This is a genomic window from Cesiribacter andamanensis AMV16, assembly GCF_000348925.1.
Classification (GTDB): domain Bacteria; phylum Bacteroidota; class Bacteroidia; order Cytophagales; family Cyclobacteriaceae; genus Cesiribacter; species Cesiribacter andamanensis.
Genome location: NZ_AODQ01000004.1, coordinates 1 through 57,671 on the forward strand (window position 1 = coordinate 1; position 57,671 = coordinate 57,671).

The following is a 57,671-nucleotide window of genomic DNA, read 5'->3' on the forward strand; positions in this document are numbered from 1 at the left end:
TTAAAAAGGGGCACGAACAAGAGCTCAAAAAACACTGAATTCAGCCATTCGCCATGCCTTAGATTTTTGATACAATCACCTGTAGTACAGGCATTTATATCGGTTTTCGTGCCCTCAATTTAGGAAATCAAGAAGGGACCACGAATAGGGCACATTTTTGTTGAGATTGTATGGATGATTTAGGGGGTAGAAAAACAAAAAACCCTCAAAATCTTGCGATTTAGAGGGTTTTGGGGGCTTTTAGTAGGCCACTTAGTCGGGGTGGCAGGATTCGAACCTACGACCTCCTCGTCCCAAACGAGGCGCGATACCGGGCTACGCTACACCCCGAACGGTATCTTGACTTGTCTCTAAAGACAGCTTCAGCGGAGAGGGGGGGATTCGAACCCCCGGTACAGCATTACCCGTACGACAGTTTAGCAAACTGCTGGTTTAAGCCACTCACCCACCTCTCCAATCGTCTGTTCCCTTCCGCTTACCGGAAAAGTGTTGCAAATATACAGCAATGCCCCGCAATCAGCCAAATAAAAAAGTAAAATTATCCGTTTAAGTTCCAGCCCTACTGCCAGCCTCCTACCCCTCAGCCTGTTGGGTAGGACGCCGGGTCTTTGTATATTTAGACCGGCACTTACTTTTGCATGAATTGGTATAAAGATTTTGGCTCCTACGAGCTTGCCCTCATCCTTTTGTTTTTGCTGGCGTACCTCATTTACGCCATCCGCTTCTATAGGGCCTCCCGCCTGATAAAAGCCCGGCCCCTGGTGTTTTTCAGCAAACTGGCGCTTCGCACGCTGGTCTTTGCCCTGCTGCTGATGGCCTGGCTGGGCCCTACCTTCGGACAGTCTAAAAAAGAGGTAAAAGCCATGGGCAAGGATATCTTTATTGCGGTAGACCTCTCTACCTCCATGAATGCCACTGATGTGCAGCCCAGCCGCCTGGAAAAGGTAAAGTTTGAACTGAAGAAAATGGTAGGGGCCTTTGCCTCCGACCGGGTGGGACTGATCATCTTCGGCACCGAAGCCTTTATCCAAAGCCCGCTTACCTTTGATGCCAGTGCCCTGAACCTATTTATCGAAACCCTGCACACCGGCCTGGTACCCTATGGGGGCACCGACCTTACCGCTCCCCTGCAGCTGGCCCTGGACAAGCTTCAGGCGCAGGCCGAGCGCAGCGGGCAGCCCTCCTCCCGCCTGGTGATCCTCATCAGCGATGGCGAGGATTTTGGCGAGGAAGCGGCCATTCTGGCCACCCAGTACCAGCAGGAGGGCATTCGCCTCTATACGCTGGGCGTGGGCACTGCAGAAGGGGGACGCATCCGGGAGCGCCGCATGTACAAACGCAACAAGGAGGGTGAAGAGATCATTACCCGCCTAAATGCAGATGCCCTCAAGGAGCTGGCCGGCAAGGCAGGGGGTAGTTATTATGAGATCAACGACCGCCTGAACGAAACCCAGCGCCTCATCAATGCCGTGGCGGCCATTGAGGGTGAAATGCAGGATGCGCGCCTGGTAGATGTATCGGCCAACCGCTACTTCTATTTTCTGGCTGCAGCCCTGCTGCTACTGGCGCTGGATGCCCTTCTCCATCTTAAGCTGATGCGCCTATGAAATCCATGCTATTTTTTATATTTTTGGTGCTATGGCAGGGAGGCGGAGGCACTAAACTAACCCGCATTGCCGAAACCAACCGCCTGAAACAGGCCGCTGCCGATGCCTATCTGAACGAACGCTACAGCGAAGCGGCGGCCCTCTACGAGCAACTGATAACAGACTGGGGCGAAAACTCAGATGCCGTGCGGCTTAACCGGGCCAATTCCCTATACCGGGCCGGCAAAAAAGAAACGGCTGCCGAAGCCTACCGGCTCATGATTGAAAGTACCACCGGAAGGGCAGCCAAATCAAAGGCACTGCAACAGTTGGGCTACATGGCCAGTGAAGAAGAGCGCCTGCCCGATGCCCTGCAGTATTTCAAAGAAGCCCTTAAGGCCGATCATACCAATGAGGCGGCCCGCTACAATTACGAAGTGGCCTGGCGCCGCCTTAATGAACGCAAGAATCAGGACCAGGAGCAGGAAAAAGAAGAGCAGGACAAGGAACAGGAGAACATAGAACCCTCCGAATGGGCCAAACAACAAAAAGCCAAAGCCGAAGGCCTGGTGCAGCAGTACCGCTATGCCGATGCCCTTCAGCTGATGCAGGAGAGCTACAAACAAGACTCTACCATAGCGGCTTACCGCGATTTTATTCGCCGGCTGGGGGATGTGGTAGACATTGAACAATAGGATATTCCCGTCGATATGAGAAATATTGCTGCATTTCTGCCTCTGTTCCTGCTGCTGGGCAGCGGCCTGTGCCAGGCTCAATCCAAATCCAGTGCCCAACAGGCTTTTTCCCTGGCCGAAGAGGCCCATAAGGCTACACCGGCCAACTACCGCAGCCCTCTGGATGCACTGCGCAGGCTAAAACCCGATCCCAGCGATCAGCTGGGGGAAAACATGTTCTATCAGGCCATGATGACCTACCAGTCCTTTGCCGGCAACTATGATAGTGCGCTGTACTATGCCGACATGCGGTACCAGCGCCACCTGGCCGGCATGACCCTAAAAGAGCCCAATACGGCCTTTTTATCGGGCATGTCCATTCGGGTGGCAAAGGACGTGCTACTGCGGGAAATCCGGGAGCATCAGGTGGTAATGATGAATGAGGCCCACCACCTCCCCTCCCACCGTGCTTTTGTGCTCAACCTGCTGGACGATCTGCAGAAACAGGGATTCCACCACCTTGCCATGGAAACCCTCAGCGCCGACCAGCTGAGCCCGATGCTGGAGCGGGGCTATCCCCTCTATGAGAGCGGCTTTTACCAGCGCGAACCCCTCTTTGGCGAATTGATGCGCCAGGCCCTCAAAAAAGGATTCAAGCTGGTCGCCTATGAGTCCGAAACGCCATGCCCCCCCTCGCAGGGGAAGGATCGCAGCTTTTGCAACCGCTTCCGCGACTCCATACAGGCTGTAAACCTGGCCCGCTGGGTGCAGAACAATCCCGATGAAAAACTCTTTGTCTATGCCGGCTACAGCCATATCTATGAAAGTACTAAGGATGAGTGGATCCATATGGCCCAGTTCTTTCAGCAGATGACGGGCATCGACCCCCTCACCATTGACCAGACGCTGATGAACGAGCACCAGGAACCCCGCTTGGAAGACCCCCGTTATGCAGCCCTTACTGCCGCCCGTTCCATACAGGTGCCCGTGGTACTGCAGCAGCAGGGCAGCAGCTGGAGCCATTCTGATGAGGTGGATATCACCGTATTCCACCCCCGCTACAGCAAGCGCAGCAGCATTATTCCCCGTTACCAGGATAAGAGCAACCGCCCGGGCTTTTACCTGCTGCATAACCAGCGGCGCCCCATTCTACTGAGCCGTCAGCCCGGCCAGACGCCCTTTCCCAGTGAGCTGATCCCGGCCAACACCCACATGATCCTGGCCTATTATAAAGGAGAAGAAGGCAATCGCATACCGGCCGATGTGGTAGAGCTCAAAAAAGATCAGCCCGAAACCATACTATTCCTCTACCCGGCGGCGTATGAAATAGTATACCTGAACGAACAGGGCGAGCGCATTCTGTTTCGAGACATGGTAATTCGCTAATGAAGCTACCCGGCCCCCTGCATATCCCCCCTTACCCCCTGCTGCTGGCAGCCTTAAGCCTGCTGCTTCTGCTGCCGGTGGCTCTGCCCGCTCAAACAGCCGGGGGTGGGGCTAGGGCTGCCTTCCAGTCGGCCGCCAATCTTTACATTGCCGGCCAGCAGCAGGAAGCCCTGCAGTCCGTAGAGCGGGCGCTGCGCCAGTACCCTACCGACCCCAAGCTGCTGGCCCTGGCTGAAAAGCTTAAGCAGGACCAGCAGGAGCAACAGAAGCAGGAGCAACAGCAGCAAAATCAAAACCAGCAAAGCCAGCAGCAGGAGCAGGGCAAAGAGGGAGAGCCGCAACCTCAGGAGCAAAACCAGCAGGGGCAGCAGCAACCCAACGACCAGCAGCGTCAGGAGGCCGAACAAGAGCAAATGCGGGAATCAGAACAGGGCACAGAGCAGAAGGTGCAACCCCTGGATGCCCGGGGCGAAACCGAAAGGCGCCTGCAGGAAATGAACATCAGCCCCGAGAAAGCTCGCATGCTGCTGGAAGCCATGCGCAGCAACGAGATCCAGTACCTGCAGCAAAAGCAGCGGCAGCCCGCCCGCCGTCAGAAGAGCAATAAGCCCGACTGGTAAGCTCCCTGCCAGGTACCTGCCTAGGCAAGCAGCGCAAACGTTATAAGGCGCTGCAAAACGGATTTTACCCCACCGGCCTTTTTGCTTCTGCTCCCTTTTTCCCCTAACTTAGGGCAGCTTTTTAAGCAGAAGCTCTTTTTTACCGTCAGCCGGAGACAGATGCACCCCTTGCCCCTTTTCCGCTGCACCTAGCAAACACGCAAAACCCTTTAATTAGCATGAAAGAAGCTTATATTGTATCGGCGGTACGCACCCCCATCGGCAGTTTTGGCGGCAAGCTGGCCTCCCTTACGGCTACCCAACTGGGTGCCATTGCCATAAAAGGTGCCCTAACCAAAATTGGCCTGGAGGGCAAAGAAGTAGAGGAAGTATTCATGGGCAATGTGGTATCGGCCAACCTGGGCCAGGCCCCTGCCCGCCAGGCAGCCGTAGGCGCCGGCCTTGGCTATCATGTGCCCTGCACCACCATCAACAAAGTATGTTCCTCGGGCATGAAAGCCGCCATGTTTGGCGCTCAGGCCATTATGCTGGGCATCCGCGATGTAGTGGTGGTAGGCGGCATGGAAAGCATGAGCAACATTCCCTTTTATGTGCCCAACGCCCGCTGGGGGTATAAGTACGGCAACGGCGAGTTTGTGGATGGCCTGGTAAAAGACGGCCTTTTTGAGGCGTATTACGAGTTCCCCATGGGCAATTGTGCCGACAATACGGCCAAGGAGATGAACCTGAGCCGCCAGGCACAGGACGAGTATGCCATCCGCTCCTACAAGCTGGCGGCCGAGTCCTGGGAGAAAGGCTATTTTAAAGATGAGGTGATACCCGTAGAGGTACCCCAGCGCCGCGGCGATGCCCTGGTGGTGGATATGGATGAGGAATACAAGAACGTAAACTTTGATAAGATCCCCGGTCTGAAGCCTGTGTTTGGCAAAGAAGGTACTGTAACGGCGGCCAATGCCTCTACCATCAACGATGGAGCTGCCGCCATGGTGATTATGAGCAAGGAAAAAGCCGATGCTTTGGGACTGAAACCCCTGGCCAAGATCGTAGGCTTTGGTGATGCCGCCCAGGACCCCCTTTGGTTTACCACCTCCCCAGCCCTGGCCATCCCTAATGCCCTTAAAATGGCCGGCCTGAGCAAGAATGAAATCGATTATTACGAGATCAACGAGGCCTTCTCGGCTGTAGCCCTGGCCAACATCCAGAAGCTTGAGCTTGATGCCGACAAGGTAAACGTATTTGGTGGTGCCGTAGCCCTGGGCCACCCCCTGGGAGCCAGCGGCGCACGCATCATGACCACTCTTATCTCCGTACTGAACCAGAAAGGCGGCCAGTTTGGCGCTGCCGGTATCTGTAACGGCGGAGGCGGCGCTTCTGCCATTGTGCTGGAGCGGGTGTAAGGGGAAGAAAGAAGTTAGAAGTTAGAAGTTAGATAACAGAAAAAGGCCGCCTGATCAATTCAGGCGGCCTTTCTTATTCTATTGAGGCAAGATCTATTGTCTATTGTCTATTGTCTATTGTCTATTGTCCAATGTCCAATATCCAATATCCATTGTCCGATAACTAGCGGTCGTCATCCTCATCCCGCTGGCGACCGATGGCGCCGGTGCCGGACTGGCCCTCGCCGCCGATGCTCTGCCGCATGCCGGTGTCGGCCTGGATGTTCTGCATGCGGTAGTAATCCATTACGCCCAGGTTGCCGCTGCGGAAGGCTTCGGCCAGGGCAAGGGGTACCTCAGCCTCGGCCTGGATCACATGCGCCCGCGCCTCCTGCGACTTGGCTTTCATTTCCTGCTCCTGCGCTACGGCCATGGCCCGGCGCTCTTCGGCCTTGGCTTCGGCTACTTTCAGGTCGGCATTGGCCTGGTCTATCTGCAGCTTGGCGCCAATGTTGGTCCCCACGTCAATGTCGGCAATATCAATGGAAAGGATCTCAAAGGCCGTACCGGCATCCAGGCCCCGCTGCAATACCAGCTGGCTGATCTTGTCGGGGTTCTCCAGCACAGCCTTGTGCGAGCCAGCCGAACCGATAGAGGTCACAATGCCCTCACCTACCCGGGCCAGGATGGTATCTTCACCGGCGCCCCCTACCAGCTGGGCAATATTGGCCCGCACGGTTACACGCGCCTTGGCCACCAGCTGAATACCATCTTGGGCTACCGCAGCTACCGATGGGGTATTGATCACCTTGGGGTTTACCGAGATCTGAACGGCCTCAAACACATCGCGGCCCGCCAGGTCAATGGCCGTAGCCTGCTTAAAGGTAAGGCGGATGTTGGCCTTATCGGCCGAAATTAGGGCTTTGATTACCGTAGGCACATTGCCCCCTGCCAGGTAGTGCGTTTCCAGCTCGCTGGAGGTGATTTCGCTCAGGCCCGCCTTCTGGGCCGTAATGAGCGATTCTACAATGAGGCGGGGCGGCACCTTACGGATGCGCATAAATACCAGCTCAAAGAGGTTGATGCGTACCCCTGAAAAGCGGGCGGTAATCCAGAGATTGATGGGTACAAAGTAAAAGAAGATCATGATGGCCACCACAATGGCGACTATCACAAATACAAGCGCTAAGCTTTCCATGCTATTTATAAAGGGTTAATGGTTCTACATAAATGGTGCGGTCTTCAACCTGGCTCACCCGCACCTCGGTTTTTTCGGGCAGGTGATAGCCCCTGGTCCGCACCTCATACACCCGGCCCTCCAGCTCGGCCTTGCCCATGGGGCGCAGCGCCGACAGCGTAATGCCCCGGGCCCCTACGGCCACCAGCACATCATCTTCATTTACCCGGCTGGAGATGCGCTTTTCCAGCGAAAACTGCCTCCAGGATTTGGTGCGCAGCGACCAGATCAGCAGACCAATGCCAATGGCCGAGGTACCGGTCAGCAGCCAGAGGCCGGTTTCATCCCCATAGGCTACAAAGCCCAGGTATACACCCAGGCCGGCAAAGGCCAGGCCCAGCACCCCTACCAGAGTAGTACCGGGCACAAAGATGATCTCCACCACAATCAGGACCAGCCCAATGAGGATAAGCAGCAATATGGCAAGCAGGGTTAGCATTTTTCTACAGGAACAGGCATAAACAAAGGCCGGCTGTAAGATAACAGCCGGCCTTCACTTTTCCTATTCTAAGGGGATCAGTACGCCCGGGCAAAAACCACCCGCTGACGGGAAGGCTTGCCGGTGAGCACACAAGCGCCCTCCTCCTGGGTACCCTCCAGCTGACCGGGCAGCGGAATGCAGCGAATGGTGGCCTTGGTCTGCTCCTTGATCTTTTCTTCCGTTTCGGCAGTGCCATCCCAGTGGGCCAGCAAAAAGCCTCCCTTTTCTTCCAGCACCTGCGTAAATTCGTCCCAGCTATTTACCACATGGGTGTTCTCCTGGCGGAACGCAAGGGCTTTCTCGTAGATGGACTGCTGAATATCGGCCAGCAGTGCTTCAATAGCCGAGGCCAGATTGTCGTCGGCGGCCATGGACTGCTTTTCGCCGGTATCGCGGCGGGCCACTTCAATGGTGCCGTTCTGCAGATCGCGCTGGCCCAGGGCCAGGCGCACGGGCACCCCCTTCAGCTCCCACTCGGCAAACTTAAAGCCGGGCCGCTCGGTATCCCGATCGTCGTAGCGCACGCTGATTCCCCTGGCCAGCAGCGCCTGCTTGATTTCTGCCACTTTTTCGCTAATGGCCGCCAGCTGCTCTTCACCTTTATAGATGGGCACGATCACCACCTGAAGGGGTGCAAGCCGCGGGGGCAGCACCAGGCCCTGATCATCGGAATGAGCCATGATCAGCGCCCCGATCAGGCGGGTGCTCACCCCCCAGGAGGTGCCCCATACCAGATCGAGCCCCCCTTCTTTGGTGGCAAACTTCACATCAAAGGCCTTGGCAAAGTTCTGGCCCAGAAAGTGACTGGTGCCCGCCTGCAGCGCCTTTCCGTCCTGCATGAGCGCCTCTATGCAGTAAGTATCAACGGCACCGGCAAAGCGCTCGCTTTCGGATTTTACCCCCCGGATCACCGGCAGGGCCATCCACTCCTCGGCAAAGCGGGCATACACATCCAGCATTTGCCGGGTTTCGGCAATGGCCTCCTGCGAAGTAGCATGGGCGGTATGCCCCTCCTGCCAGAGAAACTCGGCCGTGCGCAGAAACAGGCGGGTGCGCATTTCCCAGCGCACCACATTGGCCCACTGGTTGATGAGCAGGGGCAGGTCCCGGTAGCTCTGGATCCAGTTCTTATAGGTGCTCCAGATAACGGTCTCGGAGGTAGGGCGCACGATCAGCTCTTCTTCCAGTTTGGCCTCCGGATCTACGATCACCCCACTGCCGTCTTCGGCATTCTTCAGGCGGTAATGCGTTACCACCGCACACTCTTTTGCAAAACCTTCTACGTGGCTAGCCTCTTTACTTAAGTAGGACTTGGGAATAAAAAGCGGAAAGTAGGCATTCACATGGCCCGTCTGCTTGAACATACGGTCCAGCTGGTCCCGCATGGCCTCCCAAATACCAAAGCCATAGGGTTTTATGACCATGCAGCCGCGCACCCCGGAGTTCTCGGCCAGGTCGGCCCGCTTAATGATCTCGTTATACCAAAGGGAATAATCTTCACTTCTTTTAGGGATACCCTTGCTCATGAACGTATTTTGGTATGATTATTGTTTTGATTTATGTACCTTAGCTAAGACTAGCAAATATAGTTAGTTGCTCGGGGAAATATCTATTTTTCTATGAAGCACGTTTAGTAAATTAAGGACAATTAACCGCATCGACTTATGAAAGCGCTCATATATACCCTCCCCCTCCTACTAAGTGCAACTATTTTTGCTGGTTGTTCCCAGAATCAGTACGCACAGGAGTACGACGACATGTATTATACCGCCCAGGACCGGCAGCAGGCCATTGCCCTGGAGCAGGCCCGGGAACAAGGCCGCCGGGAAGCCCAACTGGAAGAACAACGCCGCCGGGAGGCTGAGGCCGAAGCGCGCCGCAGAAGTTTGTACGATGCACAAAATGCCCAGTCGGCCCGGGAGATCAATCCCGACGCCGCCACCTATAGCGAAGACACCTATTACGAAGACGACACCTATTATCAGGAGCCCAGAGCGGCGGCCCCTGCCGGCCAAACGGCGGTAACCAACAATTATTACTATGGTGGCAACTCCGGCTGGGGTCCTTATGCCAGCGCCTGGGGACCCTATGGTGCCTGGGGACGTCCGGGCTGGCGAAGCGGCTTTAGCATTTCCTTTGGCATGGGCTGGAACTCCTGGAACAGCTGGTGCGATCCCTTCTTTGACCCCTGGTGTGGCGGCTACGGCTTTGGCTACGACCCCTTCTGGGGCCGTCCTGCCTGGGCCTGGAATGGTTGGGGCTACTACAACCCCTACGCCCGCGGCTACCGCCATGGTTTTTATGATGGCTGGAACCGTGCCTATTGGGGATCTTACTACAGACCTACCACAGTAATTGTGTATCAGGGCGATCGCTCTACCCCCCGCAACGTAACCTACGGTCCCCGCACCGGGCGTGCCATAGCCTCTAACGACCTGGGCGTAGGCCAGCGTGTAGCCACCTATGATCGCCTGCAGGGCGCCCGCCAGCAACGCCTGGAAGAAAGCATCGAGCGCCGCCGCATACAGGATAACCAGCGCCAGGTGCAGGACAACCGGGTGCGCACACCACGCGCCACTCCGGCCGAGCGTCAGGGAGGTGTACGGGGCGGCGAAACCCCTCGCACCTCGCCCCGGACTACGCCTCAGCAGCGTACTACCAGCCCGCGCACCGAGCCTGCACGTCAGCCACGCCCCAGCTCCCCCGCAACCCGCCCAGCCCCTAGCCGTGGCAGCGGGGGCTCTACCCCTACCCAGCGTGGTGGCGGTGGTACTCCCCGTAGCGGACGTGGCGGCGGAGAGCCCACCAACTTTGCGGCGGTTGATCAGCCTAATGGTGACAGCCAGGAAGTAGTAATTGTTCGGGAGGAAACCCCTGCTCAGCCAGCCCGCGCTGCAAGAAGCCAGGAGATCAGCCGCCCGATCGATACGGAGAACTATCAGCCCGTAGCCCCTGCCCAGCGCCCTACCCGCGCTGCGGCAGTACCAGCTGAGCAAGGCCGCACAGCTCCTGCCTATCAGAACTCTTACCGCCCTGCCGAGCGCCCCGCCAGTACGCAGCGCAGCAGTGCCGATGTGCCCAGCCGCTCGGCTCAGCCCGCCCAGCAGCCCATCAGCCGCCCGGCGCCGCAGCAGCGTCAGTACAGTGCACCGGCGCCCAGCTACCGGACCCCTTCGCAGCCGGCAAGCAGTGCCCCTGCCCGCTCCAGCTACAGCAGCCCGGCACCGCAGCGCAGCCAGCCAGCTGCCAGTCCGGCCCCCAGCCCATCCAGAAGCAGCGCTTCGCCTTCTTCGGGGGGTAGCCGCAGCGGAGGCCGGGGCAGCAGAGGTAACTAAACCGTTTTATCACCCGTACCTTTTTTTACCATGAAAAAAGCTTTAGCACTTATATTTTTAAGTGCCGGCTGCCTCTTTGTTTCTACTGAGAGTCCGGCACAAACCTTTCGCTACGCCAATGATGCCCTGCGCTTCAGTCAGTATCAGCCTGGCGGCACGGCCCGCATCATGAGCCTGGGCGGGGCTCAGGTAGCGCTGGGGGGTGATATTAGCTCGGCCTACAGCAACCCTGCCGGCCTTGGCTTCTACAACCGCTCAGAGATTAGCTTTACCCCCAGTTTTACCAATAGCGTAAACGATGCCTACTTTATAGCCCCGGGCGAAAGTGTAAGCAGCAACAGCCTGTATGATTACCGCAGTCGCCTGGGCATTGGCAGCCTTGGCGTGGTACTCAACCGCAGCAAAAAGAGCGAGGACCGCAGCGGCTGGCTTGGAGGCTCGTTTGCCATCACCTACCAGCGTACCAACACCTTCTATGATAAATTTGCCTTTGAGGGAAATAATGCGAGCAACTCTCTGGTGGATATTTTCCCCCTCTATGAGTTAAATACTTATAATAACCTGGACCTTCAGGGCTTCTATGGAGCCGCCCTTGATGCGGAGCTGATTGCCATTTTTGAGGATACGGAAGTAAATGGTGAGGCCCGCTATTACTACGATACCTACATGCCCTTCCCCGACGAAGAGTTTCCCATCTTTCAGCGCGATGTAGTGCAAACTGCCGGCTCACAGGGGCAACTTAATTTTGCCTATGGCGGCAATATTGCAGACATGGTCTATATAGGGGGAGGGATTGGCATTACCTCGCTTAGCTACACCTACAATTCTCGCTATCAGGAGGTTGTGCCGCAGGGCCTGTATACCACCTACCCCGAGCAGATAGATGAATACCCGCTGAGCCGGCTGGACCTGGATACCGAACGGGTCACCAGCGGGGCCGGTATTAATGCTACCCTGGGCATCATTGCCCGCCCTATTCCCGCCATTAGCCTGGGCCTGTCTTACCAGACCCCTACCCTTTACCAGATGAATGAAGAAGAGGCGGGCACCTTCGATACCCAGTTTGAGAGCGGCACTCCACGGGGCTTTGGCTCCTATTACAACAGCTTTGATTATAACCTGAAAACCCCTGGCCGGGTAACCGCTGGCCTGGCCGCCTTTATAGAAAAATGGGGCTTCCTGACGGCCGATGTGGAGTATGTTAATTATGGAAATGCCCGCCTTACCGACAGCTACAGCTCGCTGACCTCGGATAATAATGCCATCCGCCAGGATCTGGAAGCAGTGATCAATTACCGGCTGGGCGCAGAGCTTCGCTATGAGGTGCTGCGCTTTCGGGCTGGCTATGCCCACCAGCCTAATCCCTATGCCAATCGGGTAGGCTTTGAGGCCATAAGCAATGTGTATTCGGTAGGCGCAGGCCTGCGCTTTCGCCAGTACTACGTAGACCTGGCGCTGAACCAGCAACGAAACAACCGCCTTTATACCCCCTATGATCTGGGCCCGGATTCGCCCCGCATCAGTCTGGATAACAAAGTAAGCTCGGCCTTTCTTACCGTTGGCCTTACCTTTTAATCGTACTTACCTATACCAAAAAAGCTACCTTCTGGGTAGCTTTTTTTTAGCGCTGCTGCAGGCGTTGCAGGATCTGCTGTACCACTTCCTGCACAGGCACCCCTTCCTGAAGCCGGATGTGCACATGAGCCTGCCGGTAAAAGGGAATGCGCCAGGAAAATTTCTCCTGCAGCTCCTCTACATAAGATGCCTGATGGCCCAAGCCTGCCAGAAGCGGCCGCTGCCCGGGCTGCTGTGAGAGCCGATCGGCCAGCTCCTGCCAGCCTACTTCCAGGTAGATGCTGAAAGCCTGCCGACGGATCTGTTCCATATTATCGAAGTAGCAGGGGGTACCCCCACCCGTCGCCAGCACCAGTGGTACTGTACTGTGCAGCACCTGCTGCAGGGTCTGAGACTCCCGGTGGCGGAAATAGCCTTCCCCTCTTTGCTCAAATATTTGGGCAATGGAACAGCCTTCTTCCGCTTCCAGCAGGGTATCCAGGTCGGCAAAGGGCAGCTCAAGTTCCCGGGCCAGTAATCTGCCTACGGAAGATTTTCCGCTGCCTGGCATCCCCACCAATACAAGTGTCGTTTGCGTCTGCATCATGAGCGTAGGCGCACCCGCGGATCAAGGGCCGCATATAGAACATCCACAAATATATTTACCACCACAAAGATAGAGGCAATAAAGAGCGTAGAGCCCATCACCACCGGAAAGTCCAGGCTTTGTACGGCCTTGATGGTAATAAAGCCCAGCCCCTTCCAGTCAAAGATCAGCTCTACAAAAAAGGCGCCGGCCATCAGGGAGGCCAGCCAGCCCGAGACGGCCGTCAGCACCGGGTTTAGGGCATTTTTGAGGGCATGCTTGCTGATGACCCGGTAGTAGCGCAGGCCCTTGGCCCGGGCGGTGCGGATATAATCCTGCGAAAGCACCTCCAGCATGGAGCTTCGGGTAAGCTGAATGATGATGGACAGGGGGCGCAGGCCCAGCGTCAGGGCCGGCAGAATCAGGTTTTCCAGGTGCAGGGTACGTCCATAGAAGGGGTGGTTTACCCAGAGCTGGCCCGTAATGTTCAGGCCTGTGTAGTCGCTCAGGTAGTACCCAAACACCATGGCGATGACGATGGCCGACACAAAGGAAGGTACCGAAATGCCCAATACCGAGCTGGTAATGATAAAATGGTCGGCAAAGGTATTTTGCTTAAGCGCCGCCACCACGCCAAAGGCAATGCCCACTACGGTAGCAAAGGCCATGGCCGCCATGGCCAGCCAGAAGGTGCTCTCCACATTCTCCAGCAGAATTTCCGACACCTTTTTGTTGGATTGAAACGAGCGCCGCAGGTAGGGGGTCTTCAGCGCCAGCACCTCCCCTGCGCCCAGCTCCGTCAGGGCATAGTACTCGTACTTCTGCTGGGCTTCCTGGCTCTGCTCATGCACCCCCAGGGGAGAAAGATCGTTGAGGTACTGCAGCAGTTGCTGGCCCAGAGGCTTATCCAGCCCCAGCTCTTTCTGGATAGCCTCCCGGGTGGCCACATCGGAGCGTTGGCCGGCCATCATGGCCACCGGATCGCCCGGCAGGGCATGGAACAGGAAGAAGATCACCAGCACCACACCAAGCAGTACCAGAAATCCATAGCCCAGCCGTCTGCCTACAAATAGGAGCATCAGTTACGCAGTAGTTTCAGGATATCACTCGCTTCGGGGGTATCGTTGTGGTGCCACTTGCCCAGCACGGTACCCTCCTGTAGCAGTACCAGGCCGGGGTTGGCCCGCATGATGGTCTTCAGCAGGGTAGCATCAGCAAAGGCATAGGGCAGGGCCAGCTGGTGCTGGTGGCGGAAGGCCTCATAGCTGCTTTCATCCGAAGACGTTAGCACCAGGCTATTGACCCTTCCCTGCAGGCTCTGCGCCAGGCGGTTGATGGCTGGCACATTGTCGCCATCGGCCTTATCGGTCTTGTGCACTATAATGAGCAGCTGGCGGCCCTGCAGCACGGCATCGGTAATGGTGCCCTCGTTGTTCCAGACGGCAAAGTCCGAGATGGTGGGGGCCGCCTCGGGGTTCAGCAGCTTAATGTCATTGTACTCATAGCCTTCCTCCTCGGCAGGGTACTCGGTGAGTTCGTACTGCTGCCCCCCCTTGCTCATGATGTAGGCATAGCGATAGGGCTCGCTGGGCTGCATGGCCGTGGGGATGTTTACCCCCACCTTATACGCTCTGAAATCGATAAAGGGCAGATGCTCGATGGCGTAAAGGGCAATGCCGGTGCTGATAAGGGCTGTAGCCAGCACCCACAGGCCTGCGCCGGGTTTGGGATAGGGCGCCGGCCCCTTATAGTAGCTCACAAACAAGATCAGGATCAGCACCAGCAGCACAATATCCTTCCAGAAGCTCTGCCAGGGGGTGAGCTTAAGGGCATCGCCAAAGCAGCCACAATCGGTCACCTTGTTGAAGTAGGCCGAGTAAAAGGTAAGAAAGGTAAAGAAGACAATAATGCCCAGCAGTACCGCCGTAGTGAGCCTGGGCCGGAAGTGCAGCAGTAGCGCAATGCCCAGCACCACCTCCAGCACGCTCAGGATCACCGAAAGCTCCAGCGCCAGGGGGGCCAGTTTAAGAAATACGGGCGAAATATCGTTGGCAAATACCTCAAAGTATTCTTCCAGCTTGATCTGCGTACCCACCGGGTCGTTGATTTTGATAAGCCCGGAAATAATAAAGAGAAGCCCCACCAGGTAGCGGGCCGTAAGCCTAAGCGCTTGCATGTTCTTGTTCTTTTAGGAGAATAAGGGCAAATACGGAATAATTGAGCATGTCCTGATAATTGGCCTGTACCCCTTCGGAGATCAGGGTACGGCCCTGGTTGTCCTCAATCTGCTTTACCCGCAGCAGCTTCATCAGGATGATGTCGGTAATGGAGGGTACGCGCATGTTGCGCCAGGCCTCGCCATAATCATGGTTCTTATTGGTGAGCAGCTCCAGCGTTTGGGCGGCCCATTTATCATAGAGGGGTTCCAGCTCCTGGTAGCTCAGCTCCAGGCGTTCATCGCCCTGCAGGTCCAGCTGAATCAGGGCCATCAGGCAGTAGTTGATGATGCCCACAAACTCCCCCTCTATGTTATCAGCTACCTTCTGGGTTCCTTTTTCCTGAATGGAACGGATGCGCTGGGCTTTGATGTAGATCTGGTCGGTAATGGAGGGCAGGCGCAGAATGCGCCAGGCCGTTCCGTAATCCAGGGTTTTCTTCCTGAAGATTGATTTACAATCCCCGATAACTTGCGTATATTCGCTGACTGTCTTTTCGATCAAGGCAAATAGGAGTTTAGAAGGCCAGAAGCCCCATTATTGGAAGCGAAAGATACACCATTTTTGACGAATTATACACTGAACCTGCGCGGAAAACTGCTGGACCTCTCCCAGCCGCGGGTAATGGGTATCATAAACGTTACACCTGATTCCTTTTATGCCGGCAGCCGCCTGGGCTCCGAAACCGAACTGCTCCGGCAGGCCGAACGCATGCTGGCCGAAGGGGCCGATCTGCTGGATGTAGGCGGGTACTCCACGCGCCCCGGCGCTGCTGATGTATTGCCTGAAGAGGAGCAGGAACGCGTTTGCCGGGCCATTGGCAGCCTGGTGCGGACCTTTCCGGAGGCCCACATTTCAGTGGATACCTTTCGGGCTGGGGTAGCCGCGGCGGCGGTGGCAGAAGGCGCCTGCCTGATCAATGACATAGGCGGCGGGGAGCTGGATGCCGATATGTTTACTACCGTAGCCCGGCTGCAGGTGCCCTATATCCTGATGCACATGCGCGGCACGCCGCAGACCATGGCCGGCCTGAACCAGTATGAGGATTTGCTTAAAGAAATAATTGATTATTTTGCCGAACGGCTCAACAAATTAAGAGCCTTGGGGGTAAAAGACATTATAGCAGATCCGGGTTTTGGATTTGCCAAAAACATTGACCAGAACTATTTACTCTTGCAAAATCTGCGGCTTTTGACAGTGCTGAACGTGCCCCTGCTGGTGGGAATTAGCCGTAAATCGCTCATCTGGAAAAAGCTGGGGATAACGCCCGAGGAAGCCGGAAACGGCAGCACGGTACTCAATACCCTGGCCCTTACGGAAGGGGCACACATTTTGCGGGTGCATGACGTAAAGCAGGCGGTAGAGGCCGTGCGCTTATGGAAATCATTTAGGAACAACAGCAAGAAAGCAGCATTTGATACTGGGTTTTAACATAGGATTTCTTGAGGTAGACTTTGTCGATCTGCTCGACATTGCCCTGGTAAGCATACTGCTCTATCAGGTCTATAAACTGATGCGCGGCAGCGTGGCGGTTAAGATCTTCCTGGGCTTTCTATCGCTTTACCTGCTGTACCTGGTGGTAAATGCCCTGGAAATGGAGCTGCTGTCTAACATCCTGGGCCAGTTCATGGGGGTTGGTTTTCTGGCGGCCATCATCCTCTTTCAGCAGGAGATCCGCAAATTCCTGTTCATGATTGGGCGCACCACCATCTTTAACCGGGAAAACATCTTTAAGGGCCTTCCCTGGCGCAAAAACAGCCGGGCGGCCGATCTCAACATTACCCCCATCATTGAGGCTGCCAAGTCGCTGGGTGCTACCAATACCGGAGCCCTGATTGTTATCAGCAAAAGCTCGGAGCTGAAGTTCTATGCCGAATCGGGCGACCGCATCGATGCAGTGATCAGCAAGCGCCTGCTGCTAAGCATCTTTAACAAATACAGCCCTCTGCATGATGGGGCCGTCATCATTTACAATCGCCGCATAGAAGCCGCCCGCTGCATTCTGCCCGTTACCGAGCGGGACAACCTGCCGGCCCAGTTTGGTCTGCGCCACCGGGCGGCCATTGGCATGTCGGAGGCTACCGATACCCTTATTCTGGTGGTATCGGAAGAAACCGGCAAGATCTCCACCGTCCGCAACGGCATGATCCACCACAACCTTTCTGCCCAGGAGCTGCGCAGCAAGATCAATGCCTACCTGTACGAGCAGGAAGAAGAAGAGGAGGAAACGCCGCTCAAGAAGAAGCGGAAAGGCCCCCGCACCGCCGATGAAGCTGCATCTGCCCCCTCACAACCCTAAGCTCCTCCCCTGTTAACGCAGCCAAAAAAAGGCCGGCATTTCAGCCAGCCTTTCTATAGTCATCCTTGCGCCAAATTTACTTTAACCTGAGCTATAGATTTAGCTACTTACTTACAGCTACCATAACGTACGAATCCCCCTTGGCGAAGGGGGTAGAGGGATTGGCAACATTAAATTCGAGGCTAATTAAAATAATATTGAACCTGGACTTGCAATAAAAAAGCGGACAAAAGATTAAGCGGCTAAGGATTTAGTATTTAACAGTTCTTCCATTTGTTCAGGTGTGCGATAGCCCAGACTGGAGTGGAGTCTTTCTCTATTGTAAAAGATCTCGATGTATTCAAAGATTTCTATAGAAGCTCTTCTTTGATCTTGGTATCTGTTACCGTATACACATTCTGTTTTCAGGGTTTTGAAAAAGCTCTCTGCCACAGCATTATCCCAGCAGTTGGCCCTACGACTCATGCTCTGGCAAATCAATGGGTAAGCCTTTAGCTCTTTTCTAAACTCATCACAAGCATACTGCACACCTCTGTCCGAGTGGAAGATCAGTTCCTGAAGAACAGGCCTATTTTTGATCGCCATTTGTAAAGCAGCTACCGTTGTCTCTTTAGCCCTCATGGTTTCACTCAAGGCCCAGCCTATAATTTTCCTGTCTGCTAAATCCAGTACTACGGTCAAGTAAAGCCAACCAGCTAAGGTTCTGATGTAAGTGATATCTGAGACCCATACCTGGCCAGTAGTTGCAGCTGTAAAATTACGATTGAGAAGATTTTCACTAATTGCATAACAGTGTTTTGAATCCGTGGTCACCCTGAATCTTCTTACCATCTTGGCCCTGATTTTAGCCTGCTTCATTAACCGAGCTACTCTGGGCCTGGAAACTTGCACTTCTTTGGCTTTTAATGCTTTGGTGATCCTGGGACTGCCATAGCGCTGTTTGCTTTTCTTGTGCTCCTGTTTGATCAAAGTTAGGAGCTTTTCATTTTCTTTGGCTCTCTTCGATACAGAACCCTTCAATGAATCATAGTAGCAGCTCCTGCTGACTTTGAATACCTTGCACATCTTCTCAACAGGAAATCTGGAACTGTAAGCGGTTATAAACCTGTAGATTTCCCGTCTCCCCTGGAGAAGATGCTTATAGCCTTTTTTAAGATATCCCTTTCCATCTCCACGTCCCGAAGCTGTTTCTTTAGCTTAGCTATCTCTGCCTCCTCTGGAGTGTGCCTGGGCTTTCCATGGCCTGTAAAACTAGCCTCTGGCTTCTCTAAATGCTCTGAACGCCAGCGGTAGATAAGTTCCGGGCGAACACCCAGCTCTTTGGCCAGTTCATTTATATTCTCTCTGGTCTTGCTAAGCTCTACGGCCATTAGCTTGAATTCCTTGTCGAATTTTCTTCTCTCTCGTGACATTGCGTTAAGGTATTGATTTTTCGCTTAACTCTCTGTCCGCTCAAAGGTAGCAGCTCCAACCTGACCGATAAAATTTAGTAAAAGTAGCTATTGATTCTATAACTATCCAATCCCCCTACCCCCTTCGCCAAGGGGGATTCTTTCGCCTAGTAACTTTTCAAGAAAAGTAACCCATAATTCACATTACTTCAGCACGCCCAGCTCCTTACCTACCTCGGTAAAGGCCTGTATGGCTTTGTCCAGGTGCTGCTGCTCATGCACCGCTGAGATCTGCACCCGGATGCGGGCCTGGCCCTGCGGCACCACGGGGTAGTAAAACCCGATCACATAAATGCCCTTACTAAGAAGCTGCTCGGCAAACTTCTGTGCCAGGGGTGCATCATAAAGCATGATGGGCACAATGGGGTGTTCGCCCGCTTTGATGTCAAAGCCCGCTTCGGTCATTTTCTGGCGGAAGTACTGGGTGTTGTTCATCAACTTGTCCCGCAGCTCGGTGGTGCTGCTGAGCAAGTCAAATACAGCAATGGAAGCCCCTACGATGGCCGGCGCCAGGGTGTTGGAGAAGAGGTAGGGCCGGCTGCGCTGGCGCAGCATTTCTATGATTTCCTTACGTCCGGAGGTAAAGCCGCCCAGGGCACCCCCAAGGGCCTTGCCCAGCGTACCGGTAATAATATCCACCTTGCCCATCACATCCCGGAACTCATGCACACCCCGGCCGGTAGTGCCCATAAAACCGGTGCTGTGGCATTCATCACTCATTACCAGAGCTTTGTATTTTTCGGCCAGGGCTACAATCTTGTCCAGCTGGGCAATGGTGCCGTCCATAGAAAACACTCCATCTGTTACAATGATCTTCTGCACGGCGCCGGCGGCATCGGCGGCTTTAAGCTGCTGCTCCAGATCGGCCATGTTGTTGTGCTTATAGCGGAAACGTTTGGCTTTGCACAGGCGCACCCCATCAATGATGGAGGCATGGTTCAGCTCATCGGGGATGATGGCATCATCCGGCCCAAACAGGGGCTCAAATACCCCTCCGTTGGCATCAAAAGCGGCGGCATACAGAATGGTATCTTCCGTACCCAAAAAATCGGCAATGCGTTTTTCCAGTTCCTTATGGATATCCTGGGTGCCGCAGATAAAGCGCACCGAGGACATGCCGTAGCCATGGGTATCAATGGCATTTTTGGCTGCCTCCAGCACCATGGGGTGTGAGGAAAGGCCCAGGTAGTTATTGGCGCAGAAGTTGATCACCTCCATGCCCGCCGTGGTTTTGATATCGGCGCCCTGGGGGGTGGTAATGATGCGTTCGCTTTTGTAGAGGCCGGCTTTTTTGATATTTTCCAGTTCCTGCTGCAAAACGGGTTGTAGGGTATCGTACATAAAAATTGGGTTATTTCGATTCTTTCTGATGAGATAACAGGGGGTAGGTGCGACGGATGTCGTTGAGCAAAAAAAGTTTGTGAGCCGTAAAGCTCTCGGGATGCATCTGCAAAAATTGCTGCTCAAAAAGGGCGTATTGCTCCGGCGCCCCCTTCCGGTAGGCGGCAGCATCAATTTTTTTAAGAGCCAGATAGGCTTCCCAGCCGAGCGCTTCCATACCCTGCAAATATACACAAGCCCCACCCATTTGCCAGGAATTAGCCGGACCTTACACCCCTTTTTGCAAAATTAGAGTAGAGCCATTCGGCCGGTTCAAACGTTTACACTATTTTTGGGGCAAACGATTGGATATGGAAAAAGTACTGGTAATAGGCGCCAACGGGCAGTTGGGAAGTGAGCTAACGGATGCGCTTCGGGAAAAATGGGGGCGGGAGAACGTGCTGGCCACCGATATACGCCAGCCCCGCCAGCTGGCCGGGGGCGATCGGTTTGAATTGCTGGATGCCCTTGACAAGGAAGGCCTCTACCGGCTGATAAAGCAGGAAGGCACCACCCAGATCTACCACCTGGCCGCCGTGCTGTCGGCCACCGGCGAAAAGAACCCCCACTTTGCCTGGAAGCTCAACATGGAGAGCCTCTTTAATGTACTGGAGGCTGCCCGGGAGCTGAAGGTAGGCAAGACCTACTGGCCCAGCAGCATTGCCGTATTCGGGCCCGATACCCCTAAGAAAGACGTACCCCAATACACGGTCTGCAATCCCACCACCATCTATGGCATCAGCAAACTGGCCGGCGAGCAGTGGTGCGAATACTACTGGAAGAAATGGGGTGTAGATGTACGCAGCCTGCGCTACCCCGGCCTGATCGGCTACAAGGCCCTGCCTGGGGGCGGCACCACCGACTATGCGGTAGATATTTACCACAAGGCCCTGGAAGGCGAGGATTATACCTGCTTTCTGGCAAAGGGCACTTATCTGCCCATGATGTACATGCCCGATGCCATACAGGCTACCCTGCAGCTCATGGATGCCCCTGCCGACAGCCTGCGCATCCGCAGCAGCTACAACCTGGGTGCCCTCAGCTTTGATCCGGAGGAGATTGCCGCCTCTATCCGCCGGCACCTGCCCCAGTTCCAGATCCGCTACCAGCCCGATTTCCGCCAGCAGATTGCCGACTCCTGGCCCGACAGCATCAACGACAGCTACGCCCGCCAGGACTGGAACTGGCAGCCTGCCTACAACCTGGACCGCATGACCCAGGATATGCTGGAGAACCTGCGGGTGCTCAAAGAAGAAGGGCATTTTGCCTGAGCAGCCCTTTGGCAACAGCAGAACGGTTTTAGATATCTGCATGAAAGATACAGTGCATACCACCAAAAAAACCCCGGACCTTGCAGTTCGGGGTTTTTGTTTAGATATGTCGTAAGCTATTAAGGAATCACCAGGCGGGTTTGTCTACTTTCCAGCTGGTTCCAGACCTTGATAAGGTAGAGGCCTCTTGGCAGATGCTCGATGGGAAGCTGCAGGTTATGCTCCAACATGAGCACCCTTGCCATCTCCACTCCGGAAGCATTCAGAATGCTCACCCAGGTACCATCAGAAGCCCCCAGGTAACGCAGCCGAACAGCACCTCCTTTGGCCGGGTTAGGGGCCAGTTCCAGATCCCCTTTGGTACCGGAATAAGCCAGTACAATTCCTTTATATTCTTCGGTGCCGTCGATGTCGGTTGCTTTCAGGCGGTAGTAATTGGCGCCATATTGCGGCTGCCGATCGAAGTAGCTGTACTGTTTGGTGGTATGGCTGTCGCCGCTTACATATTCTACATGTATAGGAGAATAGTCTTTTCCATTATTGGAACGCTCTAGCGTATAATGGCTGAAGTCCCATTCCTTAGCCGAAGCCCAGTCCAGTTGGATGCCCTGCGAGGTAGCGCTAGAGCGGAAGTACAGGAGTTCTACGGGGAGGGGGAGGTTCATGCAAAATGGACTTCCTGCTGGCGAGCAACTTCCAACTGAAATAGTGCCATTACCTGAATAGGCAGAATTATTGCCTACAGTCAGGGCGCCACCAATTACCACATTCCCCAGGTTTGACATAATAAGGTTATTATCAGAAGTAAAGTCTCCGCCAACCTGGAGGTTTCCGGTCCCTGTGATTCTCACTTCCCCATTGTTTTTCATAACGATATTACCGTGTACAATAAGGATTCCAGTTATATTGAAATCCATATTGTTGTTAATAATAAGATCTCCCCATATTTCCAATCGTCCATTCGCCTGTATGGTGAGTGTATTGCCATTCTCAAAAGTTACGCTTTTCTTAACAGGGTCTGGCCTTGTATATGTCACTTCAACCCTTCCAGCTCCCCCACTTCCTCCGTTTCTATCAGTATTATCACTTGTTCTGGCACCTCCGCCTCCGCCTCCTGGGGCGCTGCCGGAGTTGCCATCTCCGTTATTGTTTCTGCCAGCCCCACCGCTTCCACCGGCACCGCCTCCAGCCCCGCCACTTCCGCTTACGGAGGTTGACGCAGCAGTTGCTCCATTACCACCTGCTATTGCGCTGCCAATTGCACCACTTATGGAACCCGAGGCTCCACTCCCTATTCCATTGGCTGCAGTTACCGTAGGCGCATTTGCCCCACCGGGGGCCAACACCAAGGCATTAGCAGAACTCGTACTGGTACTAAACCAAGAGTCGCCCCCTTTTCCGGCTGCAGCTCCAGCTACTCCACCCGTCCCTACCTGAACATAATAGGTAGTACCACCCTGTACGGAGACCGTGCCGGTCGAGTAAGTACCTCCTGCACCTCCCCCTCCTGCTCCTACGTTACCTGTGACAGTACCACCTGCACCTCCGCCACCCCAGGCCCTTATGGCAACAGAGGCCACTCCAGCTGGTATAAGCCAGGGTCCAGAATTCCGATTTTCAATTGTTGTGGTAGTCCTATTGAATAAACTCGATGATCCTATTGTTAGCGATGCTCCGGAGTTGACAGTTACAGAAGTATTATTACTTGCATCAATGTCGCCAATTACATGTGTCCCAGTAATAGTTGCATTAGCGTTCAACCCTACGTTCGTATCGGCACCACTTGGAACTGAACTTGGATTCCAGTTACTTGCAGTTCCCCATTCCCCATTCGTTCTAAATGTTTGGGCAACAGAACCAAAGGTTATCATCAAAAAACTAACAATTAGTAAATTTATTCTCATAAGAGTGATTGCTGAGAGTATTATAGTATTGGGTGGAATTGATTTTTTATAGAAGTCTTAGTGACTGTAGGTAACGTGTCAAGTGAATTAGGCACCAAGCTCAATCCATACTACCTAAAGGTATTTAGCAGCAAAATTAATTTTTGAATATACTTCTGCATTTTAGCAAGCTGTATACAAAGCTAGTCCCATCGGCTAAACTAGAAGTTGGCACTAGAGAGTATACCCTACGCATGTATGTATTTACTTAAAAAGCAGGGCTATTGCCTTGATCTTCTACCTCCACCTAACTTCTTGCCAAGGAAACAGGAGGCAATCTATACTGAATAATAAAAAATGGCATATAAAAACTAAGACCCCAGACTATATAGCCTGGGGTCTTAGTTTTACCAGTAAAGGGCAAACTGATGAAAGTTATTGTAGCAAAAGCCTTGACTGCTTTACCTCAAACTGGTTCCATACCTTTACAATGTACAATCCCTTTGGTAGACCAGTAGTAGAAATCGTCAGTTCATTTACCGGCATTTCAAGGCGTAAAACTTCTGCGCCGGTACTATTTAGGATCGTTATCCATGTACCTTCTGCAGCGCCCGCATATCCAAGCTGTATTTTTCCTGAAGAAGAGGGGTTCGGACTTACATCAAGCGCCCCCGTAGTTCCTGAATACGCCAGCACCATTCCTTTAAAGGCTACGGTACCATCAATGTCGGTCGCTTTCAGGCGGTAGTAGTTGGCGCCATACGGGGGCTGGCGGTCCAGGTAGCTATAGGTTTTAGTCGACTGGCTATCGCCTGTTACATATAGGGTATGAATCGGGCTGAAGTCTTTTCCATTGCCGGAGCGCTCTAGAATATAGTGGCTAAAGTCCCACTCCTTGGCCGAGGCCCAGTCCAACTGAATGCCCTGGGGGATGGTAGTGGAGCGAAAATAGAGAAGTTCTACGGGGAGGGGAGTGATTCCACTGCCGGTAGCAATAGCCCAAAGATCTGGATGAGTCGCTAATAATTGATTAAAATTCTGTCGTCCGTCGTCTGAATATTTTGTATCATTTACTCTGGAGTAGAACTCTCCGTCGTTTTCAAAAGAACCTTGCTTTTCATTTCCTGGCCAGGTGATCGATCCATTTATAATCAGGATACCTCCGGAAGCAACATCAAGGTGGGGACTAGCCGCAAAAGTTCCTCTTACAATCAGGATGCCCTTTGGACCTATCGACAGCTCTGTGTGATTGGAAAAAGTAAGATTACCTTCAATTACCAAAACCCATTTACCGTTAACCGATCTGTTACGGCTAGATTCCCACTATTCAAACTACCAGGGATAACAACTCTAGCGCCATCCTTTGCCGCAGCTGCAGTTGATTCTACAATTGTTACGCTACTAACACTTTGTGTAGGAGCAGTACCGCTACTCCATATTGTCCCATCATTCCAATATCCTGCTCTGTCAGTTAAGGTTGTATGGGTTTGCCCATAGGCAAACACAAAACAGGCATTCAAGACAAGACTAAGAAAAATCGCTTTCATATATTGGACTGAATAAAGCTATAATTGAACAAAGCTAAAATCTTTCCCGATCTCAGTTTTTTAGAAATGCTCATTATCCATACCTATGTAGGAATGGCATCTAATAAGGCTTGTTAATGTAAAAGTAATTAACGATAATAAATTACCGATGCCGCAATACCATCCCAAGCTTGCAACGCATTAGTTGATTTTTTATGCAATGGAGCGCTATTACTAGAAAATTACCATCTATAAAAGGATGACAAATTCTTCTCCAAACAGTCAAATGCTATGCTAAAGTAACGCTTTAAGTGATGTAAGCCGGCACAAAAAAAGCCCGACTCATGGAGCCAGGCTTTAACTTTTACGCTTGCTTATTACTGTAGTACTACTCGTGTTACTTTACGTTCAAGGCTGTTAGAGATCTGCAGCAGATACATTCCAGGAGCTATGCCTGCCGTTTCAAATCCTTCGGTCGATAATCCAGCGTTCTTAATCACCCGTCCGGAAGTGTCAAACAGTACCAACTGGCTTTCTGCAGGACCATTATAGGTAATGTGTACACGACCGTTTTTAGCATGGGCATTGAAAACTTCTGCCCCTATGCGCACGACTCTTGTTCCTTTATCTTCTACCGTTCCGTCTATATCAACGGTAAGCAGGCGGTAATATACAGTGCCGGCCAGGCCTGGGCTGTGACGAAAAGAATACACTTGCTTGCCATAGTCAGTGCCTTTGGCACTGATGGTGCCGGCAGGAGTAAAGGTACTGCCTTCAGTCGACCACTCTACTACATAATGGCTAAAGTTCCATTCCTTGGCAGCTTCCCAGCGAACCTCAACCGATGAGCCTGTAGAACGAACTGTATAATGAGTCAAATCAACAGGTTGGGGTGTTGGGGGATAAGCTAGGTAATCGCATTTATTCGGGGCAGTAGGATCGCTATTATTCCCACTCATGTTGAATTCCTTTTGAATGCAATCTAAATACTCGGGATTCAACCAAAAGACACCATCATTTCGTGGAAATGGCATGAAGTTAATAGCGTTACCATTAATCTTTTTACCTCCAATTTCCAAGAAGTCAGCTGAAAGTCCGGAATCAGTTTGAGATGCAGCTTTGATATCACCTCCTGGACGAATAATAATATAGGAGTCTGCATCCATGATGAGCCGACCCTTCTCATTATCAAGTTTGTTCAGGAAAAGTGTTGCTCCAGGCTCAATTAATATGATTCCATTGTAGTAAAAAATATTTGTGAACGAGACTGTATGCCCAGCTCTTATCAACATAATATCTGGTTTATCGACTTTTTCTGGAAAATCAGGCCCACTGGCCTTACCTGTTGATCCTGGATAAAGTCCGGATACAGTCCCTGTTCCAAAAGTTGAACTGGTGAGACCATTAATATCCCCAGTATATTCACCAGTAGCCCACTTTGAAGTGCTACCTGCCCAATTTGTTGATGAAACAGTATAATAGACAGTATAAGTCTGCCCGAACACCGGCCCACCCAGCGCCACTAGCAGTATAAAGAGTAAAAGTTTTTTCATGACCGTAGAATTTTGGAGCGAGTAGTAATAAAGCAGCGCAATTATCTGAGATCAAAATTAAAAAACGTTTCGATAAGTCAAAAACTTACACGTCTTATTTTTTAATTATTCAAATAATTCCTTGAATGATATACGTAAAAAGAGCCTTAACGGTTGGTCTACATGGGATATTTATCCCCAAAAATAATTCCGAGCACCAAAAGCATTACACAGGAGCGCTTTTAAGCTCTTCTGCAGAAAAAAGCCCTCTCTGCCCTAAACCAGCCCCTCATATTCTTGTAGGTTGCCCCGGCAGCCTTTATCTTTGAGCCAAACCTGACAAAATAGGCATGAACGAATTCGACAACCTGCTTTTAGATATAGATAGCACTGGCATTCTGACCATTACCATCAATCGTCCTGATAAACTCAATGCTCTGAACGGTGACACTATAGAAGAACTGCGGACCGCCATCCAGCAAGTCTATGATGACCCCACCATCAAGGGAGTGATCCTGACCGGAAGCGGTGAGAAAGCATTTGTTGCCGGCGCCGATATCAGCGAACTGGCCCAGCTTACTGAAGTAAACGGCCGCAAATTCTCGGAACGGGGTCAGGAAGTATTCGCCCTCTTTGAGAATTGCCACAAGCCCACCATTGCGGCGGTAAATGGCTTTGCCCTGGGCGGCGGCTGCGAAATTGCCATGGCCTGTCACATGCGCATTGCCACCCAAAACGCCCGCTTTGGCCAGCCGGAGGTAAATCTGGGCATTATCCCAGGCTATGGGGGCACCCAGCGCCTAACCCAGCTCATTGGTAAGGGCAAGGCCATGGAACTGATGATGACCGGGGATATGATCGGCGCCGACGAAGCCAAAGCCCTGGGCCTGGTAAACCATGTGGTGGCCGGCCGGGAAGAACTCACCGCTAAATGCCAGGAACTGATGCAAAAGATCACCAGCAAAGGCCCCCTGGCCATAGGCATGGTGGTGGATTGTGTAAATGGCGTGTTTAACCCGCAGGTAAAGGGTTACCAGGCCGAAGCAAACGCCTTTGGCAGCTGCTGCCGCACCGCCGATTTTAAAGAAGGCACCGCTGCTTTTCTGGAAAAACGCAAACCCCACTTTTCCGGAGAATAAAGGCCCCGCGCCTGCCCCATGAGCAGCCTAAAAAAACTTGCCGGCGATACGGCCCTTTACGGCATCAGCAGCATTCTGGGCCGCGCCCTTAACTTTCTGCTGGTACCCCTCTATACCAGTGTGTTTGCCGTAGGCGAGTACGGCATAGTGGGTACACTCTATGCTTATGTGGCCTTTTTTAATGTGCTCTATACCTATGGAATGGAAACGGCCTATTTCCGATTTGCCAACAGGCAGCGGGAACAAGAGCAACTAGCCTATAATACAAGTTTTACCTCTATCCTGATCACCAGCCTGCTGCTGAGCGGCATCCTGTTTCTGCTGGCGCCCACACTACTGGAATGGCTCAATTACCAGCGGCTTCCAGTGAGCTACATCTACTGGCTGGCCATTATCATTGCTCTAGATGCCATTGTGGCCATCCCCTTTGCCCGCCTGCGGCTGCAAAACCGGCCCATACTCTTTGCCAGCGCCCGCCTGATCAATATTTTTCTGAACATTGGCCTGAACCTCTTTTTCCTGGTACTATGCCCGGCCATTCTCCGGGGGGAATGGCCCATGCTTAGCTCGCTGCAGCCACTGGTGGAGCGCATCTATGATCCCGGCCTGGGGGTTGGCTATGTATTCCTGTCCAACCTTATTGCAAATTCGCTGTACCTGCCGCTGTTGCTGCCCGTACTATTAAAAGTGCGTCTGCAGCTGTACAAACCCATGTGGAAGGAGATGCTCCTCTACAGCTACCCCCTGCTGCTCATGGGCATTGCCGGGGTTACCAACCAGATGCTGTCCATCCCCCTGCTGCAGCACTGGCTGCCGGACAATTTCTATGAAGCGTACAACAAGGAGGCCGCCGTGGGTATCTTCATTGGCTGCTACAAGCTCTCCATTTTCATGAACCTTGCCATACAGGCGTTTCGCTTTGCGGCTGAGCCTTTCTTTTTCAGCAAGGCTTCGGACAAGAACTCTCCTGCCCTTTTCAGTCAGGTAATGCACTACTTTATTCTGGTCTGCTGCCTGATCCTGTTTGCCGTTACAGTGAACCTTCCGTGGCTAGTTCCCCTGTTGCTGCGTGACACCATTTACCTGGAGGGCCTTGAGATTGTTCCGATCCTGCTGCTGGGCTACCTTTTTTATGGGGTGTACCTGAATCTCTCCATCTGGTTCAAGCTCTCGGACAAAACCGGCTGGGGCACCTGGTTTACCAGCATTGGCGCTGTACTGACCATAGTACTCAACCTGCTGCTGATCCCGCTGTTGGGCTATATGGGGGCAGCCCTCTCGTCCCTGCTGGTATACTTTAGCATTATGGCCATGTGCTATTATTATGGACAGAAGTTCTACCCCATTCCCTACCGCACCCTAAGCGGCCTGCTTTACATCGGGGGTACCGTGATGCTTGCTTATGCCCTGCGCCTGCTGATGCCGGAAGCTACCTGGCCCGCCGTAGCAGCCGGCATTGGCGCCACCCTGCTTTATATCCTGGCCATTGGCCTGTATGAAATGAAGCGGCTGCGCACATCCCCCAGCCCTTTTTAGTATCTTTGTCGAAACCGGAACCCCTCACCTCCTAGCCTGTATGAACAACGAACTTGCCGTTAAGGTCATCAACACATCGCATCACCCCCTGCCGGCTTACCAGACTCCTGCGGCTGCCGGCCTGGACCTGCGTGCCTTTTTAGCAGAACCCCTGGAGCTGAAGCCCCTGCAGCGGGTTCTGATCCCCACCGGCCTGTTTCTGGAGATACCCCTGGGCTTTGAAGCGCAGGTGCGCCCCCGCAGTGGCCTGGCCTATAAACATGGGGTTACGGTCCTGAACAGCCCGGGCACCATCGATGCCGATTACCGGGGCGAACTGAAGATCCTTTTGGTTAACCTTTCGGCAGATCCATTCGTTATTAACGACGGTGAGCGCATTGCCCAGCTGGTGGTGGCCCGCCATGAGGCAGTCCGCTGGGAAGGCACCGAAGCCCTCTCCGATTCCAGTCGGGGCCAGGGAGGCTTTGGCAGCTCGGGAACCAGGTAACCAGCTAGCCCGCAGGTATCAGCCTGTGAAGAAGAGAAGATACACAGCCGCTCATCCCTTATCGCTGACACCTTGTATCATTCAACTCGTATTTTAACCTAACGTATACCATACATTTTTTCTCTCTATGAACATTATTATCCCTATGGCTGGCCGGGGCACACGCATGCGCCCGCATTCGCTTACCGTTCCCAAACCCCTGCTGCCCATTGCCGGCAAGCCCATTGCCCAGCGCCTGGTTGAGGATATTGCAGGCATTGCCCAGCAAAAGATCGATAACATCGGTTTTGTGATCCACCCCAGCTTTGGGCAGGACGTAGAAGTACACCTGAAGGAAGTGGCTGCCCAGCTGGGTGCCAAAGGCCATGTCTTTTACCAGGAGAAAGCCCTGGGCACTGCCCATGCCATTATGTGCGCCGGCGAGCTGCTGGAGGGCAACTGCATTGTAGCCTTTGCCGATACCCTGTTCAAAGCCGATTTTCGGCTCGATACCAGCAGCGACGGCATTATCTGGGTGCAAAAAGTAGAAGACCCCCGCCCCTTTGGCGTGGTGAAGGTGGATAGCGACGGGCACATTACCGATTTTGTAGAAAAGCCCCAGCAATTTGTTTCTGACCTGGCCATCATTGGCATCTATTACTTTAAAGAGGGTGACTGGCTGCGCCGGGAGATCCAGTACCTGCTCGATAACGACATCAAGGACAAGGGCGAGTACCAGATCACCAATGCCCTGGAGAACATGAAGCAGAAGGGTGCCAAATTTGTGCCCGGACAGGTAGATGAATGGCTGGACTGCGGCAACAAAGATGTAACCGTCTACACCAACCAGCGCTACCTGGAGTACATCAAGGATAAGGAGTTGGTGGCCAAATCGGCCAAAATCACCAATTCGGTGATCATCCCCCCCTGTTATATCGGAGAAAATGTAGAGCTGTACAATTCAGTGATAGGCCCGCACGTTTCCATAGGAGATAACAGCAAGATCTGGGACAGCCGCCTGGAAAACACCATTGTGCAGACCAACAGCCAGGTGAAAGACCTCCGGGCCAAGAACTCGATGCTGGGAAACTATGTTATCTATGAAGGCAGGGCAAAAGACCTTAGCGTAGGTGATTATAACGTTGTAAAAGAATAACCGGCATGAGGCTGTTACCGCATCGGATAGTCCGTATGAGTTTTTTCACATACCTACTGCTTGCAGTAGGTATGTCTTTTTCATACGCACAGAAAACCCCTAAAAAGGACAAAACCACCCCAAAAACCGCTCAGCTGCAGACCGGAGCTGCCGATGAGTACTTTATGGATGGCGTGCGCTATGCGCTAACAGATGATCATAAAAAAGCCCTCAGCGCCTTTGAGCAGTCGCTGAAGATCAATCCCAAAAACGCGGCAGCCCACTACAAAATGGCCGAAATTCTGCTGCAGCAGGAGCGCTATGAGGCTGCTATAGGCCATGCCCGGGAAGCACTGGCCCTGGATAAGGAAAACCAGTGGTACTACATGGTACTGGCCGAAGCCCAGCTGCGCTCCGGCAACTCGGCCGATGCCGCCGCCACCGTTGAGGGCATGATGAGCCGGTCGGGCGCCGCTCCCCACAATTATCTGAAACTGGCCCAGATTTACCTGCAGCTCAACCAGACCGACAAGGCCCTAACGGCCCTGAACAAAGCCGAAAAAGAACTGGGCATTGATGAAGGCATTGTAGAGCTCAAGCAGCGCCTCTACCTGAGCCAGAACAAACTGGCCGATGCCCTGGCCGAAGGCGAAAAACTGGTAGCCCACTACCCTACCGAAAGCAGCTATGCCCTGCGCCAGGCCCGCCTGTTGCTGAATGTAGAGCGCTATGCCGATGCTCAAAAATACCTGCAGACCTACCTGGAGAAGCACCCCCAGGATGCCGAAGCCAACTACCTGCTGGCCAAAGCGTATGAGGCCCAGCAACAGCCCCGGCAGGCCAGTGAATACCTCATCAAAGCCTTTGCCAGCCCCGAGCTGGACATTCAGATTAAACTGCAGGAAATGGCCCGCCTTATTCCGCAGCTGGCCCAGCGACCTGAGCTGGAAGGCAGCCTGGAGCAAATGGCTGCCACCATCCGGGAAGCGCACCCGGCCGATGCCCAGGCCTACGCCATCTCCGGTGATCTGGCCATAGCCCGCAACCAGAAGCAGCAGGCCCGCGCCAGCTACCTGCAGGCCCTGCAACAGGAAGAAAACAACTTTGAGGTCTGGCAGAACGTACTTACCCTTGGTCTGGAACTGGGCCGCTATGACAGCGTGGCCCGCGAGGCCGACCAGGCCCTGATGCTCTTTCCCAACCAGGCTGCTCTTTACTACTTTAGCGGCGCCGCCAACCTTAGCCTGGATAAGTTTGATGAAGCGGCCATGGCCCTGGAGCAGGGCAAGCGCCTGGCTGCTGCCAACAAACAGCTTATCAGCATCTTTAACAGCCACCTGGGCGATGCCTATAATGGACTGAAGCGCTACGACCTCTCCGATGCCGCCTATGAGGCTGCCCTGGCCTTTGACCCCAACAACGCCTACATCCTGAATAACTACAGCTATTATCTGGCCCTGCGGGGCGACAAACTGCCCCTGGCCCTGGAAATGAGCAAGAAACTCGTAGCCCAACATCCCACCAACCCCAACTACCTGGATACCCATGCCTGGGTGCTCTACCGCCTGGGCAAGTTCGATCAGGCCCTGCCCCATCTGCAAAATGCGCTTAAAGAAGCTGCCGGCAACGATGATGGCACAATTCTTGAACATTATGGCGATGTACTCTTTCGCCTGGGCCGGGTAGATGAGGCCCTCCAGCAATGGAAAAAAGCCCTGACCAAGCCTGGCGTATCTGCCCAACTAGAGAAAAAAATAAAGGACCGAAAGCTCTATGAATAACAATCTGCTGGCCCTGCTGCTTGCTACCCTGCTCGTGCTCACAGGCTGTAAGCGCGATGCCATTCCTACCGTAAGCGAAAAAGACCTGGCCGCCCTCAACGTACGCCCCGTAGATTTTAAATACCTCAATACGCGCAGCAAGATCTCCTATGAAAATGGCGATCAGCGCATGAGCTCCCCCACCAACATCCGCATCCGCAAAGACAGCCTCATCTGGTTTTCGGTAACCCCTGTTCTGGGCATTGAAGCTGCCCGCGGGCTGGTAACGCGCGATTCGCTCTTTCTGGTAAACAAGCTGCAGAAAGAATACCACGCCTACAGCTTTCAGGAGCTAAGCCAGAAAATGAATGTGGTGGTGGATTTTGATATTCTGCAGGCGGCCCTGCTGGGCGATCCCATTGTTCCCCTTACGACCAACAACCGCATACGCCGCACCGAGTCCGAAACCATTGTCATGCAGCAGCAACAGGGGGTAGATATCATCAACTACTTCAACAACGCCACCCTTAAGCTCATAAAAGTAATTCTGCAGGAGCCCAATTCGCCCAACAACCTGCTGCTGCAGTATGCTGATTTTCAAAATCATGGCACCAACATGCTGCCCTACACCAGCACCATTACGGCCCAATACCAGGAGAAGCAAGAAATGCGGGCTACGGTAGTTGCTTTTCAGCATAATAAGGCCGAGTTTAGTGATACGGCTTTATCATTTCCGTTCAGCATTCCGGATCGCTATGTTCGCAAACACTAGAGGGGTTGGCCTGTGGGGTATCGTATTATTGTGCCTGCTGGTGGCGCCGGCTGTTGCCCAGAATAAGGCAGAGCTGGAAAAAAAGAAGCAGGAAAACCTGAAGAAAATACGCGAGGCAGAGAACATTCTCTCCCAGACCCGCAACGAAAAAAAGGCAACGCTGGGCGAGCTCTCTGCCCTGGAAGCCCAGATTGCCGCCAGCCAGGAGCTTACCCGCCTGATCAGCAAAGAACTTTCTCTGCTCGATGCCGAGATCGGCGAGCTGGGCCTGGTAGTACGCGCACTGGAGAAAGACCTTAGCCAGTTTAAGCAGGAGTATGCCAAAATGGTGTACAATGCCTATAAAGCCAATAAAGGCTACAGTACCCTTACCTTTCTTTTTTCGGCCCCCACCTTTAACCAGCTCTTCATGCGCATGAAGTGGCTGGAGCAGTACAAGGAAGCCCGCATTGTGCAGCTGGAGCAGATCCGCAAAGTGCAGGACCTGCTGGGCATGCAGCAGCAGCAGGTCAGGAGCAAACGTCAGGAGCAGCAGAAGCTGCTCGATGAGCAGGTAGCCCAGAACCAAAACCTCATTGCCCTGCAGCAGCGCCAGAGCCGCACCATTGCCCGCCTGAGCGAACAGGAAAAAAGCATTCAGCAAGACCTGAACCAGCGCCGCAAAGACCTGCAGCAGCTGGATGCCCTGCTGGCCCGCCTGGTAAAAGAAGAAATAGAGCGCGCCCGCAAAGAGGCCGAAGCCGAAGCCAGGCGCAACAAAACCGCTACTGCCAGTGCTTCTGCTGCCGTACCCCTAACCCCTGAGGCCGCCGCCCTTGGAAATTCCTTTGAGGGCGCCCGCGCCCGCCTGTTGTGGCCGGTGGCCAGCGGCTTTATCTCCGCCCAGTTTGGCGAGCAGCAGGTCTATAAGCAGGTGAAGCTGGAGAACAGCGGCATTGAGATCCAGACCAAAGAAAATGAGCAGGTGCGTGCGGTGTTTGATGGCGAGGTGCGCCGCGTATTCTTTATGCCTGGCATGAACAACGTGGTCATGATCCAGCACGGCCAGTACTTTACCGTGTATGCCCGCCTGAAAGAAGTAACCGTAAAGCCCCTGCAGAAAATCAAGGCCAAAGACCCCATCGGTACGGTCTATACTACCAAAGAAGGGGTAAGCGAGGTACACTTCGAGATCTGGAAAAACGATCAGAAACTGAATCCCGAGCAGTGGCTCTTTAAGAATTAAGAGATTTTAGGCTCTTTTTTGGCAAAGTAAGGTTTCTACCTAAAATGCAAGCCGCCCCTACAGGCCCTTTTCGATCATACCGCTTTCAGGGGAAAAATTATCAGATTCATCCTATATCAACGTATTGTTTATCAGAAAAATACAATCCCAAAAGCGGGCTCTTCGCCCATTTTCTAACGGTAAACCTATAGGAAGTGAAGGATTTAAGCAGAAAAAGTGAACTTTTGCAGAAGCGTACGCCTTTTTTTCACAGAAGTCCGGCCTGCGGATTTGAGTATCGTCTTCATTTGATTAATTTTACTAACGAACCTAAAGTAGCTACATGGAAACCCTATTATTATTTTTCAACATGGGAGGTCAGGAGATTCTGCTCATCCTGCTGATCATCCTGATTTTCTTTGGTGCGAAAAAAATTCCGGAACTGGCCCGTGGCCTTGGCCGTGGTATTCGTGAGTTCAAAGATGCCACCCGCGAGATCAAGGATGAGGTAGAAGATGCCGCCAAAGAAAAACCATCTTCTGTACACACCAACGGCACTACCAAAGAAGCTGCAAAGCCTCTGTAAGCCGGCAACAAGGGAGCAGTACTTCCACAGGGAGGTGCTCCAACGCACAGAATGATATGTCAGGTACAGTAGAACAGGCTGAGGTGTGCCATGCAGACCAAGTAGTTCTCGCCGATCTAAACTTATAAAAGCAGAAAGGGCAGTTCACTGCCTTTTCTGCCCTATAAAATGATAAATACGCCTGTAAACCTGTCAGTTTCAGGCGCTGGTGCACCTCTGGCCTGTTTTTGCAGTAACAGATAGGAGCACCGTTCGTCCAGTAAAAAGCTGTGGGGAGCGTTATTCCATACGTTCCCGACCTGAGGAAACCGCTACCTGAGCAGGCTCCTGCCAGTAGCCTGTGTACTGAATGCTCCTGTTCCTGCTACTGCAGGGCAGTTGCTGCAAAAGCAACCCGAGGGCATTTTCGTACGTATGATTTCCCAGCGATGCCCACTTCACCGACTACTGCGATCTAACTGGGCGAACATACCGACGATCCTTTGGAGATGTAGCTGGCCGAATCGTTTTCCGTACAAGCCGACTTGAGCGGAATAATCCGGCCCTTTCATTTCCCATTGGCACTGATTCCAGTGAATACCCCAACGGCCTGCTACGTGCGGCCGCTGCACATACAGAAGACACCCCGCTTGCCTGTGCGTACCCCTGCGCCACAGCCAGGCCCAAATTATACAACTCTTCTTAAGGAAGTACGGCATGAAATTAGGAGCGATCAAAACAATTAAGCACTACGGAACCTGCATACTGCTGGCTACGGGCATGGGCAGCCTATCCGTAAACTACGCAGTAGCGCAAACAACAGCACCAGAAGAGCAGCAGGATGAAACAGGCGAAGAACTGGTGCTGGCCGATAGCCTTGCCCCAGATGCCATTGTTGAGATCTCCCGCCCCTTTTATGATTACATCCCCGATGCCAGCTACGAACTCATCGGAGAGCGCATGGCCAGCATGAATGCCCAGGTCAAGGTGCCGTATAACGACCGGGTGAAAGGGTTCGTAGACTACTTTACCATTCGTAACCGGGAGTACAGCCGCCTGATGCTCAAGCGCCGCGATCTCTATTTCCCCATGTTTGAGAAGGCCCTTGCCAAACATGGCATGCCCGATGATCTTAAATACCTGTCCATTGTAGAGTCGGGCCTTAACCCCAGGGCCAAGTCCCGGGTAGGCGCCGCCGGTCTCTGGCAGTTCATGCCCAGCACCGGCCGTATCTTCCGCCTCAACCAGAATTCCTATGTAGATGAGCGCCTGGATCCCGAAAAAGCCACTGAGGCCGCCTGCCGCTACCTGAAGCAGCTCTACGGCATGTTTGGCGACTGGCAGCTGGCCCTGGCCGCCTACAACTGCGGACCGGGTAATGTAAACAAAGCCATTCGCAAAGCAGGGGGTAAAAAAGATTTCTGGCTGGTGTATGATTTTCTGCCCAGAGAAACCCGCTCCTACGTACCCCAGTTTGCGGCTGTTATGTACACCATGCGCTTTGCCGAAGAGCACAACCTGCTTCCCGAAGAGTATGAATACCAGTATGCCCAGCAGATCGACACGGTTCATCTTTCCCGCTTCATGAGCCTGGAGGCGCTGGAAAGCCAGCTAAACCTCTGCCCCGGCACCCTGGAGGCCCTTAACCCCGAGCTGGTACGCAAGGCAGTGCCCGAAAATGCCGGCCACTATGCCCTGCGCATCCCTACTCAGACACACACCTACTTTGTGGCCAACCGCGCTACCATCCTGCAATCTACCAGCAGCATCAACGAAACCCTGCTGGCCGAAAATGCCAAGACCGAAGTAGGCAGCACCCTAAACCGCCAGCGCGTTACCTATAAAGTAAAAAGTGGCGACCACCTGACAAAAATTGCCAGCCAGTACGGGGTGCGGGTAGAAGACATCAAGCACTGGAACCGCCTTACCAGCAACTCCCTGCGTATAGGCCAGCAGCTGGCCATTTATGCCTCGGCCGAGCAAAAAGCCTCCATCAATACGCAACTGGCCTCGGCACAGCCTGCCAGCAAGCCGGTACAGGTAAGCCAGCAAAAAGTATACTACGTACAGCCCGGCGATACCCTGTGGGAAATTTCCCGCAAGCATGGCAACGTAGGGGTTGATAACCTCAAAAAGCTCAACAACCTGCGCGGCAATGAGATCAAAGTTGGCCAGAAGCTGATCATTACAAAATAAGGAGCCCTCCTCCCCTTTTCAGAAGCTTTGTCTCTCCGGGACAAAGCTTCTTTTATTTTGGCCCCTGATTTACTATTTTACCCAAAATTGTACTACCAGCTATACAAGCTACTTCTTGTTTCTTGTTATAGTATCATATCTAGCACATTTACCTGCATGAACCTAAAAACGTATAGCATCTGTTTATTGCCCCTTCTTCTACTAATTACTGCCTGCGGAGGCAATAGCAACAGCCAGGACAACCGCAATCAGGATAAAGACTTTTTGCCCCGCGCCAGCCTGGTGCCCTATGAGCTGCTGGTCGTCATGGACTCGGCCCAGTGGCGGGGGGTATTGGGAGAAGCTATACGGGATGTCTTTACCGAACCGGTACAGGGCCTGCCCCAGGAAGAGCCCCATTTTAAAGTGCGCTACATTACCCCCCAGGGCCTCAAAGGCTTCAACAAGCGTTACCCCAACATCCTTTTTGCCTTTACACTGGATAAAAGGAGCCAGGCCTCAGAAATGCTGCGCTCCATGTTTTCAGAGCAGTCGCTGGAGCAGATCCGGCAGGATGAGCAGCGCTACCGCCTCTCCCGCAAAGATGAGTTTGCCCGGGGACAGGAGGTAATGTACCTCTTTGGCCAGACTGAAGATCAGCTGGTGAGCCGTATCTACACCAATAAGGAAAACCTGCTAAACCACTTCCTTACCGTAGAGCGCCAGCGCTACATGCGCGATTATGCCAATGTGCGCGTTACGCAAAGCCTCAGCAACAGCCTGGCCAGCGAGTATGGGTTTAAAATGAATTTTCCGGCCGGCTATCAGGTGGCCAAACAGGATACAAATTTTGTCTGGATTCGCCTACTGGATAATAAGGTAGATAAAAGCGTATGGGTTACCTGGAAACCCTATACCGATCAGTCTATCTTTCAGCGGGATAATCTGATGAACTACCGCAACCAGGTAGTACGCAACTACATCTGGGGCAGCGACAGCAGCACCTACATGCGGCTGGAGACCCAATTGCCTGTAGAAGTCCGCCAGGTAAACTTCAACGGACGTTATGGCGTGGAAGCCCGCGGCCTGTGGCGCCTTGAAAAAATGGTGATGGGCGGCCCCTTTCTGGGCTATGCCTTTGTAGATGAAGCTACCAACCGCGTCTATTATATAGAAGGCTTTACCTATGCTCCAGGGCAGGACAAGCGCCTGGCCATGAGCGAACTGGAAGCCATTTTGTGGTCCTTTACCAAGACGGCTCCCAAAAATATCCAATAAGCCTTTGGCTACGATTGGCGCAAAATTCTGCTACCTTTGCACTCGTTATTATACCAATTTTTTTCTGAATGAGCATTAAGATCAGAAAGCAAGATGCCCTGAACTACCACACCCAGGGACAGCCGGGCAAGATAGAAGTGGTGCCCACCAAAATGTTAAGTACCCAGCTGGACCTGGCCCTGGCCTACTCGCCGGGGGTTGCCGAGCCCTGCAAAGAAATTGCCCAAAATCCGGAAGATGTTTATAAATATACCGCCAAAGGCAACCTGGTAGCCGTAATATCAAACGGAACGGCCGTACTGGGCCTGGGCGATATTGGTCCCGAAGCCTCCAAGCCTGTTATGGAAGGCAAAGGGGTACTGTTCAAGAAATTTGCCGGCATTGATGTGTTCGATATTGAGATCAATGAAAAAGATCCCGACAAGCTCATCGATATTATTGCTTCCCTGGAGCCTACTTTTGGGGGGGTAAACCTGGAAGACATCAAAGCGCCTGAGTGCTTTCGCATTGAGCAGGAGCTGAAGCGCCGCATGAAAATACCGGTGATGCATGATGACCAGCACGGCACCGCCATCATCTCCTCAGCCGCCCTGCTAAATGCCCTGGAGCTGGTCAATAAAAAGATTGAAGAGATCAGGATCGTAGTATCCGGGGCCGGTGCCTCTGCTGTAGCCTGTACCAAACTCTACCTATCGCTGGGGGCCCGCCGGGAAAACCTGGTGATGTGCGACCGCGACGGCGTAATTCACATCAATCGCTCCGATCTGGACGATATCAAAGAGCAGTTTGCCACCCAGCGCACCGAGCTCAAAACCATACAGGATGCCCTTAAAGGGGCCGATATGTTCCTGGGCCTTTCGGCCGGCAACATCCTGAATGCGGATGACATCCGCCTGATGGGTCCCAACCCCATTGTATTTGCCCTGGCCAATCCCGATCCGGAAATTCCCTATGAGGTAGCCATGGCCGCCCGGGAGGATATCATCATGGCCACCGGCCGCTCCGACCATCCTAACCAGGTAAACAACGTGCTGGGCTTTCCCTTCATTTTCCGCGGGGCGCTGGATGTAAGTGCCTCGGCCATCAATGAAGACATGAAGCTGGCCGCCGTGCGGGCCCTGGCCCAGCTGGCCAAAGAGCCCGTTCCCGAGACGGTAAACAAAGCCTATGGCGATAAAAAGATTGCCTTTGGCCGGGAATACCTGATCCCCAAACCCCTTGATCCGCGCCTGATCACCACCCTGGCCCCTGCCGTAGCAAAGGCTGCCATCGCCAGCGGCGTAGCCCGCCGTACCATTGACGATTGGGAGCAGTACAACATAGAACTGCAGATGCGCATTGGCATAGACCAGCGCCTGATGTCGCGCATCCTGGTGCAGGCCCGCAAACAACCCAAGCGCGTAGTGTTTGCCGAGGCCGATAACCAGAAGATCCTCAAAGCAGCCCAAATTGTGCAGGACGAGCACATTGGCATTCCCATTCTGCTGGGCAACCGCCAGAAGATTGCCCAGCTGATGGCCGATAACCACCTGGAGCTGGAAGAATGCGAGATCATCGACATTGATACGCCCGAGCAGCAGGAGCGCCTGGACCGCTTTGCCCACCGCCTGTATGAAAAGCGCCAGCGCAGAGGGGTAACCCTGCACGAAGCCCGCAAGCTGATGCGGGACCGTAACTACTTTGGCGCCATGATGCTGGAGTTTGGTGAGGCCGATGCCTTTATCTCCGGCCTTACCAAAGACTATCCCAAAACCATTACCCCTGCCCTGCAGGTAATTGGTACCGAAGAGGGCGTAAGCCGCGTTGCCGGTATGTACATCATTACCAACAAGCGGGGCTCCTACTTCTTTGCCGATACTACCGTAAACCGCGATCCCTCGGCCGAAGAGCTGGTGGACATCATTGGCCTTACGGCCCGCGGCGTGCGCTTCTTTGACATTGAGCCCCGCATGGCAGTACTCTCCTACTCCAACTTTGGCTCCAGCAAGGGTGATGTGCCCGAAAAAACGTCCAGAGCAGCCCTGCTGGCAAAAAAGCGCTATCCGGAGCTGATCATCGAGGGCGATATACAAGCCAATGTGGCCCTCAATTGCCAGCTGCAGCAGGAGAATTTCCAGTTCAGCGCGCTTGCCGATAAAGGAGCCAATACGCTGATCTTCCCGGACCTGGCCTCGGGCAATATTGCCTATAAACTGCTGATGGAAATCGGTGGCTCCGAAGCCATAGGCCCTGTACTGCTGGGCATGCGCAAGCCGGTACACATTCTGCAGCTGGGCAGCTCCATCCGCGAAATTGTGAACATGGTGAGCATAGCCGTAGTAGACGCCCAGCAGCGGGAACAAACCGTACGCAGTATATGATCGCTTACCTCAATGGCAGGCTGGTACATAAGGACCCTACCCATGTACTGCTGGAGGTAAATGGCATCGGGTATGAGGTGAAGATTTCCCTGAATACCTACGCAGCACTAAAAGACAGGGAGCAGTGCAAACTGCTCACCTGGCTTCATATCAAGGAAGATGCCCATACGCTCTACGGCTTTCAGGATGGGGCCGAAAAGCGACTGTTCCTGCACCTGATCTCCGTAAGCGGCGTAGGGCCGGGCACTGCCCTGATGATGCTCTCCTCGCTGAAACCGGCCGAAATAGAGAGCGCCATTATCCATGATGATGCCCGCACCCTCTCTGCAGTAAAAGGCATTGGCGCTAAAACCGCCCAGCGCCTGATCCTGGAGCTGCGGGATAAGGTGCTCAAGGGTGAGGTAGTTTCGCCCTCTACGGCATCTTTAAGTCCTGCCTCGCACAATACAACCCGGCAGGAAGCGTTGTCGGCTTTAGTGACTTTGGGAATTAACCGGGCAGCTGCTGAAAAAAACCTGGACAGCATCCTCAAGCAGCACGGAACTACTCTATCGTTGGAAGAACTCATAAAACTGGCTCTGAAAAACGCATAAGGATTTGAATTCCTGTTTCTCTCTCCGAATTTTTTAGCTGTGCTGGTAGCGGGCCTTATTCTGCAACTGGCGCTACCTCTTTCTGTGCAGGCAGGTGCCCTGTTTCTGCTGCAACAACAGCCCACCCAGGCCCGCGATACCGTAGGGCGAGATACCACCCGCACAGGATCCTACCAACCCAGCAAGTTCCCGACCGGAGCCCCGAGAGACCGTTTTGGCGACCCCTTTAGCACCCGCCGCTACTACTCCCCCCTGTTTCCTCCGCCGCCTACCCAGCTCCAGCTGGAGATCGATACGGCCTTTAACTATACCGTTTACGAAAACCTGGGCGATTTTCTCTACCGCCCCCCTTCCAGCCTAAGCTTTGAACAATACCAGCAGCTGCGCCGCCAGCAGCTGATCCGGGAATACTGGCAAACCCAGTCGCAGGGGCTGGATGGCGAAAGCGCCGTAAGCAGCCGCAGCCTGATCCCCCCCATCTACACCAGCCCCATCATTGACCGCATCTTTGGGGGCAGCTTTGTCAATATCCGTCCCAATGGCTTTGTAAACCTTGATTTTGGAGGTGATTTTCAGCGGGTACAGAACCCGGCCATCCCCATTCGGGCGCAGCGGCAGTCGCAGTTCAACTTTGATCAGCAGATCAACATGAATGTGATTGGCCAGGTGGGCGAAAAGCTGGAGATCGCCGCCAACTTTGATAGTAACAACAGCTTTGATTTTGAAAACAACTTCCGTGTAGAATACACCGGCTTTCCGGAAGAGATCATAAAAAAAGTAGAGATTGGCAACGTAAACCTGCCGGTGCGCAACAGCCTGATGAGCGGCGCCCAAAGCCTGTTTGGGGTAAAAACCCAGCTGCAGTTTGGCAAGCTATTCGTAACGGGCGTAGCCACTACCCAGCGCGGCGAGAGCGATGTGATTGAGATAGAAGGGGGTTCCCGCAGCAATACCCTCAGCATCCGCGCCTCGGAGTACGATGCCAACCGGCACTTCTTCCTCTCGCACTTCTTCCGCAACCGCTACGGCATTGAGCAGGGGCAGTGGCTCAACAGCCTTCCGCAGGTTACCTCCGGGGTTAACATCACCCGTATGGAGGTCTACATCATCAACCGCAACCAGCAGACCGAGGGCCTGCGCAACGTGGCCGCCTTTGCCGATCTGGCCGAAACAAGCCTGGCCAATCCTGCAGGATCCACTACCCCTGCTACGAACGATGCCAATGACCTTTTTGCCAGAATCAGAGCCAATACCGACCTGCGCAGCGTAGATGAAGTAGACAGAGTGCTGCAGGGGCAGTTTGGCATGCAGAATAGCCGGGACTATGTCCTGATCAAAAGTGCCCGCAAGCTCAATGCCACGGAATTCTCTTACCATACCGAGCTGGGCTACATAAGCCTGAACCGGCAGCTGCAAAACGACGAAGCCCTGGCCGTAGCCTTTGAATATACCTACAACGGGCGCCGCTACCAGGTGGGCGAGCTTACCGAAAACTACCAGAACCGCCCCTCCAACGATGTGATCTTCCTGAAAATGCTGCGCTCCAACAATGTAGATACCCGCGCGCATGTATGGGAGCTGATGATGAAGAACATCTACTCGCTCAATGCCAACCAGGTAGCGCGCGAGGGCTTTCAGCTGCGGGTGGTGTACCGCGATGACCGCAGCGGCCTGGACCAGCCCAACCTGCAGGAAGGGGTAGACCGCCGGGGCGAACCGCTGCGCAACATCCCCATCATACGCCTGCTGGGCCTGGACCTGCTCAACCCCAACAACGACCGCCAGCCCGATGGCAACTTCGACTTTATAGAAGGGGTTACGATCAATCTGGACCGGGGCCTGATCATCTTTCCGGTAAAGGAGCCCTTTGGTGATCACCTGAGAGAGCAAATTGGAAGCGGCCAGCCCAGCATTACCAGTAAGTATGTATACGACACCCTCTACCGCACCACCCGCTACAATGCCGAGCTGGTGGCCGAGCAGAACAAGTACTTTCTGGAAGTAAAATACGCCGCCAGCTCTTCTACCGAGATCCCCCTGGATGGGATCAACATCGCTCCGGGCTCGGTGCGGGTCTTTGCCGGCAACACCCCCCTTACCGAAGGAGTCGATTATCAGGTAGATTATGATTTTGGCCGGGTACGCATCCTCAACGAGGGTATTGTGAACTCGGGCAGAAAGATCCGAATCTCCTACGAACGGGCCTCGCTGCTGAACTTTCAGACCCGGCGCTTTCTGGGCACCCATTTCGATTACCGCTTCAGCGACGATATCAGCCTGGGCGCCACCCTGCTTTACCTCAACGAGCTGCCCCTGATCAGCCGCGTGGGCATTGGGCAGGAACCGACCAAAAACACCAAATGGGGTCTGGATGCCAACATCCAGAAAGATAGCTACTTCCTGACCCGCATGCTGGATGCCCTGCCCCTGCTGCAGACCAAGGAAATGTCTACCATTACCTTTAATGCCGAGTTTGCCCAAATGCTGCCCGGCACCTCCAATGTGGTGAATGGCGAAGGCACCTCCTACATCGATGATTTTGAAACGGCCATTACCCCCTTCCGATTGGATGGGAATGTGTATGACTGGAAGCATGCCGCCACCCCCCTTACCAACGACAACCGCTTTACAAGCCCGAACAGCGAACTGGATTTTGCCTACAAGCGCGCCCGCCTGGCCTGGTACACCATTGACAACATCTTTTACCGCGAAGTAGACCGCAACCGCTATGCCCAGGGCCTGAGCAAAAGCGACATGGAAAATAACTATGTGCGGCAGGTGATCCCCCAGGAGCTTTTTAACCGCGATATCCGCAACCTGCAGCTCAACGAACCCATTTTTGACCTGGTGTATTACCCGGCCGAGCGGGGTCCCTATAACTACAATCCGGCCATCGGTCCCGGCGGAAGCCTCCCCAATCCTTCCCAAAACTGGGCCGGCATTACCCGCGCCCTGCCCGGCGATGTAGACTTTAACCGTACCAACATCGAGTACATCGAGTTCTGGATGATGGACCCCTTTATTACCGGTCCCAATGGCCGTAATGAGGCCTTCCGCAACCACACCATAGCCAATGAGGGCAGCGGTGGCCGCCTGGTCTTTAACCTGGGCAGCGTATCGGAGGATTATATCAAGGACAACCAGCATGGCTTTGAGAACGGCCTGCCGCCCGATGGCAACCTGGAAGGAAATGCCAATGTAACCCGTACCGACTGGGGCTATGTCACCAACCGCCAGTACCTCAACAACGCCTTTGACCTGAACGAATCGTCCCGCCGCTTTCAGGATGTAGGCATGGACGGCCTGCCCAACGAGCAGGAAGCTAATTTCTTCCGCGATGTGCTGGGCCCGGCCTTCCAGAATGTGCAGGATGACCCCTCCGGCGACAACTTCCGCAACTACGTAAGCGACGTCTACAACGGCACCAATGCCAATGTGCTGGAGCGCTATAAATACTTTAATAATGAAGAGGGAAATACCCCCCTGCTTAATACCAGCCAGGGGGTGGTGGCGCAGGGCAATCCCCGCCCCGATAATGAGGACCTAAACCGCGACAACACCATCAACGACCTGGAGCAGTACTACGAGTACTCCATCGACCTGCGGCCCAGCCGCATGCAGGTGGGTCAGAACTACATCGTTGACAAAAAAGTAACCCCGCCCAGCCAGGTAAACGGCGAGCAGGTAAGCTGGTACCTCTTTAGAGTACCCATCCGGGAGTTTACCGGCACCTATGGCGATCCGCAGGGCTTTGAGACTGTACGTTTTCTGCGTACCTACCTCACCGGCTTTACCGACCCCATTGCGCTGCGCTTTGCCAAAATGCAACTGGTAGGCAGCCAGTGGCGCCGCTACACCCAGGACCTGCGCAACGAAGGCCTCAATGTGGTAGGCGAAGAGGATTTCTCCAACTTCACCATCTCGGCCATAGGCTTTGAAGACAATGGGCAGAAGGAGGATATTGTATCTGACCCCACCACTGTGCCTTATGTGCTGCCGCCTAACTTTGTGCGGGACCGCGACATTACGGCCTACAACCAGGATGTGCGCCTCAACGAGCAGTCCATCCAGATGTGCATCGATGAGCTGCAGGACCGCGACTCCCGGGCCATCTTCAAGAACGTAGCCCTGGACCTGATCAACTACGGCTCTATAAAAATGCTGCTGCATGCCCATGCCCAGCAGGGAAGTTTTGTGCAGGATGGGGAAGTGACCGGCTTTCTGCGCATTGGCCCCGACTTTACCCAGAACTACTACGAGATCGAGATTCCCCTGACCATCACCCCACCCGGCAGCACGCTGGATACGGACATCTGGCCTGCGGAGAACGAGATCGATATTTCCATGGATGAGCTTTACAAGCTCAAATCGCTGCGCAACCGCCAGAATGTGTCGCAGGACCGTCGCTTTGCCGGCGTATCGGGCAAGCACAATATTTACGTAAAGGGCAACCCCCAGCTGAACGATGTGCGGGTGCTGATGATTGGGGTGCGCAATCCGGAAGGCGGCACCGACATGAGCCCCAAATCGGTATGCGTATGGGCCAACGAGCTGCGGGTAGCCAACTTTGACCGTACCGCCGGCTGGGCAACCAATGCCCGCCTCAACACCAAGCTGGCCGATGTGGCCAACGTAACGGCCTCTACCCGCTACAGCTCCGTAGGCTATGGCGATATCTCCCAGCGGGTAAACCAGCGCAGCCGGGACGAGAACCTGAGCTATGATATTGCCGCCAATGTGGCCCTGGAGAAATTCCTGCCCGAGCGCTCCCGCCTGGTGGTGCCCATGTTTGTCTCCTACGAGCGCAACATCAGCACCCCTTACTTTGATCCGGCCAGTGAAGACGTACCCCTGGATGCCGCCCTTTTGGCCTTTGAATCGCCCCGGGAGCGCGCCTATTACCGCATGATTGCCCAGCAACGGGCCACCCGCCGCAGCCTTAACTTTACCAATGTGCGCCTCACCCGACGGGAAGGGGATGATACCCCTACCCCCTTTGATCTTTCTAACTTCTCGCTCACCTACGCTTTTAGCGAGGTGCTCAGCAGCAGCTGGGAGATCGCCAGCTTTGTGCAGCGCAACTACAAGGGTGCCGTTGGCTACAACTACCAGCCCAAGGTGACCCCCTTTACGCCCTTTGCCAACAGCCAGCGCCTCAACTCGCCCTGGCTGCTCTGGCTCAAGGATTTTAACATCTCGCCCAAGCCCTCCAACGTTTCGGTGCGCTGGGACCTGGACCGCTACTTTACCCGCAACCAGTACCGCGGAGATGATCTGCTGCCAAGCCTCAACAACATCCAGTTTCAAAAGGCCTTTACCTTTAACCGCCTCTACACCCTGCGCTGGAACCTCACCAATGCCCTTGTGCTGGACTACAACGCCCGGGCCAATGCCATTATCGATGAGCCCGATGGCGATATCAATACCGAAGAAAAACGGCAGGTAGTACTGGATAACCTGGCCGATCTGGGCCGGATGAAAAACTTTGACCAGATCATTGCCGCCACCTATCGCCTGCCCTTTGATAAAATACCCCTCACAAGCTGGATCAATGCCGATGCCCGCTACGAGGTAAACTATTCCTGGACGGCCGGCTCCTTCTCTACCACGCAGGAAGATAACCAGCTGGAGCGTTTTGGCAACCTGATCCAGAACCGCCGCACCGGCGGCCTTACCGGCAAGGTTGACCTGGTGCGCCTTTACAACCAGTCGCCTTACCTCAAGCGTATAAACGATGCCCGTCAGGCACAGGCCCGTCCCAACCAGCCGCAACCCCAGCGACGCCCGCAGGCCACCCAGCCAGAAGGCGCACAGCCGGAAGAAGAAAAGCGTGGCGAGCCCTCTAAATTTGTGCAGGGGGTAGTGCGCGGCCTGATGGCCGTACGGGGCGTTACCTTTAACGCCACCCAAAGCCAGGGCACCATGCTGCCGGGCTTCAGGCCCCGCTCCTTCCTCTTTGGGCTCGACTCGGGTTTTGTAGCCCCAGGCGTAGGCTTTTTGCTGGGCAGCCAGGACCCCAACATCCGCTACCGGGCTGCTGAAAACGGCTGGCTGGTGACCTCTCCGGAGCTTACCACCCCCTTTACCCAAACCAACACCATCAGCTATGATCTGAGGGCCGATGTGCAGCCCATTACCGATCTGCGCATACAGGTAGATGTGCGCAAGGAAAAGAATGCCAATTACCAGGAGATCTTCCGCCAGGATTCCCTTACCCGGCAGTATAGCTCCCTTACCCCTGCCCGGCGGGGCAGCTACAGCATCTCCTTCCTGTCCATCGGCACGGCTTTTGGCGATAAGGAGGGCGAAGGGGGCTCGGCCGCTTTTAACCGCTTTGCCGCCTACCGCCAGCAGATCATGGAGCGCCTGGGCCCCGATTACCAGGGCAACTCACAGGATGTGCTCATCCCGGCCTTTCTGGCGGCCTATAGCGGGCAGGACCCCAACCGGGTAAAGCTATCGCCCTTCCCCAGCATTCCGCTGCCCAACTGGCGGCTGGACTATGCCGGCCTTGGCAAAGTAAAAGCGCTACAGAAATGGTTTACGTCCATTGCCCTGCAGCACAGCTACGTATCGCGCTATACGGTAAATAACTACAGCAGCTCCCTGGCCTATGGCGATGAGCTGGGCGCCGACATTCTGGAGCTCAACAACCGCATAGAAGACTATACTTCGGCCGACAACCTGCTACTGGATCCCCTGAGCGACAACATGCGCCTGCCCAAGTACATTGCCAACCAGGTGGTGATCTCCGAAAAATTCGCACCCCTCATAGGAGTAAACCTGCGCACCAAAACCCGCATGACCCTGCAGATGAGCTACAACCGGGAGCGTAACCTGGGGCTGGATATGGCCAATACCCAGGTAACCGAGCTCAAGAGTGAGGATGTGCGCTTCGACATTGGCTATACCACCAAAAACTTTAAGATCCCCTTCCGCATCAAAGGGCGGGAAACCACGCTTAAGAATGACATCACCTTCCGCATGGGGGTTACCGTGCGCGATACCCGTACGGTGCAGCGCCGTCTGGACGAGCCCGATGATGTAACCAATGGCAACATTAACTTTCAGCTTAACCCTACCATCGACTACATCATCAACCAGCAGCTAAGCACCCAGCTCTACTTCCGCCGCAATGTAAACGAGCCCCACGTGCTCAATTCTTACCCCTCCAGCAATACGGCCTTTGGGGTGCAGCTGCGCTATAATATTACCCAATAAGCTTTTGCATAATCAGAAAGAGGTGTATTTTTGGCACTCTTAAACACAGAAACTATGCAATTTCCTGAAGAGCTGCGCTATACCAAAGACCACGAGTGGATTCGTCTGGAGGGTGATCTTGCAACCGTAGGCATCACAGAATTTGCGCAGCGGGAGCTGGGCGATATTGTGTATGTTGAGATTGAAACCCAGGGCGAAACCGTAGCGCATGGTGAGGTATTTGGTACCGTAGAAGCCGTAAAAACGGTATCGGACCTGTTTATGCCTGCCAGTGGTACCATTGAAGAAGTAAACGAGGCCCTGCAGTCCGAGCCGGAGCTGGTCAACAGCGACCCCTATGGCCAGGGCTGGATGATCCGCATTCGCCTGGAGAACAAAGCCGATTATGACAGCCTGCTGTCGGCGCAGGAGTATGCAGAACTGGTAGGCCAGTAAGCTACCCCTTAGGCCTGCCGGCTGCATGTTTCTTCGCTACAACTTATTTACCCTTTGCTGGATACTGCTTATCCTGCTGCTGACCCTTGCCCCCGGATCGGCCATACCGGTAACCAGCCTGTGGTGGGCAGAGCTGATCAGCATTGATAAGGTAGTGCACTTTCTGATCTTTGCCGTGCTGGTACTGCTGATGATTGTGGGCTTTACCAAACAGTATACCTATGCGTTTGTGCGAAAACATGCCGTACCGCTTGCCCTGGCCGTAAGCATTGGCTATGGCATTCTTATTGAGGTACTTCAGATGTCCATCCCGGGACGTTATTTGGAATTTATGGACCTGGTAGCCAATTCTATTGGGTGTTTTCTGGGATATGGAATCTTTTATCTCGTATATAAACTTTGAAAGACTTGCACTTTTTGGCATTTCTTTCGTTATTTCAATAATTGGTGCAAAATCTCTTTTTTACTGCAGCCTATGGAACCTAAAAAGAATCCGAAGTACGATCTAAGCCGCAAGTCAACGCTTTTCTTCAACATTGGGTTGGTGATCAGCTTGCTGATGGTGGTCGTAGCCTTCGAATGGAAAAGTTATGATGAAGTTGCCGACCTGAGCGGGTATGTAGGCGACGACGACATTGAGATCCTGGACATTCCCATCACGGAGCAGCCACCTCCGCCACCCCCTCAGGAAGTGCCCAAAGAACTGGAGATCATTGAGGTAGAAGACGAAGAGGAAGTGGAAGATGAGCCCCCTATTCAGGACATGGCCGACATCGAAACCGAATCAGTAATTGAAACCCCGGTGATTGTGGCCCCTCCGGTAAAGAAAGAGGTTGTGCAGGAGATCTTCGACATTGTGGAAGAAGAAGCACAACCCCGGGGCGGCATGCAGGCTTTCTATGAATTCCTGGGCAAGAACATCGACTACCCCCGTCAGGCCGTGCGTCTGAGCATTGAGGGTACTGCCTACGTTCGCTTCGTAATTGACGAGCAGGGCAATGTAGAGTCTGCCGAGGTAGTAGAAGGCCGGGAGCTGGGCTACGGCCTGGATGAAGAAGCCATCCGCGTAATTAAGCTCACCAAGTGGACCCCTGGCAAACAGCGGGGCCGTGCGGTAAAGCAGCGCAAAATTCTTCCCGTAAAATTCAAACTACAGAAGTAACATAACGCACTGTAGCGGAAATAGAAAAGCCTGACTCAAAGCGAGTCAGGCTTTTTCTTTTGTGTGAAGAGGATTTACTGCTAGTATTCTATACGGGCTGCAGCAAAAAAGTTATACGAAATGCCAAATTTTTTCGTTAAATTCTGAACCAGGCCAGAATTTCCTTTCAACATATAACCTTTCCGCCTATGCAATCCACTGAAAAACCAAAACAAAAGACCTATCGCCAGGGAAGCGGACTTTATTTTTCCGCAGGCCTGCTCCTGAGCATGGTGCTGATTATCACTGCCTTTGAGTGGAAATCGGCGTATCAGATCATTGATACGCCTATTGTACTTATTGAGGAGCCTCTCTCGGAAGATGACTTTAAACCGGTGGTCCTACCTGCCGTACCAAGCCCGCCAAGGCAAAGCCCTAACATTGAAGAGGTACCTGAGATCACACCCACAATGGAGGAGCCTCCCATAGAGCCCCTGCTTCCGGATGATGAGGAGCCGGAGGTGAACCCTTTGGAGGGGCTGTTTACCGAGGGAAACCCCTTTGGGGTTGAGACCCCGCCAACGGCCGAGGTGATCAACCGGGAGGCTGCACCGGTAGATGGCTATAAGGATTTCTATGACTACCTCCACAAGAACCTGCGGGTGCCCGAGCACCTGCTGGATCAGCGGGGAGAAACCCGCATAGTGATTTCCTTTGTGGTAGATACTGATGGACGCATCACTGATATCTCACTGGCCGAAGGCTCTGACAAAGAGCTGGAGCGGCAGGTAAAACGCCTGCTGGAGAAAGGGCCCGCCTGGGCGCCCGCCTGGCAGCACGATCGCAAGGTGCGGGTGCGCAAGGCCCTACCAATTGTTATTAAAACAAATCGCTAGGCACAACGCCGGCTAGCATAAAAAGAGGGCCTCCCTATGCAAGGAGGCCCTCTTTCATTAATTCCCTGTTATGGATGAGCCAGCACAGCCCGGCCGGCTTACAGGATATTCAGGCTCTGTTCCTTGATCTTCTCCAGCTCTTCCTTCATTTGCACCACCAGCAGCTGCACCGTGGCATCATTGGCCTTGGAGCCGATGGTGTTGATCTCCCGGCCAATCTCCTGGCCCAGAAAGCCCAGCTTTTTACCATTGGAGTCGGCCGATTTCAGGGTTTGCTCAAAGTAGTTGAGGTGCGTACGCAGGCGCACTTTTTCTTCGCTGATGTCCAGCTTTTCAATGTAGAAGAACATCTCCTGCTCCAGACGGTTGCGGTCCAGTTTCTCCAGAGACATCAGCTCCTCCATTTTTTTCTCCAGCCGCTCCCGGATGCTGGCAATGCGCTCGCCATCTTTCTTCTCTACCTCCTGCAGCAGGCGGCTGATCTCGCTGGCATAGCCATGCAGCTTCATGCGCAGGGCATCTCCCTCCCGGGCCCTGAAGACATCGCACTGCTTTACCGCCATTCGGATGGTCTCGTGCATGAGCTGCCACTCCTCCTCCCCTACCTCGGTTACGGGTGAACCGGCCACCTCGGGCTGCTGCAGGGCCAGGCGAAATAGATCATCATGGCTGGCGCCTACACTATCGGCCAGCTGCTGCAAGGTGCTATAGTAGTATGCAAAAAGCTCCTTGTTGTAATCTACATGCGTGCTGGACTGGCCCAGATGCTGCACCTCCACCACTACATTGGCCTTGCCGCGTACCAGCAGGTGGCTGAGCAGGTTGCGCACTTCCATTTCGGCATCGGAGTAGGCTTTGGGCAGGCGCAGGTTCAGCTCCAGGTATTTGGAGTTAAGGGTTTTTACCTCTGCGGTAATAAGTACGTTGTTGATTTCGGCCTGGGCTTTCCCATAGCCGGTCATTGATTTTAGCATGCGATCAGGTTGCGTTCAGAATGCGGTGCTTATCCCACAAAACTACTATTTATTTTGCTTACTTCTGTGCTGGAACTGCAGCTGTTGTTCAATTTACACCATCCCCCCATACAGTCAAAAGCCGGCTTTGAGCCGGCTTTTTTTATGTTGCTTAGAAATCAAATCCCAGGGTCAGGTAATACCTGGCTTTGCCCGATTCATAATCTTCTACCGGCCAGGCCACATCAAATTTGGCATAGTAGCCCAGCAGTACGGTACGCATGCCGGCACCATAGCCCGAGAGCCAGGGGTTGCGGTAATCGATCACCACAATATCAAAGCCGCTGCCCGTATCTGGAATTGGCCGGGTATTTACACTATTGGTTCTGTAGAAGGGCGGCTTGCCCGACCAGGACGAGCCAATGTCAAAGAAGCCTGTAAACTGCAGATTACGGAAAAAATTAGAGGAAATAGGACCTCTATAGAAGTACTGCACCAGCGGAATGCGCAGCTCCAGGTTTAACAGGAGGGCATTGGTACCATACTGGGCGTTGTAATTAAAGCCGCGCATAGGGGTTACATACTCGTGGAAGAGCAGGTTGCGATCATCCTGATGGCGGAAACGGTTAGGATCGCTGGGCTGGTAGAAGGGGTCAAGGGGGTTGTTTTGCCGGCTGGTGCTGTTAAAGATCCAGTTGTCCATGCCGCCCATGATAAAGAGTGGCTGATTGGAGCCGGTAAAGCGTCCATAATAGGCCCTGGCCGCCAGCGTAATCTCCCGGCTGATGGGCTGGTAATGCCGAATTTCGGCCGAGAGTTTGCCAAAGCTCATCTGTGATTCGGCCACTCCCAGCATATGCTCATAGCCCATTTTGGCACGGGTACCCCTAAAGAGGTTAAAGCCCTTAACCAGCGTATTGTCATATACAAACTGCAGGTGGCCACCCCCATAAATGGTATTGGCCCGGGTAGTGCTCAGGCCGCCGGTGCTGCTGGTAGGGTCTACAGCCGGCAGGTAGGTGGTGGTGGCTACGGTAGGCCCGCCCTCCAGGCGGCTGCTGATGGAGAAGGGGTACGACATGCTCACCCGCCCCTTATTGAGCACAAACTTATCTTTTTCCACCCCGGGCAGCGGGCGCAGCACCACGCGCCGGTCTACACGCACGCGCCAGTCAATGAGGTTTTTCAGGTACTGATACTCCATAAAGAGATCGCCGCTGCGGTCCAGCCGGGCGAACACCCCGGCATAGATCTTATGATTTTCCAGCAGGTCGTTCAGCTCCCCCTCGATCACAAATCCCAGGGCGCCGGCCCCAATACTGGCCCGCAGGGGGTCAAAGGCAATAGAGGTCACCAGGTTATTGATCATAAAGCGAGGCTCCATCTGAAAAGGCCCTTGTATGGGTTCCTTGCGGCGTGTTTGCCGGTAGGCGCTCAAGAAGGATGCGGTGCGGCGCTCGGGCTGCTGCTGGTTGGCGGCCGGATCGGCCGTACGCGGCGAGCTTGGGCTGGCAGAAGGCTCAAACACATAATTGTCGGTGTTGATCAGGCCGGGCTCCTCGGGCTCGGCTGCGGGCTGCCGGGTCTGGGTGGTATCCTGAGGCGTGAGGGCTGGCTGGCCGGCCAGCGTATCACGGGGCTGTGTGGGTTGAGCCAGGCTATCCTGTGCCGTAGCGGGGGTTTGTCTGGTACCTGGCCGCTGTGGCTGGGTGGTCTGCCCCTGCAGGCGACTCTGGTAATACTGGCGGGTTTGCAAAATGCCCTGCCGGCGGGTAGCCTTAGTAAAGCGGTTGGCGGCCAGATCCATACCCGGAATGTAGTGTACGCGCTCACTGCCTTCGCGCAGGGCTACAAAGGCCAGTCCGCGGGTGCTGGTATTCAGTGAATAATCCAGGATGCTGGTGTAATAATTGGTAAGCTGGTTCAGCAGACTATCCTGCAGGTTGTAGCGAAACAGGTTGGTAATGCCCCGCTGATCGCTCAGAAAATAAATATTGCCCTGCCCATCTGCGGTAGGCATATAATTTTTGCCCAGCGAATTGGTCACCCGGGTAAGCACATTGCCGGTGGTATCTACATTAAAAATAAAGAGGTTGTAGGTATCAGAGATATCGCTAAGGGGTACCGTCTGGCGCCGGTTAAGTGTATCGGTGGTGCGGTTGGAGCTGAACAGAATGTTGTTGGAGCCGGGGATAAAGGTAGGGGTTACATCATCGAAACCGTCGTTGGTTACGGCCGTAAGGGAGCGGCGCTGCAGGCTGTAGAGGTAGATATCGTTGCGCCCTTCTTTTTCAGCGCTTAAGGCTACTACCCGCCCGTTTGGCGAAAAGGCAAAGCTGTTTACCTGGCTGATCTTACCAATGGTCTGGCGCTCATGGCGCTCATTGAGCACATTTACCAGGTAAAGGGTATAGAGCCCCTTGCGCACACTCATAACCCCCAGGTGGGTGCTGTCCTGCCAGTCTACCAGCGGTATGGTATCGTCGGTCTGCTGGTCCAGCACCCGGTAGCCGGTTTTTAGTACGGTGCGTATTTTGCCACTTTCCAGCTCTTTGATCTTGATGCTGTAGCGGCCTCTGAAATTTTCGGTATAGGCCAGGTAGCGTCCGTTAGGGCTTAGCGATACACTGTTGTGCAGCTGCAGGCCCGAGCGTTTTTCTGTTACAACAGAGGCCTCCTCGGGCACTGTGTAATCGCTTAGGGCATCCTGGGCATTGGAGAGGTAATAGGTTTGCCAGTTGTTGAGAAACTGCCGGAAGGGCATGCCCAGCGTATTGGCAATGGCCATTTCTTCATTGCGGATGATGCGCGTATAGTTGAGAATGTTTGAGATGTTGGAGCGGCCGTGTTTCTCGGCAATGTAGGTCCAGATGGACTGGCCGATGAGGGCAGCCTGCTGGCCCTGCAGTTTATTGAGGCGGGACGCCCGGCCATCCAGAAATTCATCCCGCAGGTAATCGTCCATAGGCATGCCCCAGCCATAGGCCACATAGCGGGCGGCGCCCTCCAGAAACCACTCGGGCAGGCTCATCAGGTAAGTATTCTGAAAAATATCGGAAAGGCTGCCCCCAAACATCATGTCCATGAGCAGCATGCCCGATACGCGCAGCACCAGCTCGCTTTTAAACTCCTGCAGTGTACCGGGAAAGGCAATCTCTACCTGCGATTTTACAAAATTGGTCTGCCCGCCTACGGTAAAGGGGTTCTCGTTTACGCCCACATTGCTTTGCTGCATATCGGCCATGGAGTTGTAGAGAAACACCTTGGTCTTGGAATAGGGCGCATAGCCCAGCACATCGGTGATGCGGTCATACTCATCCTCAATGTAGCGGGCCGTAAGCTTGGCCAGCTCCTGCCCGTCGTCGTAAAAGTAAATATCGAAATTGCTGGTGCTGTAGAGGCGCCAGTTAAATTCTTTATGCTGCAGACGGTTCTTGCCAAAAGTAGCTTTGGTAAGTTGTGCCGGCGATGCAAAGGGGAGCAGCAGACAGGATAGCGCCAGCAGCGTACGGGTAAAAATAGACATAGGCCTTATCTGGAGGGCAAGTGTTCTAATATAACGAATAAAACCGCTTAATACTTATTTCTGTTGCCAGTTCTGTACCATTTTTCAGGTGATCAGCCAACAATTCTGCACAATAGGGAGCCAGGCTAACGCCCTTGGTACCTAATCCATTAAAAACATAGAGTCCGGGCAGCTCCGGATGGGCGCCCAGCACCGGCCTGCGGTCTTTGGTAGCCGGCCGAATGCCCACCTGCTGCTCCAGCACCTGCCAGGGCATGGCTACCAGCGCCCCCAGCTTTTCTTCTATCTCGGCCCGGCCTCTGGGGTCGGGCTCCAGGCTCAGGTCCTGATGGTTGTAAGTAGAGCCTGCCCGGTAGCGCCCACCGCCCAGGGGCACCATAAACACCCCCCGGTTGGGGATAAAGGGAAACTCCTCCCCGGTCTGCAGCAGCAGCACATCGCCCTTTACCGGCCGCAGCGGCAGCCACTGCCAGTAGCGGCTCTGCAGCTGGGCGGTGCCGGTACAATATACCAGCTTATCGGCCTCAACATCCCGATACCGTACCCCCTGGGGCAGTAGCTCCAGCTCCTCTTCGGCAAAGGCATCGGCCCTAAAGGCGCCCTGTTGCTGCAGGTAAGCCCGCCAGCTATCCAGCAGCAGCGGAATGTCCAGCCAGCCGGTTTGCCTGAGCATAAGGCCCCCAAAGGGGTTGATCAGCTGGGGACTATGGATTGGCCCGTCTTCTATGCGCTCGATGTAGGGGGCATAGGCCGGATCGCTCCAGCGGCCGTGCCAGTCGTTCTTTTCGGCAATGGACACAAAGGGGCGGTAGAGTGGCATGGGGTGCAAAAAGCGCTGGCCGGTAAGCTCCTCCAGCGCCTGGTAGGCCTGCTCTACCAGGGGAAAAAGCCGGTCGGCCCACCAGGTCTTGACCATCTGCCGTCCGGTAATGGGGTTGTACAGGCCGGCAGCAATGCGGCTTGAGGCGGTAAGCTGCGGCTGATCAAGCACCAGCACGCTCAGCCCCCGCTGGCGTAACTGGTACGACAGCAAGGTTCCGGCCAGGCCCTGGCCAATCAGCAGCACATCTACCTTCATAGGGCGAAAGAAAACAATTAAGGGTGGTAAATAGTCAAAATTAAGTACATTTTTGCAAAAAACGAGCCGCATGATCCAGGTACAAAGCTTTACCTTCAATCCCTTTGCCGAAAACACCTTTGTGCTCTATGATGACGAAAGCCTGGAGGCCGCCATCATCGATCCGGGCTGCTACGAGCCTGAGGAGCAGGAGCAGCTGCAGGCTTTTATTGAGCAAAAAGGCCTTACCCCCACCCTGCTGCTCAATACGCACTGCCACATTGATCATGTGCTGGGCAACTGGTTTGTGAAAAAGACCTGGAAGCTCCCCCTGCAGATTCACCGGCTGGATGAGCAGGTGCTGCGCGCTGTGCCTACCTATGCCCCCATGTACGGTTTCTCCCGCTACCAGCCCACCGAGGCCGATGCCTACCTGGAGGAAGGACAGGAGCTAAAACTGGGCGCCCACGCACTCAGCATCTTGTTTGTACCGGGCCATGCCCCCGGCCATGTAGTGTTCTGGCAGCAGGAGCAAAAATTCTGTATTGGGGGAGATTGCCTGTTTAATGGCAGCATTGGCCGCACCGACCTGCCCGGCGGCGACCATGATACCCTCATCAAAAATATTCGGGAAAAGCTGTTTACCCTGCCCGACGATACCACCGTGTACTGCGGCCATGGCCCTGCCACCAGCATCGGCCATGAAAAAAAGCACAATCCCTTCTTTTAACCCCCCTAGTCAGTGAGCATACGCCATTACATTCCCAATGCCCTTACGTGCAGCAACCTGGTGTGCGGCTGCCTGGGCCTGGTAGCCGTGCTGGAAGGCAAGCTGATCTGGGCCCCTTACCTGATCTGGCTGGCCGGCCTGTTTGATTTTCTGGATGGCTTTGCCGCCCGCCAGCTGAAGGTAAGCTCTCCCATAGGGGGTGAGCTAGACTCCCTGGCCGATATGGTAACCTTTGGCGTGCTGCCTTCCATGCTCCTGTTTGTGATGCTGCGGGAGCCAAACCTGGCCGGACTGGAGATGGCGGGTATTGATATGGCTAGCTGGGACCTGCCTGGC

At 53.9% G+C, this 57,671-nt stretch carries 47 protein-coding genes, 2 tRNA genes and 1 pseudogene (1 of these 50 running past the window's edge); 30 read left to right on the plus strand and 20 right to left on the minus strand.

Annotated elements, in window-relative coordinates:
• Nucleotides 1-256: 256 nt before the first annotated feature.
• Nucleotides 257-330, minus strand: a tRNA-Pro gene (locus ADICEAN_RS01220).
• A gap of 36 nt (nt 331-366) precedes the next feature.
• A tRNA-Ser gene (locus ADICEAN_RS01225) sits at nt 367-455 on the minus strand.
• A 183-nt stretch (nt 456-638) separates the two neighbouring features.
• On the opposite strand from ADICEAN_RS01225, the gene ADICEAN_RS01230 reads away from it, so the two are divergent.
• The 5 genes from ADICEAN_RS01230 (at nt 639) to ADICEAN_RS01250 (ending at nt 5,663) form a co-directional block, all read left to right on the plus strand.
• Nucleotides 639-1,607: a vWA domain-containing protein gene (locus ADICEAN_RS01230; protein WP_009193677.1), complete on the plus strand. Its 969-nt coding sequence runs from the start codon at nt 639-641 to the stop codon at nt 1,605-1,607.
• Nucleotides 1,604-2,281 (plus strand): tetratricopeptide repeat protein, encoded by a 678-nt coding sequence (locus tag ADICEAN_RS20800; protein WP_009193678.1) that lies wholly within the window; start codon nt 1,604-1,606, stop codon nt 2,279-2,281. Before ADICEAN_RS01230 ends, ADICEAN_RS20800 begins: the two co-directional genes overlap by 4 nt.
• Nucleotides 2,282-2,296: 15 nt before the next feature.
• A complete protein-coding gene (locus ADICEAN_RS20805; RefSeq protein WP_009193679.1) occupies nt 2,297-3,646 on the plus strand; it encodes a hypothetical protein in 1,350 nt (449 codons plus the stop codon).
• Entirely contained in the window at nt 3,646-4,266 is a 621-nt protein-coding gene (locus ADICEAN_RS22495; protein ID WP_009193680.1) for a hypothetical protein, read from the plus strand. Before ADICEAN_RS20805 ends, ADICEAN_RS22495 begins: the two co-directional genes overlap by 1 nt.
• A gap of 218 nt (nt 4,267-4,484) precedes the next feature.
• The gene (locus tag ADICEAN_RS01250; protein WP_009193681.1) at nt 4,485-5,663 is read left to right on the plus strand and encodes an acetyl-CoA C-acyltransferase; all 1,179 of its coding nucleotides are present in this window, start codon (nt 4,485-4,487) and stop codon (nt 5,661-5,663) included.
• A 163-nt stretch (nt 5,664-5,826) separates the two neighbouring features.
• Here ADICEAN_RS01250 and floA read toward each other — a convergent pair whose 3' ends face one another.
• The 3 genes from floA to proS form a co-directional block, all read right to left on the minus strand.
• Complete coding sequence (gene floA, locus ADICEAN_RS01255; protein WP_009193682.1) at nt 5,827-6,840, minus strand: flotillin-like protein FloA; 1,014 nt, start codon at nt 6,838-6,840, stop codon at nt 5,827-5,829.
• 1 nt (nt 6,841) lies between these two features.
• The gene (locus ADICEAN_RS01260; RefSeq protein WP_009193683.1) at nt 6,842-7,318 is read right to left on the minus strand and encodes an NfeD family protein; all 477 of its coding nucleotides are present in this window, start codon (nt 7,316-7,318) and stop codon (nt 6,842-6,844) included.
• A 77-nt stretch (nt 7,319-7,395) separates the two neighbouring features.
• Nucleotides 7,396-8,886, minus strand: a complete 1,491-nt coding sequence (proS, locus tag ADICEAN_RS01265; protein WP_009193684.1) for a proline--tRNA ligase — start codon at nt 8,884-8,886, stop codon at nt 7,396-7,398.
• 138 nt (nt 8,887-9,024) lie between these two features.
• Here proS and ADICEAN_RS01270 point away from each other — a divergent pair, with 138 nt between their 5' ends.
• Entirely contained in the window at nt 9,025-10,695 is a 1,671-nt protein-coding gene (locus ADICEAN_RS01270; protein WP_009193685.1) for a hypothetical protein, read from the plus strand.
• A gap of 30 nt (nt 10,696-10,725) precedes the next feature.
• On the plus strand, nt 10,726-12,270 hold the full coding sequence (locus ADICEAN_RS01275; protein ID WP_009193686.1) for an OmpP1/FadL family transporter: 1,545 nt from the start codon (nt 10,726-10,728) through the stop codon (nt 12,268-12,270).
• 46 nt (nt 12,271-12,316) lie between these two features.
• Here the strand turns inward: ADICEAN_RS01275 and ADICEAN_RS01280 are convergent, their stop codons facing one another.
• Genes ADICEAN_RS01280 through ADICEAN_RS01295 form a run of 4 tightly spaced genes read right to left on the minus strand, consistent with a single transcriptional unit; the run spans nt 12,317 to nt 15,555 of the window.
• The gene (locus tag ADICEAN_RS01280; protein ID WP_009193687.1) at nt 12,317-12,856 is read right to left on the minus strand and encodes a shikimate kinase; all 540 of its coding nucleotides are present in this window, start codon (nt 12,854-12,856) and stop codon (nt 12,317-12,319) included.
• Complete coding sequence (locus ADICEAN_RS01285; protein WP_009193688.1) at nt 12,853-13,914, minus strand: ABC transporter permease; 1,062 nt, start codon at nt 13,912-13,914, stop codon at nt 12,853-12,855. The genes ADICEAN_RS01280 and ADICEAN_RS01285 overlap by 4 nt, the downstream gene beginning before the upstream one ends.
• On the minus strand, nt 13,914-15,011 hold the full coding sequence (locus tag ADICEAN_RS01290) for a BT_3928 family protein (RefSeq protein WP_009193689.1): 1,098 nt from the start codon (nt 15,009-15,011) through the stop codon (nt 13,914-13,916). Before ADICEAN_RS01290 ends, ADICEAN_RS01285 begins: the two co-directional genes overlap by 1 nt.
• Nucleotides 14,998-15,555 carry a DUF1599 domain-containing protein gene (locus tag ADICEAN_RS01295; protein WP_009193690.1) on the minus strand — a complete coding sequence of 186 codons (558 nt, stop codon included), beginning with the start codon at nt 15,553-15,555 and terminating at the stop codon, nt 14,998-15,000. Before ADICEAN_RS01295 ends, ADICEAN_RS01290 begins: the two co-directional genes overlap by 14 nt.
• A gap of 60 nt (nt 15,556-15,615) precedes the next feature.
• Between ADICEAN_RS01295 and folP the strand changes: the two genes are divergently transcribed.
• Both folP and cdaA read left to right on the plus strand, forming a co-directional pair.
• A complete protein-coding gene (gene folP / locus ADICEAN_RS01300; RefSeq protein ID WP_009193691.1) occupies nt 15,616-16,482 on the plus strand; it encodes a dihydropteroate synthase in 867 nt (288 codons plus the stop codon).
• Entirely contained in the window at nt 16,466-17,350 is an 885-nt protein-coding gene (cdaA, locus tag ADICEAN_RS01305; RefSeq protein ID WP_009193692.1) for a diadenylate cyclase CdaA, read from the plus strand. Before folP ends, cdaA begins: the two co-directional genes overlap by 17 nt.
• 234 nt (nt 17,351-17,584) lie before the next feature.
• On the opposite strand, the gene ADICEAN_RS01310 is transcribed toward cdaA, so the two are convergent.
• The 3 genes from ADICEAN_RS01310 to ADICEAN_RS01325 form a co-directional block, all read right to left on the minus strand.
• Nucleotides 17,585-18,762, minus strand: a protein-coding gene (locus tag ADICEAN_RS01310; RefSeq protein WP_085954239.1) for an IS3 family transposase whose coding sequence is annotated in 2 segments (ribosomal slippage) — nt 17,585-18,492 and nt 18,492-18,762 — 1,179 coding nt in all. Because the reading frame shifts where the segments join, the coding sequence is not laid out codon by codon here.
• A gap of 183 nt (nt 18,763-18,945) precedes the next feature.
• On the minus strand, nt 18,946-20,142 hold the full coding sequence (gene kbl, locus ADICEAN_RS01320) for a glycine C-acetyltransferase (RefSeq protein WP_009193695.1): 1,197 nt from the start codon (nt 20,140-20,142) through the stop codon (nt 18,946-18,948).
• A gap of 10 nt (nt 20,143-20,152) precedes the next feature.
• Complete coding sequence (locus ADICEAN_RS01325) at nt 20,153-20,359, minus strand: hypothetical protein (RefSeq protein ID WP_009193696.1); 207 nt, start codon at nt 20,357-20,359, stop codon at nt 20,153-20,155.
• A gap of 133 nt (nt 20,360-20,492) precedes the next feature.
• On the opposite strand from ADICEAN_RS01325, the gene ADICEAN_RS01330 reads away from it, so the two are divergent.
• Nucleotides 20,493-21,452 carry an NAD-dependent epimerase/dehydratase family protein gene (locus ADICEAN_RS01330; protein WP_009193697.1) on the plus strand — a complete coding sequence of 320 codons (960 nt, stop codon included), beginning with the start codon at nt 20,493-20,495 and terminating at the stop codon, nt 21,450-21,452.
• Between the two features lie 119 nt (nt 21,453-21,571).
• Here ADICEAN_RS01330 and ADICEAN_RS01335 read toward each other — a convergent pair whose 3' ends face one another.
• Together ADICEAN_RS01335 and ADICEAN_RS24015 are read right to left on the minus strand one after the other, a co-directional pair.
• Nucleotides 21,572-22,117, minus strand: coding sequence for a T9SS type A sorting domain-containing protein (locus tag ADICEAN_RS01335; RefSeq protein WP_009193698.1), 546 nt, complete (start codon nt 22,115-22,117; stop codon nt 21,572-21,574).
• Nucleotides 22,118-22,540: 423 nt separating this feature from the next.
• Nucleotides 22,541-23,032: pseudogene (locus tag ADICEAN_RS24015) on the minus strand (hypothetical protein); the annotation flags it as partial.
• Here ADICEAN_RS24015 and ADICEAN_RS22220 point away from each other — a divergent pair.
• Entirely contained in the window at nt 22,977-23,408 is a 432-nt protein-coding gene (locus tag ADICEAN_RS22220; protein WP_161622643.1) for a hypothetical protein, read from the plus strand. The pseudogene ADICEAN_RS24015 and the gene ADICEAN_RS22220 sit on opposite strands and share 56 nt — an antisense overlap.
• Nucleotides 23,409-23,770: 362 nt before the next feature.
• Here the strand turns inward: ADICEAN_RS22220 and ADICEAN_RS01340 are convergent, their stop codons facing one another.
• The 3 genes from ADICEAN_RS01340 to ADICEAN_RS01345 form a co-directional block, all read right to left on the minus strand.
• A complete protein-coding gene (locus tag ADICEAN_RS01340; protein WP_009193700.1) occupies nt 23,771-24,616 on the minus strand; it encodes a T9SS type A sorting domain-containing protein in 846 nt (281 codons plus the stop codon).
• On the minus strand, nt 24,610-24,882 hold the full coding sequence (locus tag ADICEAN_RS22500; RefSeq protein WP_161622644.1) for a hypothetical protein: 273 nt from the start codon (nt 24,880-24,882) through the stop codon (nt 24,610-24,612). The genes ADICEAN_RS01340 and ADICEAN_RS22500 overlap by 7 nt, the downstream gene beginning before the upstream one ends.
• A 356-nt stretch (nt 24,883-25,238) precedes the next feature.
• On the minus strand, nt 25,239-26,414 hold the full coding sequence (locus ADICEAN_RS01345; RefSeq protein ID WP_009193701.1) for a T9SS type A sorting domain-containing protein: 1,176 nt from the start codon (nt 26,412-26,414) through the stop codon (nt 25,239-25,241).
• Nucleotides 26,415-26,743: 329 nt separating this feature from the next.
• Between ADICEAN_RS01345 and ADICEAN_RS01355 the strand changes: the two genes are divergently transcribed.
• From ADICEAN_RS01355 to ADICEAN_RS01435, 17 genes are all read left to right on the plus strand, one after another.
• On the plus strand, nt 26,744-27,532 hold the full coding sequence (locus ADICEAN_RS01355; RefSeq protein ID WP_009193702.1) for an enoyl-CoA hydratase/isomerase family protein: 789 nt from the start codon (nt 26,744-26,746) through the stop codon (nt 27,530-27,532).
• Nucleotides 27,533-27,550: 18 nt separating this feature from the next.
• Nucleotides 27,551-29,068, plus strand: a complete 1,518-nt coding sequence (locus ADICEAN_RS01360; protein WP_009193703.1) for a lipopolysaccharide biosynthesis protein — start codon at nt 27,551-27,553, stop codon at nt 29,066-29,068.
• Nucleotides 29,069-29,108: 40 nt separating this feature from the next.
• Nucleotides 29,109-29,555, plus strand: a complete 447-nt coding sequence (dut, locus tag ADICEAN_RS01365; RefSeq protein ID WP_009193704.1) for a dUTP diphosphatase — start codon at nt 29,109-29,111, stop codon at nt 29,553-29,555.
• A gap of 127 nt (nt 29,556-29,682) precedes the next feature.
• A complete protein-coding gene (locus ADICEAN_RS01370; protein ID WP_009193705.1) occupies nt 29,683-30,690 on the plus strand; it encodes a sugar phosphate nucleotidyltransferase in 1,008 nt (335 codons plus the stop codon).
• Between the two features lie 71 nt (nt 30,691-30,761).
• A complete protein-coding gene (locus ADICEAN_RS01375) occupies nt 30,762-32,450 on the plus strand; it encodes a tetratricopeptide repeat protein (RefSeq protein WP_009193706.1) in 1,689 nt (562 codons plus the stop codon).
• Nucleotides 32,443-33,201 carry a DUF4292 domain-containing protein gene (locus ADICEAN_RS01380; protein ID WP_009193707.1) on the plus strand — a complete coding sequence of 253 codons (759 nt, stop codon included), beginning with the start codon at nt 32,443-32,445 and terminating at the stop codon, nt 33,199-33,201. Before ADICEAN_RS01375 ends, ADICEAN_RS01380 begins: the two co-directional genes overlap by 8 nt.
• On the plus strand, nt 33,185-34,426 hold the full coding sequence (locus tag ADICEAN_RS01385) for a murein hydrolase activator EnvC family protein (protein WP_009193708.1): 1,242 nt from the start codon (nt 33,185-33,187) through the stop codon (nt 34,424-34,426). Before ADICEAN_RS01380 ends, ADICEAN_RS01385 begins: the two co-directional genes overlap by 17 nt.
• Before the next feature lie 322 nt (nt 34,427-34,748).
• Nucleotides 34,749-34,991 (plus strand): Sec-independent protein translocase subunit TatA/TatB, encoded by a 243-nt coding sequence (locus ADICEAN_RS01390; protein ID WP_009193709.1) that lies wholly within the window; start codon nt 34,749-34,751, stop codon nt 34,989-34,991.
• A gap of 696 nt (nt 34,992-35,687) precedes the next feature.
• Nucleotides 35,688-37,166, plus strand: coding sequence for a lytic transglycosylase domain-containing protein (locus tag ADICEAN_RS01395; RefSeq protein ID WP_009193710.1), 1,479 nt, complete (start codon nt 35,688-35,690; stop codon nt 37,164-37,166).
• Between the two features lie 156 nt (nt 37,167-37,322).
• The gene (locus ADICEAN_RS01400) at nt 37,323-38,423 is read left to right on the plus strand and encodes a DUF4837 family protein (protein ID WP_009193711.1); all 1,101 of its coding nucleotides are present in this window, start codon (nt 37,323-37,325) and stop codon (nt 38,421-38,423) included.
• Between the two features lie 68 nt (nt 38,424-38,491).
• A complete protein-coding gene (locus ADICEAN_RS01405) occupies nt 38,492-40,783 on the plus strand; it encodes an NADP-dependent malic enzyme (RefSeq protein WP_009193712.1) in 2,292 nt (763 codons plus the stop codon).
• Nucleotides 40,780-41,376 (plus strand): Holliday junction branch migration protein RuvA, encoded by a 597-nt coding sequence (gene ruvA / locus ADICEAN_RS01410; RefSeq protein WP_009193713.1) that lies wholly within the window; start codon nt 40,780-40,782, stop codon nt 41,374-41,376. Before ADICEAN_RS01405 ends, ruvA begins: the two co-directional genes overlap by 4 nt.
• A gap of 39 nt (nt 41,377-41,415) precedes the next feature.
• Nucleotides 41,416-48,597, plus strand: coding sequence for a T9SS outer membrane translocon Sov/SprA (sov, locus tag ADICEAN_RS01415; RefSeq protein WP_009193714.1), 7,182 nt, complete (start codon nt 41,416-41,418; stop codon nt 48,595-48,597).
• A gap of 54 nt (nt 48,598-48,651) precedes the next feature.
• A complete protein-coding gene (gene gcvH, locus ADICEAN_RS01420; protein WP_009193715.1) occupies nt 48,652-49,032 on the plus strand; it encodes a glycine cleavage system protein GcvH in 381 nt (126 codons plus the stop codon).
• A gap of 25 nt (nt 49,033-49,057) precedes the next feature.
• Nucleotides 49,058-49,435 carry a VanZ family protein gene (locus tag ADICEAN_RS01425; protein ID WP_009193716.1) on the plus strand — a complete coding sequence of 126 codons (378 nt, stop codon included), beginning with the start codon at nt 49,058-49,060 and terminating at the stop codon, nt 49,433-49,435.
• A gap of 72 nt (nt 49,436-49,507) precedes the next feature.
• Nucleotides 49,508-50,194 (plus strand): energy transducer TonB, encoded by a 687-nt coding sequence (locus tag ADICEAN_RS01430; protein ID WP_009193717.1) that lies wholly within the window; start codon nt 49,508-49,510, stop codon nt 50,192-50,194.
• 188 nt (nt 50,195-50,382) lie between these two features.
• A complete protein-coding gene (locus ADICEAN_RS01435) occupies nt 50,383-51,069 on the plus strand; it encodes an energy transducer TonB (protein ID WP_009193718.1) in 687 nt (228 codons plus the stop codon).
• Nucleotides 51,070-51,167: 98 nt separating this feature from the next.
• Here the strand turns inward: ADICEAN_RS01435 and ADICEAN_RS01440 are convergent, their stop codons facing one another.
• From ADICEAN_RS01440 to ADICEAN_RS01450, 3 genes are all read right to left on the minus strand, one after another.
• Nucleotides 51,168-52,043, minus strand: coding sequence for a YicC/YloC family endoribonuclease (locus ADICEAN_RS01440; RefSeq protein WP_009193719.1), 876 nt, complete (start codon nt 52,041-52,043; stop codon nt 51,168-51,170).
• 151 nt (nt 52,044-52,194) lie between these two features.
• Nucleotides 52,195-55,548 carry a translocation protein TolB gene (locus tag ADICEAN_RS01445; protein WP_009193720.1) on the minus strand — a complete coding sequence of 1,118 codons (3,354 nt, stop codon included), beginning with the start codon at nt 55,546-55,548 and terminating at the stop codon, nt 52,195-52,197.
• A 25-nt stretch (nt 55,549-55,573) separates the two neighbouring features.
• On the minus strand, nt 55,574-56,626 hold the full coding sequence (locus ADICEAN_RS01450) for an NAD(P)/FAD-dependent oxidoreductase (RefSeq protein WP_009193721.1): 1,053 nt from the start codon (nt 56,624-56,626) through the stop codon (nt 55,574-55,576).
• A gap of 70 nt (nt 56,627-56,696) precedes the next feature.
• Here ADICEAN_RS01450 and ADICEAN_RS01455 point away from each other — a divergent pair, with 70 nt between their 5' ends.
• Together ADICEAN_RS01455 and ADICEAN_RS01460 are read left to right on the plus strand one after the other, a co-directional pair.
• Entirely contained in the window at nt 56,697-57,335 is a 639-nt protein-coding gene (locus ADICEAN_RS01455; protein WP_009193722.1) for an MBL fold metallo-hydrolase, read from the plus strand.
• A gap of 12 nt (nt 57,336-57,347) precedes the next feature.
• Nucleotides 57,348-57,671, plus strand: the start of a protein-coding gene (locus ADICEAN_RS01460; RefSeq protein ID WP_009193723.1) for a CDP-alcohol phosphatidyltransferase family protein. 429 nt of this gene lie beyond the right edge of the window; 324 of the gene's 753 nt are visible here — the first part of the coding sequence; the start codon lies at nt 57,348-57,350; its stop codon lies off the right edge, out of view.

What these genes read in the sequence shown, in the direction of transcription:
- ADICEAN_RS01445 (WP_009193720.1), bottom strand. Translation starts at nt 55,548, where the DNA reads ATGTCTATTTTTACCCGTACGCTGCTGGCGCTATCCTGTCTGCTGCTC.
- gcvH (WP_009193715.1), top strand. Translation starts at nt 48,652, where the DNA reads ATGCAATTTCCTGAAGAGCTGCGCTATACCAAAGACCACGAGTGGATT.
- ADICEAN_RS01400 (WP_009193711.1), top strand. Translation starts at nt 37,323, where the DNA reads ATGAACCTAAAAACGTATAGCATCTGTTTATTGCCCCTTCTTCTACTA.
- proS (WP_009193684.1), bottom strand. Translation starts at nt 8,886, where the DNA reads ATGAGCAAGGGTATCCCTAAAAGAAGTGAAGATTATTCCCTTTGGTAT.
- ADICEAN_RS01390 (WP_009193709.1), top strand. Translation starts at nt 34,749, where the DNA reads ATGGAAACCCTATTATTATTTTTCAACATGGGAGGTCAGGAGATTCTG.
- ADICEAN_RS22495 (WP_009193680.1), top strand. Translation starts at nt 3,646, where the DNA reads ATGAAGCTACCCGGCCCCCTGCATATCCCCCCTTACCCCCTGCTGCTG.
- ADICEAN_RS01385 (WP_009193708.1), top strand. Translation starts at nt 33,185, where the DNA reads ATGTTCGCAAACACTAGAGGGGTTGGCCTGTGGGGTATCGTATTATTG.
- ruvA (WP_009193713.1), top strand. Translation starts at nt 40,780, where the DNA reads ATGATCGCTTACCTCAATGGCAGGCTGGTACATAAGGACCCTACCCAT.
- ADICEAN_RS01405 (WP_009193712.1), top strand. Translation starts at nt 38,492, where the DNA reads ATGAGCATTAAGATCAGAAAGCAAGATGCCCTGAACTACCACACCCAG.
- ADICEAN_RS20800 (WP_009193678.1), top strand. Translation starts at nt 1,604, where the DNA reads ATGAAATCCATGCTATTTTTTATATTTTTGGTGCTATGGCAGGGAGGC.
- ADICEAN_RS01260 (WP_009193683.1), bottom strand. Translation starts at nt 7,318, where the DNA reads ATGCTAACCCTGCTTGCCATATTGCTGCTTATCCTCATTGGGCTGGTC.
- ADICEAN_RS01425 (WP_009193716.1), top strand. Translation starts at nt 49,058, where the DNA reads ATGTTTCTTCGCTACAACTTATTTACCCTTTGCTGGATACTGCTTATC.
- floA (WP_009193682.1), bottom strand. Translation starts at nt 6,840, where the DNA reads ATGGAAAGCTTAGCGCTTGTATTTGTGATAGTCGCCATTGTGGTGGCC.
- kbl (WP_009193695.1), bottom strand. Translation starts at nt 20,142, where the DNA reads ATGTACGATACCCTACAACCCGTTTTGCAGCAGGAACTGGAAAATATC.
- ADICEAN_RS01450 (WP_009193721.1), bottom strand. Translation starts at nt 56,626, where the DNA reads ATGAAGGTAGATGTGCTGCTGATTGGCCAGGGCCTGGCCGGAACCTTG.
- ADICEAN_RS01430 (WP_009193717.1), top strand. Translation starts at nt 49,508, where the DNA reads ATGGAACCTAAAAAGAATCCGAAGTACGATCTAAGCCGCAAGTCAACG.
- ADICEAN_RS01375 (WP_009193706.1), top strand. Translation starts at nt 30,762, where the DNA reads ATGTCTTTTTCATACGCACAGAAAACCCCTAAAAAGGACAAAACCACC.
- ADICEAN_RS01290 (WP_009193689.1), bottom strand. Translation starts at nt 15,011, where the DNA reads ATGCAAGCGCTTAGGCTTACGGCCCGCTACCTGGTGGGGCTTCTCTTT.
- ADICEAN_RS01280 (WP_009193687.1), bottom strand. Translation starts at nt 12,856, where the DNA reads ATGATGCAGACGCAAACGACACTTGTATTGGTGGGGATGCCAGGCAGC.
- ADICEAN_RS01335 (WP_009193698.1), bottom strand. Translation starts at nt 22,117, where the DNA reads ATGAACCTCCCCCTCCCCGTAGAACTCCTGTACTTCCGCTCTAGCGCT.
- ADICEAN_RS01380 (WP_009193707.1), top strand. Translation starts at nt 32,443, where the DNA reads ATGAATAACAATCTGCTGGCCCTGCTGCTTGCTACCCTGCTCGTGCTC.
- ADICEAN_RS01250 (WP_009193681.1), top strand. Translation starts at nt 4,485, where the DNA reads ATGAAAGAAGCTTATATTGTATCGGCGGTACGCACCCCCATCGGCAGT.
- ADICEAN_RS01455 (WP_009193722.1), top strand. Translation starts at nt 56,697, where the DNA reads ATGATCCAGGTACAAAGCTTTACCTTCAATCCCTTTGCCGAAAACACC.
- ADICEAN_RS01345 (WP_009193701.1), bottom strand. Translation starts at nt 26,414, where the DNA reads ATGAAAAAACTTTTACTCTTTATACTGCTAGTGGCGCTGGGTGGGCCG.
- ADICEAN_RS01360 (WP_009193703.1), top strand. Translation starts at nt 27,551, where the DNA reads ATGAGCAGCCTAAAAAAACTTGCCGGCGATACGGCCCTTTACGGCATC.
- dut (WP_009193704.1), top strand. Translation starts at nt 29,109, where the DNA reads ATGAACAACGAACTTGCCGTTAAGGTCATCAACACATCGCATCACCCC.
- ADICEAN_RS01370 (WP_009193705.1), top strand. Translation starts at nt 29,683, where the DNA reads ATGAACATTATTATCCCTATGGCTGGCCGGGGCACACGCATGCGCCCG.
- ADICEAN_RS01270 (WP_009193685.1), top strand. Translation starts at nt 9,025, where the DNA reads ATGAAAGCGCTCATATATACCCTCCCCCTCCTACTAAGTGCAACTATT.
- ADICEAN_RS01355 (WP_009193702.1), top strand. Translation starts at nt 26,744, where the DNA reads ATGAACGAATTCGACAACCTGCTTTTAGATATAGATAGCACTGGCATT.
- ADICEAN_RS01440 (WP_009193719.1), bottom strand. Translation starts at nt 52,043, where the DNA reads ATGCTAAAATCAATGACCGGCTATGGGAAAGCCCAGGCCGAAATCAAC.
- ADICEAN_RS01275 (WP_009193686.1), top strand. Translation starts at nt 10,726, where the DNA reads ATGAAAAAAGCTTTAGCACTTATATTTTTAAGTGCCGGCTGCCTCTTT.
- ADICEAN_RS01325 (WP_009193696.1), bottom strand. Translation starts at nt 20,359, where the DNA reads ATGGAAGCGCTCGGCTGGGAAGCCTATCTGGCTCTTAAAAAAATTGAT.
- ADICEAN_RS20805 (WP_009193679.1), top strand. Translation starts at nt 2,297, where the DNA reads ATGAGAAATATTGCTGCATTTCTGCCTCTGTTCCTGCTGCTGGGCAGC.
- ADICEAN_RS01285 (WP_009193688.1), bottom strand. Translation starts at nt 13,914, where the DNA reads ATGCTCCTATTTGTAGGCAGACGGCTGGGCTATGGATTTCTGGTACTG.
- ADICEAN_RS22500 (WP_161622644.1), bottom strand. Translation starts at nt 24,882, where the DNA reads ATGAAAGCGATTTTTCTTAGTCTTGTCTTGAATGCCTGTTTTGTGTTT.
- ADICEAN_RS01230 (WP_009193677.1), top strand. Translation starts at nt 639, where the DNA reads ATGAATTGGTATAAAGATTTTGGCTCCTACGAGCTTGCCCTCATCCTT.
- ADICEAN_RS01395 (WP_009193710.1), top strand. Translation starts at nt 35,688, where the DNA reads ATGAAATTAGGAGCGATCAAAACAATTAAGCACTACGGAACCTGCATA.
- ADICEAN_RS01330 (WP_009193697.1), top strand. Translation starts at nt 20,493, where the DNA reads ATGGAAAAAGTACTGGTAATAGGCGCCAACGGGCAGTTGGGAAGTGAG.
- ADICEAN_RS01435 (WP_009193718.1), top strand. Translation starts at nt 50,383, where the DNA reads ATGCAATCCACTGAAAAACCAAAACAAAAGACCTATCGCCAGGGAAGC.